This is a genomic window from Melaminivora sp. (assembly GCF_032059615.1).
Lineage (GTDB): Bacteria > Pseudomonadota > Gammaproteobacteria > Burkholderiales > Burkholderiaceae_C > Melaminivora.
In genome coordinates, this window is the sequence record NZ_DAMCAM010000018.1 from 1 (window position 1) to 50,593 (window position 50,593).

55 protein-coding genes and 1 riboswitch are annotated in these 50,593 nt (G+C 70.3%); of the genes, 32 read left to right on the top strand and 23 right to left on the bottom strand.

The features are described from left to right. The 5 genes from RT051_RS05770 to RT051_RS05790 all read left to right on the top strand — a co-directional run. A partial coding sequence (locus tag RT051_RS05770; RefSeq protein ID WP_313073502.1) for a cbb3-type cytochrome c oxidase subunit I occupies positions 1-463 on the top strand: 463 nt, incomplete at its 5' end. 14 nt (positions 464-477) lie between these two features. Beyond that, positions 478-606 (top strand): cytochrome oxidase small assembly protein, encoded by a 129-nt coding sequence (locus tag RT051_RS05775; RefSeq protein WP_409520553.1) that lies wholly within the window; start codon positions 478-480, stop codon positions 604-606. 14 nt (positions 607-620) lie between these two features. After that, a complete protein-coding gene (locus tag RT051_RS05780) occupies positions 621-1,241 on the top strand; it encodes a cytochrome c oxidase assembly protein (protein WP_313073505.1) in 621 nt (206 codons plus the stop codon). Next, on the top strand, positions 1,238-1,462 hold the full coding sequence (locus tag RT051_RS05785; RefSeq protein WP_313073508.1) for a DUF2970 domain-containing protein: 225 nt from the start codon (positions 1,238-1,240) through the stop codon (positions 1,460-1,462). Before RT051_RS05780 ends, RT051_RS05785 begins: the two co-directional genes overlap by 4 nt. Before the next feature lie 73 nt (positions 1,463-1,535). Further along, complete coding sequence (locus tag RT051_RS05790) at positions 1,536-2,417, top strand: cytochrome c oxidase subunit 3 (protein WP_313073511.1); 882 nt, start codon at positions 1,536-1,538, stop codon at positions 2,415-2,417. 119 nt (positions 2,418-2,536) lie between these two features. Here RT051_RS05790 and RT051_RS05795 read toward each other — a convergent pair whose 3' ends face one another. After that, the gene (locus RT051_RS05795; protein WP_313073513.1) at positions 2,537-2,767 is read right to left on the bottom strand and encodes a twin transmembrane helix small protein; all 231 of its coding nucleotides are present in this window, start codon (positions 2,765-2,767) and stop codon (positions 2,537-2,539) included. A gap of 95 nt (positions 2,768-2,862) precedes the next feature. Between RT051_RS05795 and RT051_RS05800 the strand changes: the two genes are divergently transcribed. Genes RT051_RS05800 through RT051_RS05820 form a run of 5 tightly spaced genes read left to right on the top strand, consistent with a single transcriptional unit; the run spans position 2,863 to position 7,019 of the window. After that, entirely contained in the window at positions 2,863-3,636 is a 774-nt protein-coding gene (locus tag RT051_RS05800; protein WP_313073516.1) for an SURF1 family protein, read from the top strand. Continuing rightward, the gene (locus tag RT051_RS05805; RefSeq protein WP_313073519.1) at positions 3,590-4,312 is read left to right on the top strand and encodes a hypothetical protein; all 723 of its coding nucleotides are present in this window, start codon (positions 3,590-3,592) and stop codon (positions 4,310-4,312) included. The genes RT051_RS05800 and RT051_RS05805 overlap by 47 nt, the downstream gene beginning before the upstream one ends. Then, positions 4,309-5,490: a COX15/CtaA family protein gene (locus tag RT051_RS05810; RefSeq protein ID WP_313073636.1), complete on the top strand. Its 1,182-nt coding sequence runs from the start codon at positions 4,309-4,311 to the stop codon at positions 5,488-5,490. Before RT051_RS05805 ends, RT051_RS05810 begins: the two co-directional genes overlap by 4 nt. Continuing rightward, positions 5,487-6,395, top strand: coding sequence for a heme o synthase (cyoE, locus tag RT051_RS05815; RefSeq protein ID WP_313073522.1), 909 nt, complete (start codon positions 5,487-5,489; stop codon positions 6,393-6,395). The genes RT051_RS05810 and cyoE overlap by 4 nt, the downstream gene beginning before the upstream one ends. Positions 6,396-6,452: 57 nt before the next feature. Beyond that, positions 6,453-7,019: an SCO family protein gene (locus tag RT051_RS05820; protein ID WP_313073524.1), complete on the top strand. Its 567-nt coding sequence runs from the start codon at positions 6,453-6,455 to the stop codon at positions 7,017-7,019. A gap of 37 nt (positions 7,020-7,056) precedes the next feature. Here the strand turns inward: RT051_RS05820 and RT051_RS05825 are convergent, their stop codons facing one another. Next, entirely contained in the window at positions 7,057-8,076 is a 1,020-nt protein-coding gene (locus tag RT051_RS05825) for a tripartite tricarboxylate transporter substrate binding protein (RefSeq protein WP_313073527.1), read from the bottom strand. 111 nt (positions 8,077-8,187) lie between these two features. After that, positions 8,188-9,126, bottom strand: coding sequence for an RNA polymerase sigma factor RpoH (gene rpoH, locus RT051_RS05830; protein ID WP_313073530.1), 939 nt, complete (start codon positions 9,124-9,126; stop codon positions 8,188-8,190). Between the two features lie 121 nt (positions 9,127-9,247). Here rpoH and cutA point away from each other — a divergent pair, with 121 nt between their 5' ends. Continuing rightward, the gene (gene cutA, locus RT051_RS05835; RefSeq protein ID WP_313073533.1) at positions 9,248-9,583 is read left to right on the top strand and encodes a divalent cation tolerance protein CutA; all 336 of its coding nucleotides are present in this window, start codon (positions 9,248-9,250) and stop codon (positions 9,581-9,583) included. A gap of 9 nt (positions 9,584-9,592) precedes the next feature. Here the strand turns inward: cutA and ftsY are convergent, their stop codons facing one another. Next, positions 9,593-10,762, bottom strand: a complete 1,170-nt coding sequence (gene ftsY / locus RT051_RS05840) for a signal recognition particle-docking protein FtsY (protein WP_313073537.1) — start codon at positions 10,760-10,762, stop codon at positions 9,593-9,595. Positions 10,763-10,791: 29 nt separating this feature from the next. Between ftsY and RT051_RS05845 the strand changes: the two genes are divergently transcribed. The 4 genes from RT051_RS05845 (at position 10,792) to coaD (ending at position 14,937) form a co-directional block, all read left to right on the top strand. Continuing rightward, a complete protein-coding gene (locus tag RT051_RS05845; RefSeq protein WP_313073540.1) occupies positions 10,792-12,264 on the top strand; it encodes a pitrilysin family protein in 1,473 nt (490 codons plus the stop codon). Positions 12,265-12,308: 44 nt separating this feature from the next. Further along, entirely contained in the window at positions 12,309-13,685 is a 1,377-nt protein-coding gene (locus tag RT051_RS05850; RefSeq protein WP_313073543.1) for a pitrilysin family protein, read from the top strand. After that, entirely contained in the window at positions 13,682-14,308 is a 627-nt protein-coding gene (gene rsmD / locus RT051_RS05855) for a 16S rRNA (guanine(966)-N(2))-methyltransferase RsmD (RefSeq protein WP_313073546.1), read from the top strand. The genes RT051_RS05850 and rsmD overlap by 4 nt, the downstream gene beginning before the upstream one ends. 140 nt (positions 14,309-14,448) lie before the next feature. Beyond that, the gene (coaD, locus tag RT051_RS05860) at positions 14,449-14,937 is read left to right on the top strand and encodes a pantetheine-phosphate adenylyltransferase (protein WP_313073549.1); all 489 of its coding nucleotides are present in this window, start codon (positions 14,449-14,451) and stop codon (positions 14,935-14,937) included. Positions 14,938-15,061: 124 nt separating this feature from the next. Here the strand turns inward: coaD and RT051_RS05865 are convergent, their stop codons facing one another. From RT051_RS05865 to RT051_RS05885, 5 genes are all read right to left on the bottom strand, one after another. Continuing rightward, positions 15,062-15,376, bottom strand: coding sequence for a BON domain-containing protein (locus RT051_RS05865; protein ID WP_313073552.1), 315 nt, complete (start codon positions 15,374-15,376; stop codon positions 15,062-15,064). A 118-nt stretch (positions 15,377-15,494) separates the two neighbouring features. Continuing rightward, positions 15,495-16,064 (bottom strand): ferritin-like domain-containing protein, encoded by a 570-nt coding sequence (locus RT051_RS05870; RefSeq protein ID WP_313073555.1) that lies wholly within the window; start codon positions 16,062-16,064, stop codon positions 15,495-15,497. A gap of 40 nt (positions 16,065-16,104) precedes the next feature. After that, a complete protein-coding gene (locus RT051_RS05875; RefSeq protein ID WP_313073558.1) occupies positions 16,105-16,521 on the bottom strand; it encodes a hypothetical protein in 417 nt (138 codons plus the stop codon). A gap of 60 nt (positions 16,522-16,581) precedes the next feature. Further along, on the bottom strand, positions 16,582-16,746 hold the full coding sequence (locus tag RT051_RS05880) for a DUF1328 domain-containing protein (RefSeq protein WP_313073561.1): 165 nt from the start codon (positions 16,744-16,746) through the stop codon (positions 16,582-16,584). 146 nt (positions 16,747-16,892) lie between these two features. Then, complete coding sequence (locus RT051_RS05885; protein ID WP_313073564.1) at positions 16,893-18,248, bottom strand: CHASE3 domain-containing protein; 1,356 nt, start codon at positions 18,246-18,248, stop codon at positions 16,893-16,895. 156 nt (positions 18,249-18,404) lie between these two features. Here RT051_RS05885 and RT051_RS05890 point away from each other — a divergent pair, with 156 nt between their 5' ends. After that, positions 18,405-19,037 carry a response regulator transcription factor gene (locus tag RT051_RS05890; protein WP_313073639.1) on the top strand — a complete coding sequence of 211 codons (633 nt, stop codon included), beginning with the start codon at positions 18,405-18,407 and terminating at the stop codon, positions 19,035-19,037. A 112-nt stretch (positions 19,038-19,149) separates the two neighbouring features. Here the strand turns inward: RT051_RS05890 and RT051_RS05895 are convergent, their stop codons facing one another. From RT051_RS05895 to gpmA, 4 genes are all read right to left on the bottom strand, one after another. Then, positions 19,150-19,560: a response regulator gene (locus RT051_RS05895; protein ID WP_313073566.1), complete on the bottom strand. Its 411-nt coding sequence runs from the start codon at positions 19,558-19,560 to the stop codon at positions 19,150-19,152. A 112-nt stretch (positions 19,561-19,672) separates the two neighbouring features. Continuing rightward, positions 19,673-20,434, bottom strand: a complete 762-nt coding sequence (locus RT051_RS05900; RefSeq protein WP_313073567.1) for a molybdopterin-synthase adenylyltransferase MoeB — start codon at positions 20,432-20,434, stop codon at positions 19,673-19,675. An 82-nt stretch (positions 20,435-20,516) separates the two neighbouring features. Then, positions 20,517-21,953 (bottom strand): S41 family peptidase, encoded by a 1,437-nt coding sequence (locus RT051_RS05905; protein ID WP_313073569.1) that lies wholly within the window; start codon positions 21,951-21,953, stop codon positions 20,517-20,519. Between the two features lie 103 nt (positions 21,954-22,056). Then, complete coding sequence (gene gpmA, locus RT051_RS05910; protein WP_313073573.1) at positions 22,057-22,800, bottom strand: 2,3-diphosphoglycerate-dependent phosphoglycerate mutase; 744 nt, start codon at positions 22,798-22,800, stop codon at positions 22,057-22,059. A 93-nt stretch (positions 22,801-22,893) separates the two neighbouring features. On the opposite strand from gpmA, the gene RT051_RS05915 reads away from it, so the two are divergent. From RT051_RS05915 to RT051_RS05930, 4 genes are all read left to right on the top strand, one after another. Continuing rightward, positions 22,894-23,301, top strand: a complete 408-nt coding sequence (locus tag RT051_RS05915) for a rhodanese-like domain-containing protein (RefSeq protein WP_313073576.1) — start codon at positions 22,894-22,896, stop codon at positions 23,299-23,301. 45 nt (positions 23,302-23,346) lie between these two features. Then, a complete protein-coding gene (gene grxC, locus RT051_RS05920) occupies positions 23,347-23,604 on the top strand; it encodes a glutaredoxin 3 (RefSeq protein ID WP_313073579.1) in 258 nt (85 codons plus the stop codon). A 93-nt stretch (positions 23,605-23,697) separates the two neighbouring features. After that, positions 23,698-24,153: a protein-export chaperone SecB gene (gene secB / locus RT051_RS05925; protein WP_313073582.1), complete on the top strand. Its 456-nt coding sequence runs from the start codon at positions 23,698-23,700 to the stop codon at positions 24,151-24,153. Between the two features lie 72 nt (positions 24,154-24,225). Next, positions 24,226-25,227, top strand: a complete 1,002-nt coding sequence (locus RT051_RS05930; RefSeq protein WP_313073585.1) for an NAD(P)H-dependent glycerol-3-phosphate dehydrogenase — start codon at positions 24,226-24,228, stop codon at positions 25,225-25,227. A 419-nt stretch (positions 25,228-25,646) separates the two neighbouring features. Here RT051_RS05930 and RT051_RS05935 read toward each other — a convergent pair whose 3' ends face one another. Next, positions 25,647-27,128 (bottom strand): iron-containing redox enzyme family protein, encoded by a 1,482-nt coding sequence (locus RT051_RS05935; protein ID WP_313073588.1) that lies wholly within the window; start codon positions 27,126-27,128, stop codon positions 25,647-25,649. Positions 27,129-27,326: 198 nt separating this feature from the next. On the opposite strand from RT051_RS05935, the gene RT051_RS05940 reads away from it, so the two are divergent. After that, a complete protein-coding gene (locus tag RT051_RS05940) occupies positions 27,327-29,132 on the top strand; it encodes a chorismate-binding protein (protein WP_313073591.1) in 1,806 nt (601 codons plus the stop codon). Between the two features lie 47 nt (positions 29,133-29,179). On the opposite strand, the gene RT051_RS05945 is transcribed toward RT051_RS05940, so the two are convergent. Continuing rightward, positions 29,180-29,539: a 5-carboxymethyl-2-hydroxymuconate Delta-isomerase gene (locus RT051_RS05945; RefSeq protein ID WP_313073594.1), complete on the bottom strand. Its 360-nt coding sequence runs from the start codon at positions 29,537-29,539 to the stop codon at positions 29,180-29,182. A gap of 133 nt (positions 29,540-29,672) precedes the next feature. Beyond that, positions 29,673-29,986, top strand: a riboswitch (cobalamin riboswitch). 149 nt (positions 29,987-30,135) lie between these two features. On the opposite strand from RT051_RS05945, the gene RT051_RS05950 reads away from it, so the two are divergent. The 5 genes from RT051_RS05950 (at position 30,136) to RT051_RS05970 (ending at position 36,316) form a co-directional block, all read left to right on the top strand. Continuing rightward, positions 30,136-32,307: a TonB-dependent receptor gene (locus RT051_RS05950; protein WP_313073597.1), complete on the top strand. Its 2,172-nt coding sequence runs from the start codon at positions 30,136-30,138 to the stop codon at positions 32,305-32,307. Between the two features lie 248 nt (positions 32,308-32,555). After that, entirely contained in the window at positions 32,556-33,602 is a 1,047-nt protein-coding gene (locus tag RT051_RS05955) for an ABC transporter substrate-binding protein (protein WP_313073599.1), read from the top strand. Beyond that, the gene (locus tag RT051_RS05960; protein ID WP_313073602.1) at positions 33,599-34,711 is read left to right on the top strand and encodes an iron ABC transporter permease; all 1,113 of its coding nucleotides are present in this window, start codon (positions 33,599-33,601) and stop codon (positions 34,709-34,711) included. The genes RT051_RS05955 and RT051_RS05960 overlap by 4 nt, the downstream gene beginning before the upstream one ends. Then, positions 34,708-35,496 carry an ABC transporter ATP-binding protein gene (locus tag RT051_RS05965; protein WP_313073605.1) on the top strand — a complete coding sequence of 263 codons (789 nt, stop codon included), beginning with the start codon at positions 34,708-34,710 and terminating at the stop codon, positions 35,494-35,496. Before RT051_RS05960 ends, RT051_RS05965 begins: the two co-directional genes overlap by 4 nt. After that, the gene (locus RT051_RS05970) at positions 35,483-36,316 is read left to right on the top strand and encodes a (2Fe-2S) ferredoxin domain-containing protein (protein WP_313073608.1); all 834 of its coding nucleotides are present in this window, start codon (positions 35,483-35,485) and stop codon (positions 36,314-36,316) included. The genes RT051_RS05965 and RT051_RS05970 overlap by 14 nt, the downstream gene beginning before the upstream one ends. Here the strand turns inward: RT051_RS05970 and RT051_RS05975 are convergent. Further along, positions 36,301-37,125, bottom strand: coding sequence for a ScpA family protein (locus tag RT051_RS05975; protein WP_313073611.1), 825 nt, complete (start codon positions 37,123-37,125; stop codon positions 36,301-36,303). The two genes, RT051_RS05970 and RT051_RS05975, sit on opposite strands and share 16 nt — an antisense overlap. 90 nt (positions 37,126-37,215) lie before the next feature. Beyond that, on the bottom strand, positions 37,216-37,422 hold the full coding sequence (locus tag RT051_RS05980; protein WP_313073614.1) for a DUF3460 family protein: 207 nt from the start codon (positions 37,420-37,422) through the stop codon (positions 37,216-37,218). A gap of 122 nt (positions 37,423-37,544) precedes the next feature. On the opposite strand from RT051_RS05980, the gene RT051_RS05985 reads away from it, so the two are divergent. Further along, complete coding sequence (locus RT051_RS05985) at positions 37,545-38,027, top strand: outer membrane protein assembly factor BamE (protein WP_313073642.1); 483 nt, start codon at positions 37,545-37,547, stop codon at positions 38,025-38,027. Positions 38,028-38,077: 50 nt separating this feature from the next. Here RT051_RS05985 and RT051_RS05990 read toward each other — a convergent pair whose 3' ends face one another. The 4 genes from RT051_RS05990 to RT051_RS06005 all read right to left on the bottom strand — a co-directional run bounded on the left by RT051_RS05990 (position 38,078) and on the right by RT051_RS06005 (position 43,554). Then, the gene (locus RT051_RS05990; RefSeq protein ID WP_313073617.1) at positions 38,078-39,736 is read right to left on the bottom strand and encodes an acetolactate synthase large subunit; all 1,659 of its coding nucleotides are present in this window, start codon (positions 39,734-39,736) and stop codon (positions 38,078-38,080) included. A 94-nt stretch (positions 39,737-39,830) separates the two neighbouring features. Then, positions 39,831-41,003 carry an L-lactate dehydrogenase gene (locus RT051_RS05995; protein ID WP_313073619.1) on the bottom strand — a complete coding sequence of 391 codons (1,173 nt, stop codon included), beginning with the start codon at positions 41,001-41,003 and terminating at the stop codon, positions 39,831-39,833. After that, positions 40,993-41,883 carry a bile acid:sodium symporter family protein gene (locus tag RT051_RS06000; protein ID WP_313073620.1) on the bottom strand — a complete coding sequence of 297 codons (891 nt, stop codon included), beginning with the start codon at positions 41,881-41,883 and terminating at the stop codon, positions 40,993-40,995. The genes RT051_RS05995 and RT051_RS06000 overlap by 11 nt, the downstream gene beginning before the upstream one ends. 51 nt (positions 41,884-41,934) lie before the next feature. Then, positions 41,935-43,554 (bottom strand): FAD-binding protein, encoded by a 1,620-nt coding sequence (locus tag RT051_RS06005; protein WP_313073622.1) that lies wholly within the window; start codon positions 43,552-43,554, stop codon positions 41,935-41,937. Positions 43,555-43,670: 116 nt separating this feature from the next. On the opposite strand from RT051_RS06005, the gene RT051_RS06010 reads away from it, so the two are divergent. Further along, a complete protein-coding gene (locus tag RT051_RS06010; RefSeq protein ID WP_313073623.1) occupies positions 43,671-44,738 on the top strand; it encodes an AraC family transcriptional regulator in 1,068 nt (355 codons plus the stop codon). On the opposite strand, the gene RT051_RS14685 is transcribed toward RT051_RS06010, so the two are convergent. Further along, on the bottom strand, positions 44,679-45,326 hold the full coding sequence (locus RT051_RS14685; protein ID WP_409520554.1) for a response regulator transcription factor: 648 nt from the start codon (positions 45,324-45,326) through the stop codon (positions 44,679-44,681). The two genes, RT051_RS06010 and RT051_RS14685, sit on opposite strands and share 60 nt — an antisense overlap. Beyond that, positions 45,323-47,434: a PAS domain S-box protein gene (locus RT051_RS06025; RefSeq protein ID WP_313073624.1), complete on the bottom strand. Its 2,112-nt coding sequence runs from the start codon at positions 47,432-47,434 to the stop codon at positions 45,323-45,325. The genes RT051_RS14685 and RT051_RS06025 overlap by 4 nt, the downstream gene beginning before the upstream one ends. On the opposite strand from RT051_RS06025, the gene RT051_RS06030 reads away from it, so the two are divergent. The 4 genes from RT051_RS06030 to RT051_RS06045 form a co-directional block, all read left to right on the top strand. Next, complete coding sequence (locus RT051_RS06030; protein WP_313073627.1) at positions 47,433-48,458, top strand: DctP family TRAP transporter solute-binding subunit; 1,026 nt, start codon at positions 47,433-47,435, stop codon at positions 48,456-48,458. The two genes, RT051_RS06025 and RT051_RS06030, sit on opposite strands and share 2 nt — an antisense overlap. 101 nt (positions 48,459-48,559) lie before the next feature. Beyond that, positions 48,560-49,564 (top strand): TRAP transporter substrate-binding protein, encoded by a 1,005-nt coding sequence (locus tag RT051_RS06035; protein WP_313073629.1) that lies wholly within the window; start codon positions 48,560-48,562, stop codon positions 49,562-49,564. A gap of 141 nt (positions 49,565-49,705) precedes the next feature. After that, on the top strand, positions 49,706-50,407 hold the full coding sequence (locus RT051_RS06040) for a TRAP transporter small permease (RefSeq protein ID WP_313073648.1): 702 nt from the start codon (positions 49,706-49,708) through the stop codon (positions 50,405-50,407). Next, a partial coding sequence (locus RT051_RS06045) for a TRAP transporter large permease subunit (RefSeq protein WP_313073632.1) occupies positions 50,404-50,593 on the top strand: 190 nt, incomplete at its 3' end. The genes RT051_RS06040 and RT051_RS06045, both read left to right, overlap by 4 nt.

Below are 50,593 nucleotides of genomic sequence, written 5' to 3' on the forward strand. Positions count from 1 at the left end.
CTACTACGTCGTGGCCCACTTCCACTACGTGCTGGTGGCCGGCTCGCTGTTCGCCCTGTTTGCGGGCTACTACTACTGGAGCCCGAAGTGGACCGGCGTCATGTACAGCGAGACGCGCGGACGCATCCACTTCTGGGGTTCGATGATCACCTTCAACATCACCTTCTTCCCCATGCACTTCCTGGGGCTGGCGGGCATGCCGCGCCGCTACGCCGACTACCCCATGCAGTTTGCCGACTTCAACATGATCGCCTCGCTCGGCGCCTTCGGCTTCGGCCTGATGCAGGTGTATTTCTTCCTGTTCGTGGTCGTGCCCGCCATGCGCGGACGCGGCGCGCCTGCGCCCCAGCGCCCCTGGGAAGCAGCCGAGGGGCTGGAGTGGGAGGTGCCCTCGCCCGCGCCCTTCCACACCTATGAAGTGCCGCCCAGGCTCGACGCCACCGCCACGCGCGTGATCGGCTAATGCCAGGCCCCGCCATGGAGCGCTCCGCCATGCCCCTGCCCGAAGACAAGAGAAAGGCCAACCTGCGCCTGGCGCTGATCCTCGCCTCGCTGGCGCTGATCTTCTTTGCCGGCTTCGTGCTGCGCATGGTCTGGCTGGGCTGAGGAAAGGGGCAGCCATGGGCCTGAAGCACGAGAACCTGCGCATGGTCGGCAAGCTGGCCGTCATCACGCTGGGCATGTTCGCCTTCGGCTACTCGCTCATCCCCATCTACAAGCGCATCTGCGAGGCGACGGGCATCAACATCCTGACCCTGTCCGAGCGCCTGGTGCCGGGCAACGGCACGGCCGGGCCGCTGGCCCGGGTGCCGGTCAACACGCAGGTGGACACCAGCCGCACCATCACCGTGGAGTTCGACGCCAACGCGCGCGGCCCCTGGGAGTTCAAGCCCGCGCAGCGCTCCATCCAGGTGCACCCGGGCGAGCTGGCCACCGTGATGTACGAGTTCCAGAACGTGCAGAACCGGCGCATGGCGGCGCAGGCCATCCCGAGCTATGCGCCGCGCCAGGCCGCGCCGCACTTCACCAAGCTCGAATGCTTCTGCTTCAGCCAGTACACGCTGGAGCCGGGCGAGAAGAAAGAGTGGCCGGTGGCCTTCGTGATCGACCCGCGCCTGTCCAAGGACGTGACCACCATCACCCTGTCCTATACCTTCTTCGAGGTCGGCGGCAAGACGCCGGCCGCGCCGCAGTCGGCGGCTGCCGCCCCGGTGGCTCCTGCCGCGGAGGCCGGGACGTGAACGGCCCTCGGCGCCCCGGCGGGTCCGGCCCGTCGCCGCGCCGCGCCTCGCTGGCGCGCTCGGTGCGGGCGGTGGCCTGGTCGCTGATCGGGCTGCGCGCGGGCAAGGAGTACCGCCAGGATCTGCAGAGCATCCAGCCGCTGCACGTGATCCTGATCGGGCTGCTTGCGCTGTTCGGTTTCGTGCTGCTGCTGATTGCAGTGGTCAAGTGGGTCGCCTGACGGGCCGCACGGACCCCGCAGCGGCAGCGCACAAGGCGAGAGACACGCAGAACTTCGAGAACCAGGAGCTGACATGAGTGCAACCACCCCAGGCGCCACGCCCTATTACTACGTCCCGGCGGAGTCGCGCCACCCGGTGCTTGCCGCCATCGGCCTGTTCTTCGTGATCCTGGGCGCCAGCCAGTGGATCAACGGTCATCAGTGGGGCAAGTGGTCCTTCTGGTTCGGCATCGCCTGGTGGCTGTTCGTGCTGTTCCAGTGGTTCCGGGAAGCCGCGCGCGAGAGCGAGCAGGGCCTGTACGGGCACCGGATCGACCTGTCCTACCGCTGGAGCATGAGCTGGTTCATCTTCTCGGAGGTGATGTTCTTCGGCGCCTTCTTCACCGCCCTGTGGTGGGCCCGTGCGCACTCGGTGCCGGCGCTGGGCAGCCTGGACAACAGCATCCTCTGGCCCGGCTTCAAGGCCGTGTGGCCCAGCCTGGCGGCCGGCGCCACCGCCTCGCCCGCGGGCACCGTCGAGCCCTTCCAGACCGTCGGGCCCTTCTGGCTGCCGACCATCAACACCGCGCTGCTGCTGACCTCGGGCGTGACGCTCACCATCGCCCACCACGCGCTGCGCTCCGGCCAGCGTGCCCGCACCATCGCCTTCATGTGGGTCACGGTGCTGCTGGGCATCACCTTCCTGTTCGTGCAGGGCTACGAGTACTACCACCTCTACACCGAGCTGAACCTGAAGATGAACTCGGGCGTGTTCGGCTCGACCTTCTTCCTGCTCACGGGTTTCCACGGCTTCCACGTCTTCGTCGGCATGCTGATGCTGTTGTTCATCACGCTGCGGCTGCAAAGCGGCCACTTCACGGCCGAGCGCCACTTCGGCTTCGAAGGCGCGGCCTGGTACTGGCACTTCGTGGACGTGGTGTGGCTGGGGCTGTACATCCTGGTCTACTGGATGTGACCGGCCGGCAGGCATCGCCCGAAAGCAAAAAAGCGCCGCGAGGCGCTTTTTCCACCGATGAAATATCAAAAATGAGAGCTGTAGGTCAAGCTTTGGCGCGGGTTTCAAAGGGTTTTTGCCTAAGGCGAGGAGGGCAGTCCGGTCGGCTGGATCCAGCCGAGCTTCCATGCCGCCAGCACGCACAGGAACAGCACCACCGACAGGCCCACGCGCAGCGCCAGTGCCCAGGCCATGCGCGCGCCGCGCCGCCGGTCGTCGGCGGCGTCGCGGCTGCCGCGCATCATAAAGAACAGCGCCGACGCCAGGCTGGCGAGGATGGCGAGAAAGGCCAGGGCGACGAGGATTTTCATGGCGGCTGGGGCAGCGTGGGGCGGATGCAGGCGCGGCCTGCGAAAAGGCGCCCGGCCGGCCGCGCCGGGCGGGGCGCCGCAGGGGCGAACGCCGGATGACGGGCCATTATCCGGCCAACACCGCGCGCGTGCGCTGGCGCTTCTGGATCGTCACGGTCGCTGCCGTGGCGGCGCTGGTGCTGACCGCGTCGCTGGGCCGCTGGCAGCTCGGGCGCGCAGCTGACAAGCAGGCTCTCCAGGCGGCCATCGAGGAGCGCGCCGCCCGGGCGCCAGCCACGGGCGACGAACTGCTGCGCGCCGCCCGCGCCGGGGGCGATCTGCAGCAGCTCCTGCACCGGCGCGTGCAGCTGCGCGGGCAGTGGGCGCCCGAAGCCACGGTCTTCCTGGACAACCGCCAGATGCACGGCCGGCCCGGCTTCCACGTGCTCACCCCGCTCCTGCTGGCCGGCGCACCGCCGGCAGCCGTGCTGGTGCAGCGGGGCTGGGTGCCGCGCGACTTTCGCGACCGCACGCGCCTGCCCGATGTGCCCACGCCCGCCGGCGAGGTGCTGGTGCAGGGCCGCATGGCTGCCGGGCCTGCGCGGCTCTATGAATTTGCCCCGGCCGCTGGCGAGCAGGGCGATTCGCGCATCCGGCAGAATCTGGACGTCGCCGCCTTTGCCGAGCAGACGGGCCTGCCCCTGCTGGCGCTGTCGGTGCTGCAGACTGGCGCCGCGGCCGATGGGCTGCAGCGCGACTGGCCTGCGGCCGACAATGGCGTGGACAAGCACTACGGCTACGCGTTTCAATGGTTCGGGCTGTGCGCCCTGGTGGCAATCCTCTATGTCTGGTTCCAAATCCTGCGGCCCCTGCGCGCCCGCCAGTCCTGAGCCCCTGGGCCTGACCGTGCACGACCTGCCGGCCACGGGTGAGGCGCTGGCCGCCGTCGAGCGCTCGCGTCGTGGCCGATGGCAGATGCTCGGGTTGCTGCTGGTCTGCGCGGCGCCGGTCATCGCCTCCTACTTCACCTACTACGTGGTGCGGCCCGAGGGGCGGCGCAACTTCGGCGAGCTGATCGAGCCCCAGCGCGCCATGCCTGCGCTGGCCGCAAGCGCCCCCGATGGCAGCGCCCCCCGTGCCCTCGCCGAGCTGCAGGGCCAGTGGCTGCTGCTCAGCGCCTCGGGCGGCGCCTGCGACGCGCAGTGCCGCTCCAACCTGTATCTGCAGCGCCAGCTGCGCGAGAGCATGGGGCGCGAGAAGGACCGCGTGGACTGGGTCTGGCTGATCACCGACGACGCGCCCCTGCCCCAGGACATCGCGCCGGCCCTGGCCCAGGCCACCGTCCTGCGCGTCGATGGCGACCAGCTCGCCCGCTGGCTGGCGCCGGCCGATGGGCACGGTCTGGACGAGCACGTGTACGTGGTCGATCCCATGGGCCACTGGATGATGCGCTTTCCGGCCCGGCTCGACCGCGAGGGCGCGGCCCAGGCCAAGCGCGACCTGGACCGGCTACTGCGCGCTTCCGCCTCATGGGACCAGCCTGGCCGTGGCGGGGAGGGGCGCTGATGCAGGCCCAGCCCCTGTATGACCTGGCCCCGGTGCTGGAGCTGATGGCGCTGGGCCTGGCGCTGGCACTGCTGCCCCTGGCCTGGGTCTGGCGCAGGAGCCGGGGCCGCCCGCACGCCGCGCGGCTGCAGGCGCTTGCCGTGCTGACGCTGTTCCTGACCTTCGACCTGGTGCTGTTTGGCGCCTTCACGCGGCTGACCGATTCCGGCCTGGGCTGCCCCGACTGGCCCGGCTGCTATGGCAGCGCCAGCCCCCTGGGTGCGCGCGCCGAGATCGCCGCTGCCCAGCAGGCCCTGCCCAGCGGCCCGGTCACGCACGGCAAGGCCTGGGTGGAGATGGTGCACCGCTACCTGGCCACCGGCGTGGGCGTGCTGATCATTGCGCTCACCGTGCTGGTCTGGCGCGGGCAGCGGCGCTGGCGCCACGCCGCGGTGGGCGCGGCCGGGGGCGCGCCGCCGCTCAGCCCCTGGTGGGCCACGGCGACGCTCGTCTGGGTCTGCCTGCAGGGCGCGTTCGGCGCGCTCACCGTAACCATGCGGCTGTTTCCGGCCATCGTCACGCTGCACCTGCTCGGCGGGCTGGTGCTGCTGGCCCTGCTGTGCGTGCAGGCGGTGCGCCAGGGCGGGGCCGCCGCCGAGCCCGTGGCGCCGGGCCTGCGCCGGGGTCTGGCGGCAGTGCTGTTGCTGGTGGTGCTGCAGGTGCTGCTGGGCGGCTGGGTCAGCACCAATTACGCGGTGCTGGCCTGCACCACCTTCCCGCAGTGCCAGGGCAGCTGGTGGCCGCCCATGGCCTTTGCCGAAGGCTTCCAGCTGTGGCGGCCGCTGGGCGTGCTCAAGGATGGCAGCCACATCAGCTTTGCCGCGCTCACCGCCATTCATTACACCCATCGCCTGGCCGCCTACGTCGTGCTGCCGGCCCTCGTCTGGCTGGTCTGGCGGCTGTGGCGCCTGCCGCGGCTGCATGCGCAGGCGCGCTGGCTGGCGGGGCTGGCGCTGCTGCAGCTGGCCACGGGCCTGTCCAACGTCGTCCTGGGCTGGCCGCTGCCGGCGGCGGTGCTGCACACCGGAGGCGCCGCCGCATTGGTCGTGGTGCTGGTCTGGGCGCTGGCGGCCAGCCGCCCCGCCGTCCAGCCAGTTCTGGCGGCGCGGCCGCCCGCAGGCAAGGAGGCCCTGGCATGAGCGCCGCCCCCACCGCAACCACCGCACCCATGCTGCCGCCCCGGCTGGCGCAGTTCTACGCCCTGACCAAGCCGCGCGTGGTGCAGCTCATCGTCTTTTGTGCCTTCATCGGCATGGTGCTGGCCGTGCCGGGCCTGCCCAGTGCGCTGCAATGGGGCCACATGGCGCTGGCCAGCGTCGGCATCTGGCTGGTGGCGGGCGCCGCCGCGGCCTTCAACTGCCTGGTCGAGCGCGGCATCGACGCGCGCATGAAGCGCACCGCCTGGCGGCCCACGGCGCGCGGCGAGCTCTCGGGCACGCAGGCGCTGGCGTTCTCGGCGCTGCTGTGCGCGGCCGGCTCGGCGCTGCTCTACTGCTTCGTCAACCCGCTGACCATGTGGCTCACCTTTGCCACCTTCGTCGGCTATGCGGTCATCTACACCGTCATTCTCAAGCCGCTTACGCCGCAGAACATCGTGATCGGCGGTGCCTCCGGAGCCATGCCACCGGTGCTGGGCTGGGCGGCCATGACGGGCGAGGTGGGCCCCGAGGCGCTGATCCTGTTCCTCATCATCTTCCTGTGGACGCCGCCGCATTTCTGGGCCCTGGCGCTGTACCGGGTGGAGGACTACCGCAAGTCCGGCCTGCCCATGCTGCCGGTGACGCACGGCAACGAGTTCACCCGCCTGCAGGTGTTTCTCTACACGCTGATTCTGCTCGCCGGCTGTCTGATGCCTTTCATCTACGGCATGAGCTCGTGGATCTACCTGGTCGCCGCGGTGCTGCTCAGCCTGGGGTTCTGTGCCTACGGCTTCCTGCTGTGGCGCCATTATTCGGACCAGCTGGCGCGCAAGACCTTCCGCTTCTCGCTCATCCACCTGAGCGTGCTGTTCGCCGCCCTGCTGGTGGACCATTACGTTCTTTGACGCAGGACCATGAAACGTCGTTTTGCTCTTGAAAAAATAGCTAAAAATCTATTGCTGATGCCGGCTGCAGCCGTTTTTCTCTCTGCTTGTTCGCGCGGTGGCGCGCAGTTCCAGGGGGTGGATGTCACCGGCGCCGACTACGCGCGCGACCTGCCCCTGACTGACCAGGACGGACAGGCGCACAGCTTGAAGGACTTCCGCGGCAAGGTGGTGGTGGTCTTCTTCGGCTACACGCAGTGCCCGGACGTGTGCCCCACGGCGCTCAGCGAGCTGGCCGAGGTCAAGAGCGCCCTCGGGACGGACGGCGAGCGCCTGCAGGGCGTCTTCGTGACGGTGGACCCCGAGCGTGACACGCCCGAGGTGCTCAAGGCCTACATGGCCAACTTCGACCCGTCCTTCGTCGCCCTGCGCGGCACGCCCGAGCAGCTTGCCGCGGTGGCGCGTGACTTCAAGATCTACTACAAGCGCGTGGACGGCAGCACACCGACGAGCTACACCATGGACCACTCGGCCGGCAACTACGTCTACGACACGACCGGGCGCCTGCGCGTGTACCACCGCTATGGCAGCGGCGCGCCGGCCCTGCTGGCCGACGTGCGCGCGCTGCTGGCCGAGGGCGCCTGACGCAAAGCGGCCGGGCGGGGCGCGCGCCCCGCGCCGCTCACTGCGCGCTGATCTTCTGCTCGCGGATCACCCGGGCCATGGCCGCGGTGTCCGCCTGCATGCGGTTGGCCAGGCCCTCGGCCGACGAGCCTACCGCCTGCCAGCCCTGCTGGAACAGCTTGTCGCGCACCTCGGGGCTGCGCGCGATCTCGCCGATCACCGCCGACAGGCGCGCGCGCACCGGCGCCGGCATGCTGACCGGAGCGGCAAAGGCGTTCCAGATTTCCAGCTGGAAGTCGCGCACGCCGGCCTCGGCCAGGCTGGGCACCTCGGGCGCCAGCGTGCTGCGCCCGGCCGAGGTCACGCCGATGCGCTTGAGCTTGCCCGCACGCTCCTGCGACAGGGCCAGCGCCGGCGGCAGCAGCGCCATCTGCAGCTGGCCGCCGCCCATGGCAGTGGCCACCTGCGGGTAGCCGGGGTAGGGCACGTGCAGCGGGTCGATGCCCGTGCGCGCCTTGAGCAGCTCCGTGCCCAGGTGGCCCACGGTGCCCACGCCGGGCGTGCCATAGCTCCAGCGGTCACCGGCAGCGCGCGCGGCGTCGAGGAAGGCGCGGGCATCGCCCGTGGCAGGCACGTCCTTCTGTCCCACGGGCACCGTGAGCACCAGCGGCGAGACGCCGATCAGCGACAGTGGCGCCAGGTCGCGCGCCGGGTCGTAGGTGACCTGCGGGTTGAGCAACCTGGCAATGGTCAGGTTGCCGTTGATGAACAGGCCGATGGTGTGACCGTCGGTGGCCTTAGCTACGGTGTCGGCGCCGATATTGCCGCCCGCGCCAACCTTGTTCTCCACGATGACGGGCTGGCCCAGCGCCCTGGACAGGGGCTCGGAGAAGGTGCGCGCCGTCAGGTCAGGCGAGGAGCCGGGCGGAAAGCCCACGATGATGCGCAGGCTCTTGGCGGGCCAGCCGGGTGTGGCGGGGGCGGCCGCGCCCTGGGCGGCCGCGGTGGCGCCGGCACCGGCCAGGCCGAGTGCGGCGCAGGCGAGCAGGGCGCGTCGAAGGGAGGAGGGGCTGGGCATGGTGGGTCGGTCTCCTGAAAGCCGCGGGCTGGGCCGCGGACGAAAAAAAGCGCGCGGCCCATCGAGGCCGCGCGCCGGATTATCCGTCCGCCCCAGGGACGGGCGAAGGGATCAGGCGTACTCGCTCAGCGCCTTGCGCATTTTCTTCATGGCTGCCGTCTCGATCTGGCGGATGCGCTCGGCGCTCACGCCGTACTCGGACGCCAGCTCGTGCAGCGTCATGCCGCCCGAGCCATCGTCGTTCACCCGCAGCCATCGCTCCTCCACGATGCGCCGGCTGCGCGCGTCCAGCGCCTCCAGCGCCTGGGCGATGCCATCGGTGGCCAGCACGTCGCGCTGGCGCGACTCGATCATGGCCGTGGGCTCGTGTCCCGGATCGGCCAGGTAGGCGATGGGGCCGAAGGCCTGCTCGCCGTCATCGCTGGGCGCCGGGTCGAGCAGCACGTCGCCGCCCGACAGGCGGGTTTCCATCTCGATCACGTCCTCGCGCCGCACGTTGAGCTGTTCGGCCATCTGGGCGATCTCGCGCTCGGACAGCGTGTCGCGATGCGTGTCCGCGCCCTCGGAGCCGGCCTTGAAACCCTGCTTCATCGAGCGCAGGTTGAAGAACAGCTTGCGCTGTGCCTTGGTGGTGGCCACCTTGACCATGCGCCAGTTCTTCAGGATGTACTCGTGGATCTCGGCCTTGATCCAGTGCATGGCATAGCTCACCAGGCGCACGCCCTGGTCGGGGTCGAAACGCTTGACGGCCTTCATCAGGCCGACGTTGCCTTCCTGGATCAGGTCGCCATGCGGCAGGCCGTAGCCCAGGTACTGGCGCGAGATCGAGACGACCAGGCGCAGGTGCGACAGCACCAGCCGGCCAGCGGCCTCGACGTTGCCGTCGCTCTGCAGCTGGCGGGCGTAGCGCTGCTCCTCCTCGTACGTAAGCAGGGGCAGGCGATTGACCGCCGTGATGTAGGCGTCCAGATTGCCCAGCGGCGGCACGACGGCCCAGGCGCTGGCGGGCGCCAGCGTGTTGGCCGCGGAAGGGGCAGTCTGAAGAGCCATGGCAGATGTCCTTTCGTGTAACTTGTCAATCATATTAGCACTCGCTTGGATGGAGTGCTAAGGCCATAAGTTCCTGCTATCGCGTAGGAGGCAGTCGCGCAGGGACGACACAATCGCGACCATGACCAGCAACCACAGCCCTGGCGGCATTGCCGTCGTCACCACCACCGTGGCCAGTGCCGAGGAGGCGCGCCGCCTGGCTGCCGGAGCCGTCGGCGCAGGCTTGGCCGCGTGCGTGCAGGTCGAGCAGATCGCCTCGCACTACCAGTGGCATGGCAGCGCCTGCGATGAAACAGAGTGGCGCCTGTCGTGCAAGACGCTGCCCGCCACCGCGCCGCGCCTGCGCGTCTGGCTGCGCGCGCAGCACCCCTACGAGGTGCCGCAGCTGCTCACCCACGAGGTGCAGGCCGAGGGCGACTACGCGCAGTGGGTGGCGCAGCAGGTGGACAGGCTCTGAGCGCCCGGTTCAGGCCAGCAGGGCCTGCGCGAATTCGCGGGCGTTGAAGGTTTCCAGGTCCTCCACGCGCTCGCCCACACCAATGAAATAGACGGGAACGGGCCGCTCCTGAGCGATGGCGGCCAGCACGCCGCCCTTGGCCGTGCCGTCCAGCTTGGTGACGATCAGGCCGGTGAGCTGGAGCGCATCGTCAAAGGCGCGCACCTGGGCCAGGGCGTTCTGGCCGGTGTTGCCGTCGATGACCAGCAGCACCTCGTGCGGCGCGCTGGCCTCGGCCTTGGTGATGACGCGGCGGATCTTGGCCAGCTCCTGCATCAGATGCAGCTGCGTGGGCAGGCGCCCGGCCGTGTCCACCAGCACCACGTCGCGCCCGCGGGCACGACCGGCCGTCACCGCGTCGAAGCTCACCGCCGCCGGGTCGCCGCCTTCCTGGCTGATGATCTCCACCGTGTTACGCGTGGCCCAGACGCCCAGTTGCTCGCGCGCGGCGGCGCGGAAGGTGTCGGCCGCGGCCAGCAGCACGCTCTGGCCGTGGTCGGCCAAGTGGCGCGTGAGCTTGCCGATGGAAGTCGTCTTGCCCGCGCCGTTCACGCCGGCCACCATGATCACGGTGGGGCTGTGCTCGCCGATCACCAGCGGCTTTTCCAGCGGGCGCAGCAGGTCGGCCAGCGCGTCGGCCAGCAGGCCCTTGACGGCGGCGGGCTCGGTGGCCTTGCTTTCCTTGACGCGGCGCCTCAGGTCGTCGAGCAGGTGCTGCGTGGCCTTGACGCCGGCATCGGCCATCAGCAGCGCGTCCTCCAGTTCCTCGTAGAGCGCCTCGTCGATCCGGGTGCCGGTGAAGACCGTGGCGATGCTGGTGCCGGTCTTGTGCAGGCCGCTGCGCAGACGTTCCATCCAGCCCTGGCGCCCGGCCGCGTCGGAGCGGGGCTTCTGCACCGGCTCGGCCACCACCGGGGCCGGCGTGCCGCCCCCGAAGGAACGGCGCAGCCAGGCCATGGCGCCCGGCGCGTCCGCGGGTGCGCTGGCCGAAGGGGCAGTCAGGTCAGGTGCGGGAGGTGAGGCGGGTGCGGCCGGCGCCTCAGGCACGGGAGCTGCCGGTGCTGGAGCCGGTGCCGCGGCGGGCGTCGGTGCCTGCGCCGGGTTCTCGGGGGTGGTTTTTTTCTTGAAAAAGCTGAACATTGGCAGGTTCTTAGAATCGCATCCATTCTATGAAACGCGCCATTGCCCTTCTCGTCCTGCTGGCCGGCTCGCATGTCCTGGCCCAGTCCGTTCCTTCCGCCCCCACCAGGCCCGCACCGACTGCCGCGCCCGCGGCCGCCAAGGCCACGGGCGCGCAGCAGTTCACGCTGGCCAACGGCATGCAGCTCATTGTCCAGCCCGACCGACGCGCGCCCACGGCGGTGCACATGGTCTGGCTGCGCGTGGGCGCCATGGACGAGGTGGACGGCACCTCGGGCGTGGCGCACGTGCTCGAACACATGATGTTCAAGGGCTCCCGGGACGTGCCGCCGGGCGAGTTCTCGCGCCGCGTCGCTGCCCTGGGCGGGCAGGAGAACGCCTTCACCAGCCGCGACTACACCGGCTACTACCAGCAGATCCCGGCCAGCCGGCTGGCCGACGTGATGCGCCTGGAGGCCGATCGCTTCGCACACAACCAGTGGCCCGACGAGGAGTTCACGCGCGAGATCGAGGTCGTCAAGGAAGAGCGGCGCATGCGCACCGACGACCAGCCGCGCGCCTCGCTCATCGAGCAGCTGTTCGCCAGCACCTTCATCGCCTCGCCCTACCGCCGCCCGGTGGTCGGCTGGATGAGCGACCTGGATGCCATGACGCCTGACGACGTGCGCCAGTTCCACACCCGCTGGTACGTGCCGGCCAACGCCGTGGTGGTGGTGGCCGGTGACGTCGAGCCGGCCGAAGTGCTGACGCTGGCCCAGCAGACCTATGGCCGCATCGCCGCGCGGCCGGTGCCCGCGCGCAAGCCGCGCGAGGAGCCCGAGCAGCGGGGCCTGCGGCGCATCGCCTTCAAGGCGCCGGCCGACCAGGCCTATGTGGCGCTGGCGTTCCGCGTGCCGGGCCTGGCGCGCGTGAGCGAACTGACGGCCACCGACCGCGATGCGCTGGCGCTGCTGGCACTGTCGGCGGTGCTCAGCGGCTACGACGGCGCGCGGCTGCAGCGCGCACTCACGCAGGGGGCCGACCGTGTGGCCGACAACGCTGGCAGCGACGCCTCGGTGATCGGGCGCGGGCCGTCCCTGTTTTTGCTCACCGGGGTGCCGGCCGCCGGCAAGCGCGCCGAGGACGTGGAATCGGCCCTGCGCGCCGAGATCGCCCGCGTCGCGCGCGAGGGCGTGAGCGCGGCCGAGCTGTCGCGCGTGACCACGCAGTGGGCGGCAGCCACCATCTATGCCCGCGATTCCCTGCAGGCCCAGGCCAGCGACCTGGGCAGCAACTGGGTCCAGGGCCTGCCGCTGGACGCCGACGAGCGCCTGCTGCGCCTCTTGCGCGGCGTTACGCCGGCCGAGGTGCAGTCGGTGGCGGCGCGCTGGTTCGGCGACGACCAGCTCACCGTGGCCACGCTGCTGCCGCTGCCGCAGCCGCAGCCGCAGCCGCTGGCGCCGCGCGCCGCACCTGCTGCCGCGCCCGCCGAAGGCGCGCCGGCCAGCGGACGCCTGCACTGACGGCCCGGCCGTCCCGACCTCGCGCAAGGACAGAAAGCCACCCCATGCCTCTCTCGAAGATATTCAAAAAGATAGCTGCACATGCCCTGCTGGTGCCGCTCATCGCCCTTTTTCATGCCCAATCGGCGTGGGCGTTGCTGCCCATCGAGCACTGGACCGAAAGCAATGGCGCGCGTGTCTGGCTAGTGCGCAGCCCGGCCATTCCCATGGTGGATGTGCAGGTGGACTTCGACGCCGGCACGCGCCGTGACCCGGCGGCTCAGGCCGGCCTGGCCAGCACCGTCGCCCTGATGAGCAGCAAGGGCGTGCGCGCTGGCGCGCAGGGCGAGGCCGCCATGGACGAGAACGACTTGGGCGAGGCCTGGGCCGACCTGGGCGCGGGCTTCGACGCCGGGGCCGAGCGCGACGGCCTGGCGTTCTCGCTGCGCTCGCTGACCGAGCCCGACCTGCTGGCGCGCGCCGCGCAGCTGGCCGCGCGCCAGCTCGGCGAGCCCAGTTTCAGCGCCACCGTGTGGCAGCGCGAGCGCGCGCGCTGGCAGGCTGCCATCCGCGAGGCCGACACGCGCCCGGGCACGGTGGCGGTCAAGGCCTTCAACAAGGCCGTGTTCGGCGGCCACCCGTATGGGCAATTCGCCACGGCGGAAACCCTGGAGCGCATCGGCGTGGACGACCTGCGTGCCTTCCATGCCCGCTACCTGCAGGCCTGCCGGGCACGCGTGGCCATCGTGGGCGCGGTGGACCGCGAACAGGCGCGGGCGCTGGTGGGCACCCTGCTGTCGCGCCTGCCCGTGCCCGAGCCGGCAAGCTGCGCGCCCCTGCCCGAAGTGGCCGAGGTGGCGCCGCTGGCGCGCGCCGGGCAGATCGACATCCCGTTCGCCTCGGCCCAGGCCCATGTGCTGATCGGCCAGCCCGGCTTCGTGCGGCGCGACCCGGATTTCCTGGCGCTGCTGGTGGGCAACCACATCCTGGGCGGGGGCGGCTTCACCTCGCGCCTGACCAACGAGGTGCGGGAAAAGCGCGGCCTGAGCTACAGCGTGCACAGCCAGTTCGCGCCCGGCCTGCAGGCCGGGGCTTTCGCCGTGGGCCTGCAGACGCGCCCCGACCAGGCCGCCGAGGCCCTGGCCGTCACGCGCGAGGCGCTGGCGCGCTTCGTCGCCGAGGGCCCGACCGAGGCCGAGCTGCGCGCCGCCAAGGACAACCTCGTGGGCGGCTTCGCCCTGCGTATCGACAGCAACCGCAAGCTGCTGGGCAACGTGGTCAACATCGCCTGGAACGACCTGCCGCTGGACTACCTGGAACACTGGACCGACCGGGTCGAGGCGCTCAGCGTGGCCGACATCCGCGCCGCCATGCAGCGCAAGCTGCAACCCGAACGCATGGTGACGGTGGTGGTGGGCAGCCGGCCGGGCAGCAAGCCATGAGCCGCGCGAACGAACACAAGCGCACCGCTGGCCCCGCCAGGGCCCGCACCGCCGCGCCCCAGGCACCGGGCGAAGTGCGCATCATTGGCGGGCAATGGAAGCGCACCCGCCTGCCCGTGCCCGACCGTCCGGGCCTGCGCCCCACGCCGGACCGCGTGCGCGAGACGCTTTTCAACTGGCTGGGGCAGGACCTGTCCGGCTGGCGCTGTCTGGACGCCTTCGCCGGCACCGGCGCGCTGGGGCTGGAGGCCGCCTCGCGCGGCGCGGCCAACGTCCAGCTAGTCGAGCAGGACCCCGGCCTGGCCGCGCAGCTGCGCCGCCACGCCGAGCGGCTGGGCGCCAGCGGCGTGCAGGTGCGGCGCGGTGACGGCCTGCAGGCGCTGCGCGAGGCGGCCGGAACCAGCCTGGATCTGGTGCTGCTCGATCCGCCCTATGGCCAGGAGGCACTGTTCCTGCCCGCGCTGCAGGCCGCCGCCCGTGCGCTGGCCGGGGCGGGGCTCGTCTACCTGGAAGCGTCCCGCGCCTGGAAGGACGCGGAGCTAGCAGGCACGGGCCTCATGCTGCACCGGCACCTGAAGGCAGGGGCCGTGCATGCGCACCTGCTGCGAGCGGGCACTGCCTGACCATCAGGCTACCTTTTTCATAGCTGCATCTGCTTGATGGGCGCGGGCTTGTAGCGCAAAAGGCCATAATGGCAGCCCTTTGACCTCGTGCCGGCCACCCCCCGCAGGGCACGGCCGGCGCCTTCCTGGAGACCCTCGCCATGGCGCATGTGCTTGCCGTCTATCCCGGCACCTTCGACCCCATCACGCTCGGGCACGAGGACGTTGTGCTGCGTGCCACGCAGCTGTTCGACGAGCTGATCGTGGCCGTGGCTGCGGGCCACCACAAGAAGACGCTGTTCAGCCTCGATGAGCGCATCGCCATGGTGCGCCGCGCGGTGCAGCACTACCCGCAGGTGCGGGTGGAGAGCTTTTCCGGCCTGATGCGCGATTTCATGGTGGCACGCGGCGCCAAGGCCATGGTGCGCGGCCTGCGCGCCGTGACCGACTTCGACTATGAGTTCCAGCTCGCCGGCATGAACCGCCACCTGATGCCCGAGGTGGAGACGGTGTTCCTCACGCCCAGCGACAAGTTCCAGTTCATCAGCAGCACCTTCGTGCGCGAGATCGCTTCGCTCGGCGGCGAGGTGGACAAGTTCGTCTCGGCCGACGTGCAGTCGTGCCTGCAGGCACGGCTGCGTCGCAGCTGAGATTGCACCCGGGTGCTGACACCAACGGCCGGACGCGCACGAAAAAGCCGCCCGCAAAGGGGCGGCTCCTCGCTGTTCCGAACCGTCCGCCCTGGCAGGGTCGGCTAGACCGGAAAGTCGGGCGTCAGGGGCGCACAACGATGCTGTTGCGCACGTCACGCACGTGCTTGGTGTTGCGGGCAATGGCCTCGGCGCGGTCCTTTTCGGCCTGCGACTTGGCAAAACCCGACAGCTGCACCGTGCCGTTCAGGGTTTCCACGCTGATGGCAGTGGCCGACACCGTCTTGTCTTCGGCCATCTTGGCCTTGACGGCGGTGGTGATGCCCGTGTCGTCCATATAGGAGCCGACCGTCTGCTGGTTGCGCGCCACCGAGCAGCCGGTGGAGACGATGGTTGCGCTGGCAACGAGGGCAAAGGCTAGAGCGCGTGCGTATTTCATGGTTGTTTCCTTCTAGAGTGGGTCTGTGAACTGAATGGTGCACGGGTGCGTGGAAAGTCCGCTGCGGCCTGTTGCACCCTCCGCTGGCCGAACGGTCGGAACTGACGGCAGCCCTGGCTCAACGCTTGAGCCAGTCGCTAAGCTCGTCGGCATGCTCTTCTTCTTCCGCCAGCACGCCCTCCAGCATGCGGCGTGTGGTCGGGTCCTTGTCGCCGATCAGCTCGACCATCTGGCGGTAGGTCTCCACCGCGATGCGCTCGGCCACCAGGTTGGCGCGCAGCATGCCCTTGAGGTCGGTGCATTCGTCATAGTCGGCGTGGCTGCGCTCGAGCAGCGTGGCCGGGTTCAGGTCGGGCGAGCCGCCCAGCTGGACGATGCGCTCGGCGATCTTGTCGGCGTGCGCCGATTCCTCGTTGGCGTGCTGCAGGAACTCGGCGGCGATGGCGGGCGACTCCAGCCCGTCGGCGGTGAAGTAGTGGCGCTTGTAGCGCAGCACACAGACCAGCTCGGTGGCCAGGGCGTCGTTGAGCAGCTTGATGATCGATTCGCGGTAGGGGCCGTAGCCTGGGGTCACGGCGCCGTCGTCGAGATCGACGGTGCCCGCCTTGCGGATGGCCTCCTCATCGAGCTGCAGGGTCTTTTGCTCCTGCCCGGGGGCGCTGTGGCCGTTTTTTTCTGCGTTCTTCATGGGGGTCGGTTCCTGCATGCGAAGGGTCCAGGGGCGGTGCTCAGCGGTCGCTGCGGCGCGACAACATCACGGCCATGGCGAGCGCGGCGCCCGCGGCGGCGGCCAGCAGCATCGAGCGGCCCGGCTGGTCGGAGACATAGCGGCAGGTGGCATCGGCGGCTTCGTTGAACTGGCGGCGTGCCCGGTCACCGGTTTCTGCGGCGTAGTTGATGCTGCGCGTGGCGAACTCCTGGGCGCGGGCGGCCAGGTCGTCGATCACCGGGTCGATGTTGTCCTTGACGCGCTTGACGCCATCCTCGGCCTTGTCCAGGGCGTCGTTGGCCATGTCACGCGCCGACTTGACGGCCTTGTCGGCGCCCTCGGCCATATTGCCGGCCGCGTCGCGTGCGGCGTTGGCGGTCTTTTGCGTGGCTTCCTGTGCGGCGCCCTGGGCGTTTTTCTCGTTTTGATTGTTCATGGTGTCTTCCTTGTCTGAAAGGGTGGTGAGGGAGGGGTTCGGCGGGAGGTGGTGCGGGCATCAGCCCCGCTTGAGCAGGCCCAGGATGAAGGTCACCACGGCCATGATCACAAAGATGAAGAACAGCACCTTGGCGATGCCCACGGCGCCGGCGGCGATGCCCCCGAAACCAAACAGTGCGGCCACCAGGGCGATGACCAGGAATACCACTGCGTAATGCAACATAGTCAGCTCCTTGTTCTTGCGTCTGCGTGGCCGCCCCTGTGGCGGATACGCTGGAGCGCATGGACAGAATGTAGGAGCAGGGCCTGTCGTGCGGCTGCCGGTTGCTGGCGCGCACGGCTGTAGGACTTGGACCCTGGGAGTTTTGCTCAGGGCGAGGGGGTGGCCGGCCCCTGGCGCAGCGTCGCGCTCACCAGCGTGCCCCCCCCGGGCGCGGGGCCGACCGACAGCGTGCCGCCCTCGGCCTCGACACGGTGGCGCATGCCCAGCAGCCCATGGGCCCGGGCCGAGACCTGTTGCGGATCGAACCCGGTCCCGTCATCGCGCACCTGCACGCGCACGTAACCGGGGTGGTCGGTCACCGAGACCAGAATGTCACTGGCCTGCGCGTGCTTGGCGATGTTGGTGAGCGCCTCCTGCACCAAGCGGTAGGCGGTGAGCTGGGCGGCCGGGCTGAGGCGTACGCTGGCCAGCTCGGTGCGCACCTGCAGGCCGCTGCCTGCGGCGAACTCTCGCGTCAGGATCTCCAGCGTCGCCGTCAGCCCCAGGTTGGACAGGGAAGAAGGCCGCAGGTCTTCGATGATGTTGCGCTTGAGGGCAATCACGCGGTTGAGCGACTGGCTCAGGTGCTCCAGCCGGTCAGTGGTCTCGGGCAGGCCGGGGTCGAGCCGTGCCTTCAGCCGTGCCACGTCCAGTTTGGCCGCCGTCAGCAGCGCCCCGAGCTCGTCGTGCAGCTCGCGCGCCAGCAGGGCGCGCTCATCCTCCCGCACCTGCTGCAGATGGTGGGCCAGCTCCGACAGCGAAGCCGTGCGCTCGCGCACCAGCTGCTCCAGGCGCTCGCGCTCGCGCTCGAGGATCTGCTGCTCGCGGGCATGGGCCTGCTGCAGGGCCCTTGCCTGACGCCGGTAGACGTACAGCGCCAGCAGGCTCAGGAAAGCGCCGAAGGCGATGCCTGCGCGCGACAGTGCCAGCGAACGGCGGATGCCGCGCGTGGCCTGCTGGCTGCGTGCCTCGCTGCGGTCGATCATCCGTGCCGTCAGCAGCCGAATGTCGTCCATGCGCTGCTGGCCCATGTCGGTGGAGAGCATGAAGCGCCAGGCGTCCTCGTTGCCCTGGCGCTGCAGCTGCACCGTGGCGCGCATCTCCGAGAGCTTGCGCTCCAGGTGCTCGGCCAGCTCGGCGTAATCCTTGTCGTCCTGCGGCGTGTTGCCGTCCATCTCGCGCAGCGCCTGCATGTGCGCGCCGATGCGCCCCATGGCGCGGGTGTAGGGCTGCAGGTAATGCTCCTGCCCGGTGAGCAGAAAGCCGCGCTGCCCGGTCTCGGCGTTGAGCACGTCCTGCAGCAGCAGCTCCAGCGTCGCGCGCGTGTCGCGGGCCCGTTCGAGGGAATCGACGGCTGCGCGCGAGCGCAGGTGCCCCACCTCGTTGACCACGACCAGCAGCAGCACCGCCAGCAACGCCAGCGGCCAGCTGGCAGCGAGCTTGCGCAGGCGGGAGGGACTCATGGACGGCCTTCTCCAAATTCCGGTGAGGCGGCGGGCGGAAAGTGCATATGATTGACCTGTGCCGCCATGCTAGCCGCAGCAAGCGTGCAGCGCGAGCGCATTTGAAACCATATCTCACACGGGTGCGCAGGGCGCACCCCCATGAAAGAAGGCTCAATGATCAATATCGGCATTGTGGATGACCATGCCATCGTGCGGTCAGGCTTGAAACAGTTCCTGTCCGAGCACGTGGACCTGCGGGTGGTGGGAGAAGCCTCCAACGGACGCGAGGCAATCGATCTGGTGCGCACGCACGACATCGATGTGCTGATCATGGACCTGTCCATGCCCGGCCAGAGTGGCCTGGATGCCCTGGCCATGCTGCGCGCCAAGGCGCCGGACATGGGCATCCTGATCCTCTCGGGCTACCCCGAGGAGCACTACGCCATCAGCCTGATCCGTCAGGGTGCCAGCGGCTACCTGAACAAGGAGTGCGAGCCCAAGGAGATCGTGGAGGCCATCCGCACCATCTCGCTGGGGCGGCGCTACCTCACGCCTGCCGTGGCCGACCTGCTGGCCCAGCAGCTCAACAGAAAGGACGATGCGCCCCCGCACGAGCAGCTGTCCGAGCGCGAGTTCCAGGTCTTCCTGAAGCTTGCCAAGGGCGAGACGGCCGGCGAGATCGCCAAGTCCCTGTCGCTGTCCGTCAAGACGGTGAGCACCTACCGCACCCGCCTGATGGAGAAGATGGGCCTGTCCTCCAACAGCGACCTCACCTACTACGCCCTCAAGAACAAGCTCATCGATTGATGGACGGGGCAGCCCCGCATGGGGTTGTCGGGCGCAAAAAAGACCAGCTTCGGCTGGTCTTCTTCATGGGGCGCCTGCCCCGCAGCGCTGCTAGCGCCGCGCCGCTTTCCTCCTAGGCCGCGCGGCCCGCCGTGGCCCGCTGGTGGCTCGAGGAGGCACGGTGGGCAATGCAAAAATCCACCAGCGCCTCGATCTCGTTGGACTTGTCGAACACGGCATCGACCCCGAGCTGGGCGCAGCGCATGCGCACGTCGGGGGTGGCGTAGTTGCTCAGCACCACGATCTTCTGGTTGGCCAGACGGTTGCGGCAGGCGGCCAGCACGCCCAGGCCGCTGCCCTGGCGCAGAAACAGGTCGACGATAGCCAGATCCCACTGATCGGCGTGCTTTTCCAGCCAGGCCTTGCCTTCGTCCTCGGTCTCGGCCATGCCGATGGCTTCGATCTGGGCCAGCTCCTGCAGGGCCCCGATTAGGTTTTCCCGGATGGTGGCGTTATCTTCAACGATATACGTGCGCAGTGTCACAAAACTTCCTTCCGACCCCGTGGTCGAAACGGCATACCCTGCCTTGAATGTGCAGATGAGAATGCGGCGATTGTGGCAGCCGCATGACCAGGGCGTCGTAGGAGCGGGCCTATCACGGCCGTCTGTGGTGCGTCCGACACACGGGGCAGGCAGGGTTGCGCACGGTGCGCATCTGCGTCCATTCCATGGAGCGCCCGTCGAGCATCAGCAGTCGCCCCGCCAGGGGCTCACCCATGCCCACGATCAGCTTGAGGGTCTCGGCCGCCTGCATGGTGCCGATGATGCCGACCAGGGGCGAGAACACGCCCAGCGTGGCGCACTGCTCCTCCTCGAATTGCGCGTCCGGGGCGAACAGGCAGGCGTAGCAGGGCGCCTGGGCATTGCGCGTGTCATAGACCGACAGCTGCGCGTCGAAGCGCAGGGCGGCGCCCGCCACCAGGGGCCTGCCGGTGTGCACGCAGGCGGCATTGATGGCCTGGCGGGTGCGGTAGTTGTCCGTGCAGTCGAGCACTACGTCGGCATCCGCCACCAGAGCGGCCAGCGCGCTCGCGTCCACGCGCTCCCGCACAAGGCGCAGCCGCACATCGGGGTTGATGGCGCGCACCGCTTCGGCGGCCGACTCGACCTTGGGCCAGCCCACCCGCGCCGTGGTGTGGGCGATCTGGCGCTGCAGGTTGGTCAGGTCCACCGCGTCATCGTCGACCAGGGTGAGCTGGCCCACGCCGGCTGACCCCAGGAACAGCGCCGCCGGCGAGCCCAGGCCGCCTGCGCCGACGATCAGCACGTGCGCCGCCAGGATGCGCTCCTGCCCCTCGATGCCGATCTCGTCGAGCAGGATGTGGCGCGAATAGCGCAGGAGCTGGTCATCGGTCATGGCAGGGCAGGGTAGGGCGTGAGTCAAGAAAAAAGGCCGGGCCTGCAGTCAGGCCCGGCCCCGAATGGCTGGAGCGAGGCGGTCAGTTTTCCTTGGGCTCTTCCTTGCGCTCCGTCAACGTCTTGCTGGCGATCACGGTCCTGCCCTTGAGCTGGTTGAGCGCCTGGGCCAGCTGGAAGTCCTTGTCGGTGCCGAACTCGGGCAGGCGGCGCTCGGCCAGGGGCTTTCTGGATTCTTCCTCCAGGCGCTTGCGTGCTTCCTCGCGCGCCTTCTCGCGCGCCGGGTCCTGCGCCTCCTCGCCCTGGCCGCTGGAGAGGTGCTTCTCCAGATCAGCCTCGCGCATGCGCAGCGAGGCGAACAGGTCGCCCTCGGCGGTCTCGTCGACCATCACGTCGGGCACGATGCCCTTGGCCTGGATGGACTTGCCGCTGGGCGTGTAGTAGCGCGCCGTGGTCAGCTTGATGCCGGTGTCCGGCCCGAGCGGGCGCACGGTCTGCACCGAGCCCTTGCCGAAGGTCTGGCTGCCCATGATGGTGGCGCGCTTGTGGTCCTGCAGGGCGCCGGCGACGATCTCGCTGGCCGACGCCGAGCCTTCGTTGACCAGCACCACCACCGGCACGCGCTTGAGGGACGCGGGCAGCCGCTTGAGCGGGTCGCCCTGGCCCCGGCGCAGATAGAACTCGGGCGAAGCCTTGAAGGTCGCCTTGCTCTCGACCAACTGCCCGTCGGTGGAGACCACCGTGACGTCCTCGGGCAGGAAGGCCGCCGAGATGGCCACGGCCGCGTCGAGCAGGCCGCCCGGGTCGTTGCGCAGGTCCAGCACCAGGCCCTTGAGGTTGGGCTCCTGCTTGTAGACCTCCTCGACCTTGCGCACGAAATCGTCCACCGTGCGCTCCTGGAACTGCGACAGGCGGATCCAGGCGTAGCCGGGCTCGATCACCTTGCCCTTGACGGACTGGGTCTTGATCTCCTCGCGCGTGACGGTCACGGGGAAGGTGCGGCTCTCGTCCTTGCGGAAGATGGTGAGCGTCACCTTGGTGCCTGGCTCGCCGCGCATGCGCTTGACGGCGTCGTTCAGCGACAAGCCCTTGACGGCCGTGTCGTCTATTTTTGTGATCAGGTCGTTGGTCTTGAGACCGGCGCGGAACGCCGGCGAGCCCTCGATGGGCGAGACGATCTTGATCAGCCCGTCCTCCTGGGTGATCTCGATGCCCACGCCGACGAAGCGCCCGGACGTGCCCTCGCGGAATTCCTTGAACGTCTTCTTGTCGAAGTACTGCGAATGGGGATCGAGGCTGGCCACCATGCCCGAGATGGCATCGGTGATCAGCTTCTTGTCATCGACCGGCTCGACGTAGTCGGTCTTGATCAGGCCGAACACCGCCGACAGTTGCTGGATCTCCTCCAGCGGCAGCGGCGTCATGGCGCCGCGCGCCACGGTCTGCAGCGACACGGTGGTCAGCGCCCCGGCCAGGGCGCCGACCGAAATCCATCCTGCAATCTTGATTTTGTGGCCCATTGAACACCTCTGGCGCCTGATGTGTGGCGCCCAATTTCAATATACCGCTTGGAGAAAACCCCGCGCAGCCGGTTCCCTGCGTGAGAGTCCTTTTTCCCTGCCCTCAGGCCTTGCCCTGCGAGGCCACGGCGGCCGCCGCGCGTGCCGCGGCCTCGGCGTCGCCCAGGTAGTAGTGGCGCAGGGGCTTGAGGTCGGCATCCAGCTCATACACCAGCGGAATACCGTTGGGGATGTTCAGGCCGACGATGTCCGCATCCGGGATGCTGTCCAGGTGCTTGACCAGGGCGCGGATGGAGTTGCCGTGCGCCACGATCAGCGCGCGCCGGCCCGAGCGGATGGCCGGGGCGATGGTGCCGTCCCAGTAGGGCAGCACGCGCGCCACCGTGTCCTTGAGGCATTCGGTCAGCGGCACCTGGCCGGGCTCGAGGGCGGCGTAACGGATGTCGCCGCGCTCGCTGCGCGGGTCGCCCGATTCCAGGGCCGGCGGCGGCGTGTCGTAGCTGCGGCGCCAGACCAGCACCTGCTCGTCGCCGTATTGCCTGGCCATGTCCGCCTTGTTCAGCCCCTGCAGCGCGCCGTAGTGGCGCTCGTTGAGGCGCCAACTGTGCGCCACCGGCAGCCAGGTGCGGTCCATGGCGTCCAGGCAATGCCACAGGGTGTGCGTGGCGCGCTTGAGCACGCTGGTGTAACACTGGTCGAACTCCATGCCCTCGGCCTTGAGCAGGCGGCCGGCGTGAGCGGCCTGTTCCACGCCCGTGGGCGTGAGGTCCACATCGGTCCAGCCGGTGAAACGGTTTTCAAGGTTCCACGTGGATTCGCCGTGGCGGATCAAAACGAGCTTGTGCATGGGTTCTCTGGTGAGGTTGTCAAAAGCCGCTGGAGCGGTGCGCAAAATCCGCCATTTTAGAATCGCGGGTTTGCCCCGCTCCAAGGAATCTCCGTGAATTTCATCCTCGACAACTGGTATCTGATTTTCCTGGCGCTGGTCTCGGGCGCCCTGCTGCTGTGGCCCATGCTCAAGGGCGTGGGCAGCGGCGGCGTGAGCGCGGCCCAGGCCGTGCAGCTGATGAACCGCGAGAAGGCCGTCATCATCGACGTGTGCGAGCCGCAGGAATACGCCGCCGCCCACGTCGGCGGGGCGAAGAATGTGCCCCTGGCCGAATTGAAGGACCGCCTGCCCCAGGTGGTCAAGAACAAGGCCGTGCCCGTCATCCTGGTGTGCGCCAAGGGCGCGCGCGCCGCGCGCGCGGCGGCCGTGGCACGCTCGCTCGGCTACGAGCGCGCCCAGCCCCTGGCCGGCGGCCTGGCCGCGTGGCGCGAGGCCAGCCTGCCGGTTGAAAAGGGCTGAACGCGCCTGCACCTGCCTTCTCGTACTCACTGGAAAGGAACCACCATGCAAGCCGTCAAGATGTACACCACCGCCGTCTGTCCCTACTGCATCCGCGCCAAGCAGCTGCTCAAGTCCAAGGGTGTCGAGCAGATCGAGGAGATCCGCGTGGACAGCGATTCGGCCGCGCGCCAGCACATGATGGAAATCACCGGCCGGCGCACCGTGCCGCAGATTTTCATCGGCGACACGCACGTGGGGGGCTTCGACGATCTGGCGGCGCTCGACGGCCGCGGCGGCCTGGCACCGCTGCTGCAGGGCTGAAGACGCCCATTGCATAATGGCGCTTCAAGTGGCCCGCTGCGGGAGCATCTCCCCGGCGGGCCTTGTTTTTGACCTTTTAGCTCTCCCGAGACCATGGCCACCGAAGAAACCCCCGTGTTCCAGATTCAGCGCGTTTACTTGAAGGACCTGTCCCTGGAGCAGCCCAACTCGCCCCACATCCTGCTGGAGCAGGAGCAGCCCAGCGTGGACATCCAGCTCGGCGTGGAGGCCACGCCCGTGGTCGAGGGCATCTTCGAGGTCGCCGTCACCGCCACGGTGCAGACCAAGATCGGTGACAAGACGGTGTTCCTGGTCGAGGCCAAGCAGGCCGGCATTTTCGAGATCCGCAACGTGCCCGAGGAACAGATGGGCGTGGTGATCGGCGTGGCCTGCCCGCAGATCATCTACCCCTACCTGCGCGGCAATGTGGCCGACACCATCACCCGCGCGGGCTTCCCGCCCGTGCACCTGGCGGAAATCAACTTTCAGGCCATGTACGAGCAACAGCAGCAGGCCGCGGCCGAGGCGGCCGAGAACACGTCCCAGTAAGCGGGCCGGCGGGCATCCACAGGGTTTCAGTGTTTTTTGTTTGAAACCGGCGTCAGGCAAGGACTTGCAGCTATGAAAATAGTAGTCCTCGGGGCCGGTGCCTGGGGTACGGCCATGGCCATCAGTGCGTCCCTGCACCCGGCGGGCCACCAGGTCAGTCTGTGGGCGCGCGATGCCGGCCAGGCCGCTGCCATGCGGGCCGGGCGCGAGAACGCGCGCTATCTGCGCGGCGTGCCGCTGCCGGCGGCGCTGCAGCTCGTGCACGGCGAGGCGGTGCAGGCCGCGGCCGGCGCCGACCTGATCGTGGTCGGCACGCCCATGGCGGCGCTGCGCGGGCTGCTGGGCCAGCTGAGCGCGAGCGCGGCGCCCGTGGCCTGGCTGTGCAAGGGCTTCGAGATGCCGCAGGACGGCTGCGACTTCGGCCTCATGGCGCATGAAGTCTGCGCCCAGGCCGCGCCCGGCCTGCAAGCGGGTGCCCTGAGCGGCCCCAGCTTCGCCCTGGAGGTGGCGCGCGGGCAGCCCACGGCGCTGGTGGCGGCCAGTCGCCATGCGGCGGTGCGGGAGGCGCTGGTACAGGCCTTCCACAGTCCGCAGCTGCGCGTCTATGCCAACGAGGACATCGTGGGCGTGGAGGTGGGCGGCGCCGTGAAGAACGTGCTGGCGATCGCCACCGGCCTGTGCGATGGTCTGCAGCTGGGCCTGAACGCGCGCGCCGCCCTCATCACGCGCGGTCTGGCCGAGATGACGCGCCTGGGCCTGGCGCTGGGCGCGCGGGCTGAGACCTTCATGGGCCTGTCGGGCCTGGGGGATCTGGTGCTCACCGCCACGGGCGATTTGTCGCGCAACCGCAAGGTCGGCCTGCTGCTGGCCGAGGGACGCAGCCTGCAGGAGGCAGTGCAATCGCTCGGCCACGTGGCTGAAGGCGTGTACAGCGCCCGCACCGTACTCGCGCGCGCCCAGGTCCTGGGGGTGGAGATGCCGCTGAGCGAGACGGTGGTCGATCTGCTCGACGGCCGGGTGCAGGCACCCCAGGCACTGCAGCGGCTGATGGCGCGCGACCCGCGCGGCGAATGAAAAAGCCCCGCACTGCGGGGCTCATCGACCTCGACACGAGGGCTGATGTTCAGAAGCGGTAGCTCACGCCCACGCGCACGACGGGGAACCATTTGTAGTCATTGATTTTCTCGTCGAGCTTGTAACGCCCCAAGCTGGCAGGCCTGCCCCATGCAAAAGCCCCGCGGCACCGGAGTGCGCGGGGCTGGAAAGGGGCGAAAGGGGTGCGGGTTGGGGCTGGAAGCCTCAGAGCACGCCGAAGAGCATCAGCAGCAGCACGATGGACAGCGGAACGCCGAGAAGCCACAAGATGATGGGCATGGAAGACCTCCTGATTGGTTCATGGTTGGGATGGCTCTCACCTTAAGCAGCCGCCTCGCCCGTGCCTGTACGCCCTTCCTCCTCGCGGACGTAGGCCGGGGCTGATGCGCGGCGTGCGTTCATGCAAAGCACTCGCTGCGAAAGAGCTGTGTGGCGCGCAGGCCCACGGGCGTCCAATGCTCGCCCGGGGCCATGGCCGCCACCAGGGCGGCGCGGCGCTCGGGCCCCTGCAGAGCGCGCAGGTGCGCCTCGAATGCGGGCACGTCCGGGTCCAGCGGCAGGGGCTGGGGGGTGGTGGCGCCGCCCTCGTCGATGCGCGTCTGCGCGGCGCGCGCCAGGGCGCGAAAGCTCGGGCGTTTGCGCGATGCGGACTGGTTGGCCGCGCCGCGCTCGTCCCAGGCCTGGCCGTCGGCACTGTCCTCGCCGCGCAGCCAGTCGTGGATGACCTGCAACTCATAGGGGCTGAAGACACCGAACATCTCCGCGCGCTCGCCCTGCAGCAGGCGCCAGAAGCGGCTTTGCGCCGCCGGCGCGCCGGGGGTGACCCAGCCGGTGTCCACCAGCGCCTGCATGAAGGCGGGCATCTGCTTCGGGTCGGCCAGCCACTGGTTGACGTTCTTGCCCGCCACGCGGCAGTAGTTGGAGTGCACGCCGCAGCCGGCCGGCGCCTTGGCGGCCAGGATGCGCTGCACCTCTGCGCCCAGGTCGAAGCCGGCGATGACCTGTGTGGTGCCCACGCCCGCGTCGGCCAGCCGGGCGCCGGCGCGCACGCGCTGCCAGAAGGCCTGGGGGTCGCCGTGGCGCGGCAGCAGCGCCAGCACCGCATCGCAGGCCTGGCGGGCGTGGCCGCTGTGGCCGTTGTCCACGGTCACGTGCAGGGTGAAGTAATAGGGGTCGATGCCCAGTTCGTTGAGTTCGTGGCTGGTGATGAGCAGGTGCAGCGGCAGCTGCTCGTAGCTCAGGTTGAAGCCGACCACCTCGGGCAGGAACTGCTCGGCGTTCCAGGCCAGGGCCAGCTGCACCAGGCCCTGCTCGTAGAGGGCGTCGGGCAGGCTGTCATCGTCTTCCACCGGGATACCATGGCGCGTCAACAGGCGCCGGTAGAGCAGGACGTGGTTTTTGTCGGGTGCGCCGTCGCCCAGCTCCTCCAGGTAGGTGTTGACCAGCGGCATCAGGCGCGGGTTGGCGGCGTGCGCCGCCAAGCCGTAGAGCCAGGAGCCGTCCACCAGTTTGGTCGGCGCCACGCAGCGCAGGAAGTGCAGGGCATGCGAGCGGTTGCCGAAGTAGCGCCGCGGCGCGCCGCCCTGGCGCTCGGCCAGGTAGGCCTCGTACTGCTCGGCCACTTGCACGGCGGCGGTCTCGCTCCAGGCGTGGAGGTCCTGCGGATCGTCCGGCAGCGTGTTGGGCAGGCCGGCGGTCTCCAGCAGCTTGCGGCGCAGCCAGTGCGCGGCGCGCGTGCGTGTGTCGGCGTCGGGCGTGCCCTGCTGCAGGGCGTGGTAGAGAAGGCGCGATGCGCTTTGACGTCGCAGTCGCGGCGTGGGCGTTCGGCTCGGTGCCAGGGCGGTGGAGGGCAGCATGGTCAGGGGGCGCCAGCGCGCCATGGTGTTTGGAATGAAGCCATGCTCATTGCGCGCGTCGGCGTCAGCTATCAATGCACGCCGCGCATGGCGGTCGGTGCCGTCCTACCCCCTGTCGTCCATTCGCGTCGGACTGCCCGGGGGCAGCGGTGCGATGCGGCTATGCTCTGCGCCCCATGAAAACCCCTGGAGTGCCACCTGCAAGGGCTTGATCCCGATTCGATGCAAAAAACCACCGCGCTGATCGACTTTGCCGACCCCCGGGACGGGCAGGCACCGCGCCTGCGTCACGCCTTCGGTTCGCCGCTGCGCGTGCTGCAGGCCCGCCAGCCCGGCGAGGTGCAGTCCCTGCTGCACGCGGTGGAGGACGCCGCGCGCGCCGGCCTGTGGTGCGTGGGTGCCCTGCGCTACGAGGCGGCGGCGGCCTTCGATGGCGCCCTGGCCGTTCACGAAGTGCCCGCGCAGCAGCCCGACCCGCTGGCCTGGTTTGCCCTCTATGACGCTCCGCTGCCCTGGCCGCAGCGCGGCGCTGCCGACGAGCCAGCCGCCAGCGTGGACTGGGCCGCTCCCCTGCCGCGCGCCGACTTCGACGCCGCGCTGGCGCGCATCCGGCAGGGCATTGCCGAGGGCCGCTTCTACCAGGTCAACTACACCGCGCCGCTGCCCGGGCAGCTGCGCGCCGGTACGCCGCGGGCGTTGTTTGCCGCCCTGCAGCGCGCCCAGCCGGGCGGCTATGCCGCCATGCTCGACATGGGCGACGCGCAGGCGCTGTCGGTCTCGCCCGAGCTGTTCTTCGACTGGCGCGCCGGCGCGGACGGCTGCGGCGCCATCCTCACGCGCCCCATGAAGGGCACGGCCGCGCGCGGCGCCACGCAGGATGAGGACGCACAGCGCGAGCAGCAGTTGCGCGCGTCCCCGAAGGAGCGCGCCGAGAACGTCATGATCGTGGACCTGCTGAGGAACGACCTCTCGCGCATCGCCCGGCCCGGCAGCGTGCAGGTGCCGCGCCTGCTGCAGACCCAGGCGCTGCCCACGGTTTGGCAGATGACGTCCGACGTGCAGGCCGCGACGCGCGCCGGCACGCGGCTGGCTGACGTGTTCGCGGCGCTGTTTCCCTGCGGCTCGGTCACCGGCGCGCCCAAGGTCGAAGCCATGCGCGCCATCCGTGAACTGGAGGCCGGCCCGCGCGGCATCTACTGCGGGGCGCTGGGCGTGGTGCGGCCCGATCCGGAGCAGGGCGCCGGCGCGATGGTCGCCACCTTCAACGTGCCCATCCGCACGCTGGAGCTGCACGGCCGCGAGGTGCGCTGCTGCATCGGCAGCGGCATCGTCTGGGGCGCCGAGCCCGAGGCCGAATGGCGCGAATGGGCCGCCAAGCGCGCCTTTGCGCTGCGCGCCAGCCAGCCGTTCGAGCTGCTGGAGACGCTGGCGCTGGAGGATGGCGTGCTGCGCCACCGCGCCGCGCATCTGGCACGGCTGCAGCGCGCGGCAGGGCACTTCGGCTATCCGTTCGAGGTGGCAGCGTTGCAGGGCTGCCTGGACGCGCTGGCGCGCGTGCACTCCGCCGGCCTGTGGCGCGTGCGCCTGCTGCTGGACATGCAAGGCCGCCCGCGCGCCGAAGCCTTTGCCCTGGCACCCACGGCCACGCCGGTACTGCTGGCGCTGGCAGACCGCCCCTTTGCCCAGGCACACAGCGAATTCGTGCGCTACAAGACCACGCGGCGCGCGCACTACGCCGCCTTCGCGCCGGCGCCGGACAGCGGTGTGTTCGACACGCTGCTCTACAACGAGGCCGGCGAGATCACTGAAACCACCTTCGGCAACGTCGCCGCGCTGCTGGATGGCCGCTGGGTCACCCCGCCCGAGGCCTGCGGCCTGCTGCCCGGCGTGGGCCGCGCCGAACTGCTGCGCACGGGCCGCCTGGCGGAGCGGGCGCTGACCCTGGCCGACCTGCCGCGCGTGCAGGACTGGGCTTTCCTCAACAGCCTGCGCGGTTGGTTGCCGGCGCAGTTGCTCTCATTGAAATAGCTGGAGGCCCTTTCCGGGAAAGGGCTGAGGTCGGATTTCTCTGCTATTTACAGCAGGCCCTTGACGTAGGACGGCCGGTCCATGTCCACGATCTCCACGCTCAGCTGCACCTGCACGCCATCGGGCCGGGGCGTGTGTTCGCGCAGCGCCCGCGCCACGCGCTGGCCCAGGTCCTGCCTGGCCTCGGGCGAGCGCCCGGACAGCAGGCGCAGCTGGGCGTGCACGAAGGCACGCTGCGCCGGGGCGGTGCCGATTTCGTAGCTGTCCACGCGCAGGATGCGGGTCTTCAGGTCCATCTCGATCGGCACCTCGGGGCTGGCGCAGACGGCGGCGTTCAGCGCGGCCAGCGCCTCGCGCTCGGGAAAATCGGGCAGGTTGGACGAGTATTCGACGATCAGGTGAGGCATGGCGGGAATTGCGTGATGGAGACGAAACGGCCTTGCGCCGCGGCGGTGCCGGCGCGGTGCCAGCGCCGTGCGCGATTGTTCCTCAGAACGTGCTGCCGCCGGCGGCTGCGGGCGGGCCTTGTCAGCCGCTACACTCGCCAGCTTCGCAACAGGTGCCCGGCCATGGCCGGGTTCAACGGGAACAGGGTGCAAAGCCCTGGCTGCCCCCGCAACGGTAAGCAGGTCCAACCGCTTCTTTCACTCAAACCAGGCGCTGTGCGCAGATCCGGGGTGGCATTGCCCCCTCGACCGCGCCCAGGCCGGCCACTGGCGCCCTACGTGGCCTGCAATGTGCAGGTGCGCGGTGGCGCCGGGAAGGCGAAGCGGCCGGCGCGCCGTGCCTCCGGCATCGAGGCACGCGTGCGCCACCTGCCAGCCCGGATACCGGCCTGTTGGGTGCTGCGCTGCGCGCCGCCGTTTCGGCGCGCGCCGCGCAGCGTGCGCAACGACCGGCTGCGGGGAGCAGCGATGGCGGCGTGCTCCGGGCTGGCTGCCAGCACAGGCCCGGGTCCGTCATCCATGCAGCAGGCGGTCTGCTTTTCCCGTGGATGACTCCGATGCCGCACACCCGTGCCCTCGACGCCCGCCAGGCGCCCGCTGCGCGCCCCTTCCTGTCTCTCGCGCCCCGAGCCACCTGGCTGGCCTGCCTGCTGGCCGTGCCGCCCGCGTTGGCCCAGCAGCCCGCCCCCGCCACCCTGCCGGCCGTGACGAGCACCGCCGCGCCCCACCCGGGGGCTGGACTGGGTCTGCGCCAGCCCTCCCTGTCGGGCAGCCGCACGGGCCTTGCCACCAGGGACCTGCCCGCCAGCCTGGACGTGGTGGACAGCGAGACCTGGCAGCAGCGCGGCGACACACGCATGGCCGATATCGTGGGACGCACCGTGGGCATGGTGCCGCTGTCCGCCTCGGGCTACAGCAGCCTGTCGTTTTCCGCGCGGGGCTTTACCGGCACCAACTCGGTGGGCATCGCCGAGGATGGCGTGCGCCTGTCGGTGGCCGCCGGCACCACGCCCTACCCGGCGGACGGCTGGGGCTATGAGCGCGTGGAGGTGCTGCGCGGGCCGGCTTCCATCCTGTATGGCTCCGGCACCGTGGGCGGCACGGTCAACGTGGTGCGCAAGCAGCCCAGCCGCGAGGTGGTGCGCGAGGCGCTGGTGTCTGCCGGCTCGCACGGCAGCGCGCGCCTGGGGCTGGGCGCGGGCGGCCCCCTGGACGAGACCCTGAGCTACCGGCTGGACGCTTACGGTCACAGCACCAACGGCGAGCGCGACTTTGGCCGTGCCAAGGGCGGCAAGCTGATGAGCACGCTGCGCTGGCAGCCCGACGCCCGCGTGCGCCTGGAGCTGCTGGCCGATGTGAGCGACCAGCACCCCGAACGCTACTTCGGCACGCCTGCGCTGAACGGCGCCATCGTGCCCGCGCTGCGCCGCAGCAACTACAACAGCGATGACAGCACCATCACCATCCGCGACCAGCGCGTGCGTGCGCGCGCCAGCTGGCAGGTGAGCGACTGGCTCACGCTGCAGGGTGAGGCCTACCACTTCAGCGCCGACCGGCACTGGAAGAACATCGAGGCCTACCGCTACGACCCGGCGCGCCAGAGCGTCACGCGCTCGGACTACCTGGAGATTGGCCACGACCTGCGCCAGAGCGGCAACCGGCTGGAGGCGGCCATCGACGCCGGCGCGCACAAGCTGGTGCTGGGCTGGGAGGCCACGCGTGCGCGCTTCTCCCAGGACAGCAACACGCCTTACCGGCCCGACCCGGCGCGCACGCAGACGGTGGTCTCCGCCTTCGACCCGCAGCGCGGCCAGTGGGCCAGCCTCGACCCGACGCTCACGCGCATCGATACCGAGGCCACCACGCACGACGTGTACGTCGAAGATGCCTGGAAGCTGGGCGATCGCTTCACGCTGCTGGCCGGCCTGCGCCGCGACGTGACCGAGCTGCAGCGGCGCGAACTGGTCAGCGGCACGCCGTTCGACAAGACCTTGGCCGGCACGGCCTGGCGCGTGGGTGGAAGCTGGAAGCTGGCTGCAGACACCAACGTCTATGCCCAGCTCTCGCAGGGGCACGACCCGGTGACCAACATCCTGACGCTGAACCTGGCCAGTCGCGACTTCAAGCTGACCAGCGCGCGCCAGGCCGAGGTCGGCATCAAGCAGGCCTTCGGCCAGGGCCTGGGCGAGTGGACGGCGGCGCTGTACCGCATCGAAAAGAAGGACATCATCACCCGCGACCCGGTCACGCCCTCGCTGTCGGTGCAGGGCGGACGCCAGCACTCGCAGGGGCTGGAATGGTCGGCCGTGCTGCGTCCGCACGCCCAGTGGCGCATCGAGGCCAACTACGCCTACACCGATGCGCGCTTTGATGAGCTGCGCGAGGCCGGCGGCGCCGACCGCAGCGGCAACCGCCCGTCCAACGTGCCGCGCCACAGCGCCAACCTGTGGGGGCACTACAGCGCTGACAGCAGCGCGGGCGCCTGGCAGGCATCGCTCGGCGTGCGGGCCGTGGGCGCACGCTTTGCCGACAACGCCAACCTGGCGCCTACCGGCGGCTACGTCGTGTGGGACGCCGCCCTGGCCTGGCAGCCGCGCGCCGGCACCACGCTGCGCCTGACGGCGCGCAACTTGGCCGACCGGCTCTACAGCTACTCGGCGGTGTCGGGCACGCAGGCCCTGGTGGGCGACGGGCGGCGTATCGATCTGACGGCGCAGTTCCTGTTTTGATGGTTGCTCTTGCCGTTGTGATGCTCGCGCGCGCTCGCCTGCGTGGGCGGGGGCTCCTTCCCTGGCTGGGTGAGCGGCGCCTCTCTCTCCCTCCCCCATTGGGGGAGCGTCGCCTTTCCCTTCCTCCCCCTCTGGAGGAGCGTCACCTTTCTCTCCCTCCCCCTCTGGAGGAGCGTCACCTTTCTCTCCCTCCCCCTCTGGGGGAGGGCCGGGGTGGGGGCCGGCCCGCCATGGGCACTGGGTCTGGCATGTACCAGCGTGGCTGGCCCCCACCCCAACCCTCCCCCAGAGGGGGAGGGAGCGGCATAGGGCGCTGGCTGGCGCTGCTGGCGCTGGCAGCACTCACCGCCTGCTCGCGCGGGCCGGATGCGCCGGGTACGACCAGCCCCAAGAACGCAACCGCCCCGGCCACGGCCAGCGTCTGCGGCCAGACCGTGGCCTACCCACAGACGCCGCAGCGCGCCGTGGCCCATGGCATCAACATCGTCGAGATGGTGCTGGCCCTGGGCCTGCAGGATCGCTTGGCCGGCTACGGCGGCGTGCGCGACATCGCGCGGCTGCCGCCGGCCATGCAGGCGCAGCTGGCGGGCGTGCCCGACCTGTCCAGCCAGGGCATGAATCTGGAGACGCTCCTGGGCGCGCAGGCCGACTTCGTCTTCAGCGGCTGGAGCTACGGTTTTCGCGCCGGCCAGGTCACGCCCGAGGCGCTGGCGGAGTACGGCATCGCCAGCTACGTGCTGACCGAGTCGTGCATCCGCCAGGGGCCGCGCGAGCGCGTGTCGCTGCAGGACACCTTTGCCGACCTGCTGGCGCTGGGGCGCATCTTCCGCGTGGAGAGCCGGGCCCAGGCGCTGGTCGATGGGCAGAGCGCACAGCTGCAGGCGCTGCGCCGGCAGTTGCAAGGGCTGCCCGCGCGCCCGCTGGTTTTTTTGTTCGACAGCGGCACCGATGTGCCCGTCACCGCCGGGCGCTTTGCCATGCCGCACGCCATGATCGAGGCCGCCGGCGGGCGCAATCTGTTCGAGGACATCGCCAGCAGCTGGACGCGCGGCAACTGGGAGGACGTGATCGCGCGCGACCCGGACTGGATCGTCATCGTGGACAACGACCGGCCCGCCCCCGACGGCAAGCGCCAGTTCCTGCTGGCCCAGCCGCAGCTGGCGCACCTCAAGGCCGTGCGCGAGCGGCGCTTCGTGCTGCTGGACTTTGCCGAGGCCACGCCCGGCCCGCGCAACGTGGCGGCCACGCTGCGCATCGCCCGCGCCCTGCATCCCGAACGGGTACCCGCGCCATGAGCAGCACCCCCGCCGCCATCGCCGTCGTGCAGGCCTTTGCCCGCCAGCGTCGCCACCTGGCACTGTGGCTGGCGCTGCTGGGCCTGCTGCTGGCGCTGTCTCTCACCCTGGCCATCGCGCTGGGGCCGGTGCGCATCGCGCCCACGCAGGTCTGGCACATCACCGCGCACGAGCTGGCCCAGCGCCTGGCGCTCGCGCTGCCCGCCGGCGACTGGAGCGTGTCGCAGCAGCAAATCGTCTGGCGCGTGCGCCTGCCGCGCGTGCTGCTGGCGGCGCTGGCCGGCAGCGGCCTGGCGCTGGTCGGCGTGGCCATGCAAGCCATGGTGCGCAACCCGCTGGCCGACCCCTACCTGCTGGGCGTGTCTTCCGGTGCATCGGTGGGCGCGGTGGCGGTGCTGGCCTACGGCCCGCCGGCTTTTCTGGGCACGTTTCTGGGCGCGCTGGCGCTTCCGCTGGGTGCGTTCGGCGGGGCGCTGGTCGCCTGCGTGGCCGTCTATGGCCTGGCGCACGCGGGCGGGCGGCTGTCGCCCGCGCGCTTGATCCTGGGCGGCGTGGCCATCGCCTATTGCCTGGGCGGGCTGACCAGCCTGATGGTGCTGACCTCGGACCAGCGCGACCTGGCCAATTCGGTGCTGACCTGGACCATGGGCAGCCTGGCCGGCACGCGCTGGGACGAGCTGGGCCTGCCCGCCGCCCTGATCGCGGTGGGCATGGCACTGCTGCTGGCGCAGGCGCGCGCGCTCAATGCGCTGCTCGTGGGCGAGGACACGGCCGCCACCCTGGGCGTGGACACCACGCGCACGCGGCGCTGGCTGTTCGTGCTGGTCTCGCTGGTCACGGGCACGCTGGTGGCGCTGGCCGGGCCGATCGGCTTCGTCGGCCTGGTGGTGCCGCACATCACGCGCATGCTGGTGGGCAGCGAGCACCGGCGCGTGCTGCCGGTGGCGGCGCTGGTGGGCGCCATCTTCCTGGTCTGGGCGGATGCCCTCTCGCGCATCGCCTTCGCCCCGGCCGAGCTGCCGGTGGGCATCATCACCTCGCTGGTGGGCGGGCCGTTCTTCGTGTGGATGCTGTGGCAGCGCCAGGCGCTGCGGGGCCTGGGCGCATGAGCGGCGGGCCGGCGTTTTTGCAGGTCGAGGGGCTGTCGTGGCAGGCCGCGGCCGCGCACATCGTGCAGGACATAGACCTGCATGTGCGCGCCGGCGAGCTGGTCGGGCTGCTCGGGCCCAACGGCAGCGGCAAGTCCACGCTGCTGCGCATGATCTGGCGCACGCTGCGCCCCAGCGGCGGGCGCGCGCTGTGCGCCGGGCAGGACGTGTGGCAGGGCAGCGCGCGGGACAACGCGCGCCGCATGGCCGTGCTGGCGCAAGACGGCGCGCCCGACTTCGACCTGGCCGTGCGCGATCTGGTGCTGATGGGCCGCACGCCGCACCAAAAGAGTTTTGCGCGCGACAGCGCCGAGGACTTTTCCATTGCCGCCCAGGCGCTGGCGCAGGTGGACGCGGCCCACCTGGCCGAGCGGCGCGTGGCGACGCTGTCGGGTGGCGAGCGCCAGCGCGTATTGATGGCGCGGGCGCTGGCGCAGCAGGCGCCGCTCCTGTTGCTGGACGAGCCGACCAACCACCTGGACGTGCGCCACCAGTTCGAGCTGATGAACCTGGTGCGCCGCCTGGGCCTGACCACGCTGGCCGCGCTGCACGAGCTGCAGCTGGCCGCGCATTACTGCGACCGGCTGTACCTGCTGCAGGGCGGGCGCTTGGTGGCCCAGGGCGCGCCGGCCGAGGTGCTCACGGCCGAGCACATCGCCAGCGTCTATGGCGTGCGCGCGTTGGTCATGGCCAGCCGGCACACCGGACGGCCCATGATCGAGTACCTGCCCGATGAACTGCTCTGACCCTGCCTCGCCCGCAGCCCCGGACGCGCTGCTTCCGGCGCCCTTGCAGGCCGTGATCGTCCTCGGCCGTGGCGGCTATGGCGGCGCCGTGCCGGCGGAGCTGGCGCGCCTGTGCGAGCGGCTGCGTGAACTGCTGGCTCCCGGGCATGTGGCGCTGGCCTGGGTGGACCGCGCCAGCCCCAGCCTGCCCGAGGCGCTGGACGAGTGCCTGAGCGCCGTGCCGCAGGCCGGGCACATCCTGGTGCAGCCGGTGTTTGCGCCGACCGACACGGCGCTCCTGCGCTGGCTGGAAAAGCTGGCCCAGCGCTGGCGCCACCGCCAGGCGCAGCCCGTCGAGCTGCCGCGCGTGGTCTTTGCGCCGGCGCTGGCCGAACTGCCGCAGCTGGCCGAGCTGCTGGCCCGCCAGCTGGGCCAGGTGCCGGCGCTGCCCGACGTCAGCCAGACCCAGCCCGAGCACTGGCAGCATGACCCACGGGCCTGGTCCGAGGTGCCGCAGTTTCAGCAGCACCTGCTGTTTTGTATGGGGCCGCGCTGCACGGCGCTGGGCGCAGCTGGTCTGTGGAGCCACCTGCGTGCGCGCCTGCGCGCCCATCCGCAGCTCAAGAGAACCGTGATGCCGCTGCACACCAGCTGCCAGTACCCGTGCAACCTGGGGCCCTTGATGATTTCCTACCCCGAAGGGCTGTGGTGGGGGCGGCTGGACGCGGCGGCCATTGACGCCGTCGTGGACGCAGGCCTGGCGCCCGAGGGCGCGGCGCGCACGCACCTGGTGCACCGCCACGGCGCGGGCGGGCCGCAGCAGCCTCAAGCCGGCGTGTAGGCCAGGCGCACGTAGATGGGCGCGAAGGCTTCGGCCTGGGTGATCTCGACCAGGGTTTCCTTGGCCAGCTCCAGCAGGGCAATGAAAGTCACGACCAGCACCGTGCTGCCCTGGGCCGGGTCGAACAGTTCCTCGAAGGGCACGAAGCGGCGGCCCTTCAGGGTCTTGAGCACATGGCTCATGTATTCGCGCACCGACAGCTCCTCGCGCGTGATGCGGTGGTGCTGCACCAGCCTGGCGCGGCGCAGGATGTCGCACCAGGCCTGCTGCAGATCCTGCACGCAGACGTCGGGCAGGCGCGGGGGCGCCAGGTCCGCGCCGCGCCCGACCTGCGTGCCCAGCACGTCGCGTCCCTGCTGGGGCAGGGCATTGAGCTGCTGCGCGGCCTGCTTGATCTGCTCGTATTCCAGCAGCCGGCGCACCAGCTCGGCGCGCGGGTCCTCGGGTTCGGCCTGCTCGGGGTCCTGCCGGCGCGGGGGCAGCAGCATGCGCGACTTGATCTCGATCAGCATGGCGGCCATCAGCAGATACTCGGCCGCCAGCTCTAGGTTGCGGCTGCGCACCTCGTCCACGTAGGCAAGGTACTGGCGCGTGACCTCGACCATGGGGATGTCGAGGATGTTGAAGTTCTGCCGCCGGATCAGGTAGAGCAGCAGGTCCAGCGGCCCCTCGAAGGCCTCAAGGAAGACCTCCAGCGCATCGGGCGGTATGTACAGATCCTGCGGCAGCGCGAACAGCGGCTCGCCGTACAGGCGCGCCAGCGCCACCGCGTCCGCGCCTGGGGCCAGGGCGGCGGCGGTGTCGGTCATGGTCTGGCTGCTATGCTTTAGGTAGCTGAAAGCCCGCGCCCATCAGGGGCGCAGGCGGCTTTCCATGCAAAAACCGGCCGGCTCTGCCGATCACTTGCCCAGCGGGAAATAGGTGTAAGGCCGGGGCGCCACGCGGCCTTCGCCGTACTCGCGCCACAGGTCGCGGTCCACCGGGCGGTCCCACAGCAGCGCGCGGCCCGCCTGCTGCTGGTCGTCGAGCTGCGGGCGCTCGCTCTTGAGGCGGTTGATGAACTGCGTGGTATCGGACTGATAGTCGGGACGGCGAAAGAAGGACATGGCGATGCAAAAAAGAGGGCTACATTCCTGGCAGCCGGGCATTTTAGCCAGCGGCCGCGCCAGGGCCTGGTCCAGGCCGCGCGGGGCGGCAGAAAGGAAGAAGCAAGGTGCCGACACAGTGGATGGGCAAGGCGACCGGGGCGCTGCTGGCGTTCCTGGCCCTGCTGGGCTGCGACGAGCAGCGCATCGGCGAGCTGGAGGAGGGGCTGTCCACCGAGGCCCAGGTGCGCGAACGCTTTGGCGAGCCCGACCGCGTCTGGCCCGAGGACGACGGCTCGCGCACGCTCGAATACAACCGCCAGCCCGCAGGGCGGCGCAACTACATGATCACCATCGGCCCGGACGGGCGCATGAGCGCGCTGCAGCAGGTGCTGGCGCCGCACCACTTCGCGCGCATCAGCCCGGGCATGCAGGAGGACGAGGTGCGCCGCCTGCTGGGCCGGCCGGCCCGGCGCATGACCTACGACCTCAAGCAGCAGACCGAGTGGGACTGGTACTGGAATGATGGCCCCGGGCGCGAAATGATCTTCACCGTGGTCTTCGACGCCGCCACGGGCCGCGTCATCCGCAGCGGCGCCAGCGAGCGTCTGCACGACGGTCCCTGAAGGCGGGATGGATACCTGCGCTGCCCGCGTCCGGGCGCTCGCAAGGTCCGTCAGGGCGCGATGCCACGCTTGAGTGCCTGCGCCAGCGGCTTGGGCAGGCGCTTGAGCGAGCCCAGCAGGTGCGGCAGCACGCGCAGCTTCATGCCCGTGAGCGTGGGCGGCACCACGGCCTCGATCAGGTGCGGCCCCGGCGTGCGCAGGGCGTGCGCCAGCGCCCGATTGAACTCCTCGGTCGTGGTGGCGCGCGTGCCCGGCACGCCCATGCCGGCGGCCAGCTGCACGAAGTCCAGCGCCGGTACGCCGATGTCCAGCTGACTGCGCGCCTTCTCGCCCGCGCCCACGGCGCCCACGCGCTGCAGCTCGACGTTCAGGATGGCATAGGAGCGGTTGTTGAAGACGATGCTGATGACGTCGAGCTTTTCGCGCGCCATGGTCCACAGCGCCTGCAGGTTGTACATGGCCGAGCCGTCGCCCGACAGCGCCAGTACCTTGCGGTCCGGGCAGGCGATGGCCGCGCCCGCCGCGCAGGGCAGGGCCTGGCCGATGGCGCCGCCGGTGAGCGTCAGCAGGTCGTGGCGCGGGCTGCCGGCGGTGAACATGGGCAGCATGATGCCGCTGGTCTGCGCCTCGTCCATGATGATGGCGCGCTCGGGCAGCAGGTGGCCAATGGCCTTGCAGACCTTGTCGGCGGTGAACTTGCCCTGCGGCAGCTCGGGGCGCCGGGGCGCTTGCAAGAGCGGCTGCGCGGCCTGCGCGCCGGTGGCGTTCAGCAGGCGCTGCACGCTGGCGGCCACGTCCTCATGCGGCGCGGCCAGGGTGTGTACCTGGCAGCCGCGCGGCACCAGGTCGCTGTCCTTGCCGGGGTAGGCGAAGAACGATACGGGCGACTTGGCATCGACCAGGATCAGATGCTCCAGGCCCGACAGCTGTACCGACGCCAGCTCGGCCAGATAGGCGATGCGCTCGACGTGCGGCAGGCCGGCGCCACGCTCCATGCGCGTCGGAAACACTTCGGCAAACAGCCGCGCACCGGTGTGTTGGGCGATGCGCGAGAGGTTTTGCAACATGCCACCCCGCAGCGCCCGGCCGCCCAGCAGCAAGGCGGTCTTTTTGCCGCTGGCGGCCAGCGCACGCGCGATGGCCTGCACGCGCGCTGCGTCGGCTGCCGGGGCCGGAGGCGGCGGCAGGCAGGTCTGCGGCACGCCGCCCTCGCCCCAGGACACGTCGGCCGGCAGGATCAGCGTGGCCACGCCACCCGGCGGACCCATGCAGGCAGTGAGCGCCTCGGCGGCGTCGCGGCACAGCTCGGCGGTGCTCATGCTGGTGCGCACGAAGTCGGGCGAGACGTTGCGCGCCACGGTCTCGATGTCGGACTGCAGCTGGGCGTCGTAGCGCATGTGGTGCGTGGCGTGGTCGCCGACGATGTTGAGCACCGGCACCTTGCCTTTTCTCGCGTTGTGCAGGTTGGCCAGGCCATTGCTCAGGCCGCAGCCCAGGTGCAGCAGGGTGGCGGCGGGCTTGCCGGCCATGCGCGCATAGCCATCGGCCGCGCCGGTGGCCACGCCCTCGAACAGCGCGAGCACGGCGCGCATGCGCGGCTCGGTGTCGAGCGCGGCGACGAAGTGCATCTCGCTCGTGCCGGGGTTGGAGAAGCAGACCTCGATGCCGGCGTCGGCCAGGGTCTTGATCAGGGCTTGGGCGCCGTTCATGGCGAAATCCTCCCGCTGCAAGGGTTAGGTTTTCTTCTGAAAGCATAGCTGTCAGTGCTTGATACATAAGGGTTCGAGTCGGATTTGACTGTTTTCAGGCAGGCCCGGGCTCCAGTTGCGCTGCGCCGATGTCTGCCACGCGTGTGGTGCCCGTCAGCATCATGGCCAGCGTGAACTCGCGCTGCCAGGTGGCCAGCAGCTCGCGCAGCCCCGCCTCGCCGCCGCCGGCCAGCGCCCAGATCCAGGCGCGCCCGATCAGCACGCCGCGCGCGCCCAGGGCTAGGGCCTTGAAGACGTCGGTGCCGCTCCTCACGCCGCCATCGAGCAGCACTTCGGTTTGCCCGCCCACGGCGGCGGCAATCGCCGGCAGCGCGGCGATGGTCGAGGGCACGCCGTCGAGCTGGCGCCCGCCGTGGTTGGACACGACGATGCCGTCGGCACCCGCGTCCACCGCCGCGCGCGCGTCCTGCGCGTCCAGGATGCCCTTGAGCAGCAGCCGCCCGCGCCAGTGCTGGCGCAGCCAGGCGATGTCGCTCCAGGTCACCGTGGGGTCGAACTGCGCGTCCACCCAGGCCTTGAAGGCGTTCAGGTCGCGCCCGCCGGGCACCTGCTCGGTCAGGCAGCCGAAAGTGAGGGGCTTGCCGCGCAGCGCCACGTCCCAGACCCAGCCGGGGCGTGCCAGCACCTGGGTTGCGCGCAGTGCTGCAGCGCGCGCGCCGCTGTGTGCCAGGCCGTTGCGCACGTCGCGCAGGCGCTGGCCGGTGGCGGGCAGGTCCACGGTGAAGACCAGCGTGCGGCAGCCCAGCTGCCAGGCCTTGTCCAGCAGGGCGCGCACGGCTGAGCGGTCGCGCAGCATGTAGAGCTGGAACCACGGCGGCGGGCTGCCTGCCGGCGCGGCGGCGCAGACCTCATCCAGCGCACAGATGCCCACGGTGGACAGGGTGAAGGGCGCGCCCGCGCTGCTGGCCGCGCGCACGGCCTGCGCCTCGCCGCGGCGCGCCATCATGCCGGCCAGGCCGATGGGGCCCAGAGCCAGTGGCATAGCGCAGTCCTGCCCGGCCAGCTGCGCGCGCGTGTCCACGGCGCCGACATCGACCAGCACGCGCTGGCGCAGGCGGATGGCGGCGAAGTCACGCACGCTGGCTGCGAGTGTCTGCTCGGCGCCAGCGCCGCCGTCGAGGTAGTCGAAGAGAAAGCGCGGCAGCCGCCGGCGCGCCCGCGCCCGCCAGTCGCCCGCCGTGGCCGGGTAGCTCAGGTCAGGCAGCATGGACGGCCTCCGGCGCGCTTGCGCGGCCCAGGCGCCGCATGAGGAGGGCAAACAGCAGGCCGCCGGCATACATCAGCACGCCATAGACGGCGCCGGGAATGGCCATGGCATCCTCCTTGAGCACGCTGCTGGCGATCACCAGCGCCAGCGCCGCGTTCTGCACGGCCGTCTCGATGCCCAGCGTGACCGCTTGGCGGTATGGCAGGCGCGCAGCCCAGGCCATGGCAAAGCCCAGCGCCAGCATGGAGAGGTTGAGCACCAGGGCAAAGGGGGTGAGCGTGGCGAAGTTCTCCACCAGCAGCGCCCAGTTCTTGACCACGGCCAGCACCACGATGAGCACGAACAGCACCGTGGCGATGCGCGTGGCGCGCGGCTCGAAGCGCTGCGCCCAGGCCGGGCGCACGCCACGCGCCCACATGCCCAGGCCCACCGGCAGGCCCAGCACCAGCGCGACCTGGCCCATCATCAGGCCCACCGGCACGTCCACCGCGCGCGAGGCGCCGAGAAAATGCGCCAGCGACCAGGTCACGACCAGCGGCAGCGTGAAGATGGTCAGAACGCTGGCCACGGCGGTGAAGCTCAGCGCCAGCGCCACATCGCCGCGCGCCAGATACGTCAGCAGGTTGGAGGTGCTGCCCGTCGGGCAGGCCGCCAGGATCATGAAGCCCACGGCGAACACCCCCTGTATGCCCGTCAGCCTGAGCAGGAAGTAGCAGGCCAGCGGCAGCAGCACGAAGTGGCAGACCATGCCCACCAGCAGCGCGCGCGGCTGCGCTAGGATGCGGCGGAAGTCCGCTGGCGTCAGCCCCAGGCCGAGCGAGAACATGATGAAAGCCAGGATGAGCGGCAAGAGCACGCCCGAAACAATGTCGCCCTGCATGGTGTCGTCTCCTTTTTTGTCGTGATCGCCTGTGCCCGGCGCCGCTCGCCGTCAGCCGCCCGCGGCGATGCTGGCCGCTGCCGCCTGCGCCGTCAGGATGCAGCCGGGCAGGAAGGTGCCCTCCAGCGAGCGCCGACCCGAGGCCCCGCCGCCGCCAAAGCCTGCCGCCTCGCCCACGGCGTACAGGCCGGCGATGGGGCTGCCGGAGCCGTCCAGCACCCGGCTTTGCAAGTCGGTGGCCAGGCCGCCCAGGCTCTTGCGCGTGATCAGCTGCATGTGGATGGCGATGAAGGGGCCGGCACCCGGCTTTTGCAGCGGCGCCGGCGCGCAGGTGCGCAGCTTGTCTGAGGGCCACTGGCGGGCGTGCAGGATGCGGCGGATCTGGTCGTCGTTGTGCAGTTTCAGCGTGCCGCCGGCGGCGAAGTTGGCATCGAACGCATCGGCCGTGGCCTGCAGCGTCTCGGGCCGCACGTGCTCCGCGCCGGTGAGCGCGTTCATCTTCGCCGCCAGGCCCGCCAGCGTGTCATCGACCAGGAAGTGCGGGCTCTCCTGCTGCATCTGGCGTACCAGGCGGTGGTTGCCCAGCAGGGTTTCCTTGAGAAACAGCGGGAACTGCCGATCGCGGATGCGCTGGTTGTGCTCGGCGCCGGAGATGGCGAATTCCTTGGCCGCGATGCGCCAGTTCAAAAGGTGCCAGGTCCAGGGCTGCTCCTGCTCGGCCACGCGCTGGCACAGCCAGTGGGTGTCAAAACCGGTGACCAGGGGCTCGGGCCCGATGCGCTCGCCCCGGTGGTCCAGCCACAGGGCCGATTTGCACGGGATGGCCGACAGGCCGTGGCCTTCGAAGTGCGGCTGCGGGTGGGCAAAGCCGGCCGCGTAGTTCCACATCTCGCCGGCGTTGCGCACGCTGGCCCCCAGCCCCGCCGCTGCCTCGTGCAGCGCGCCGTCGGCAAAGGGGTGGGCGCCGTTGAGCATGGCGGCCGGCCGGGGGCGGTCCACCGGCCAGTGCGCGCGCGTGCGTTCGTGGCTGCCGTTGATGCCGCCCATGGCCAGCACCACCACGTCGGCCTGCAGACGCACCTCGGCGCCACGGGTCTCATCGACGGCCACGGCGCCCTGCAGGCGACCCGCGCCGTGGTCGAGCTGCGTGACCCGATGGCGGTGCAGCAGCGTGAGCCGGCCGCTGCCGGCGTCGGCCTCCTGCAGCAGGGCGATCATGCGCCGGGTCAGCTCGCGCGAGGTGCCCCAGACGATGTGGTAACGCGGCAGGCTGTTGCCGTCGCCGAAGCGCCCGCGCTCGACCCAATTGACCGCCGGCATGAACTTGATGCCGTGGCGCACCAGCCAGTCGTGCACGCCGGCACGCGAATGCTCGACGTAGTGGCGTGCCCAGGCCAGCGCCTGCCGGTCGCCCTCTCGCAGTTCGCCGAAGCGGATCCAGTCGGCCAGCGCGCGCTCGGGCGTGTCGGGGATCTTCATCTTCGCCTGCAGCGGCGTGCCCACCAGCGCCATGCCGCCGAAGGCCCACAGGGCCAGGCCGCCGAAGCGCTCGGGCGTGTCGCGATCGACGACCGTGACGCGCCGGCCGGCGCGCAGGCATTGCAGCGCGGTCACGATGCCGGCCAGCCCCCCGCCGACGACCAGCACGTCCGTTTGTTTCGTTGCTGTCATGGGTTGTTGTCTCCTTGTGCCGGCGGCCGGGCTCTGCGGGCCCGAAAGTGGCGCGGCACCGGCTGGAGACTAGCCGCCTATGATGCGCGCAGGCTTGACTTTGGAGGACAAGCGCGTTGACTTTGCAGGCCACGGTCTCCCTGGGCTGGGTAAACACGGTGCTCGCCGCCGCCGAGCGCCAGGGCGTGTCGCGCGCGGCCCTGCTCGCGCAGGCTGGGCTGCCCCCCGGGGCGCTGGCGCAGGAGCGCTGGCCCATGGACCACATCACCCGGCTGTGGCGCGCGGCGGCGGCTGCTACCGGCAACCCGGGCTTCGGCCTGCAGGTGGGCCTGCAGGCCGGGCCGCAGAGCTTTGGCTCGGTGGACGGGCTACTGCAGTCCTCGGCCACGCTGCGCCAGGCGATCGCCGCCGTGCAGCGCTACCAGCGGCTGATCAGCGACGGCGGGCGCTTCCAGCTCATCGCCGGACAGGGCGCCGGCTGGCTGGTCTATCACCCGCGCCAGGGCCTGCTGGCCTTCAGCCCGCACCAGATCGAGGCCGTGCTGGCGGCGGTGGTCACCTTCGCCGGCTGGGTGCTGGGCGCGCCCGTGCAGGCGCTGTCGGTGCAGTTCAGCCAGCCGCGCCTGGGGCCGCTGGCCGGCTACCGCGCGACGTTCGGCTGCCCGGTGGCGTTCGAGCAGGCCTTCAGCGGCGTGCTGCTGGACAACGCCGTGCTGGATGCGCCCCTGCCGCGGGCCGATGCGCTCAGCCAGCGCCTGCACGGCCGGCACGCCGCTGCCCGCCTGGCGGCCCTGAGCGCCGGCGGCGCCCTGGTGCGGGAGCTGCGCGCCTGGCTGGAGGCCGCGCTGCAGGCCGGCCACCTGCCCACGCGGGCCCAGGCGGCCCAGGCGCTGCTGGTCAGCGAGCGCACGCTGGCGCGGCGCATGCGGGATGAGGACCTGAGTTTTTCCGGGCTGCTCGACGAGGTGCGCCGCGCCAGCGCCCTGCAGGCCGTGGCCGAGGGCCGCGGCACCCTGGCCGAGATCAGCCAGTCGCTGGGCTACGCCGAGCCCAGCGTGTTCTGGCGCGCGTTCCGGCGCTGGACGGGGTGCACGCCGGCGCAGTGGCGCAAAGGGACAGGGCTCTCAGCGCCGGTCGGCGCCATGTCCCAGGCGCCCGAGCTTGTGCGCCAGCTCGATGGCTGACTCCACCCCCATCTTCTCGAAGATGTTGGCCCGGTGGAACTCCACGGTGCGCGCGGTGATGCCCAGGTGCTCGGCTATGTTCTTGTTGTAGTGCCCGCGGATCAGCTCGTCGAGCACCTCGCGCTCGCGCGGGCTGAGCGAGGCCAGCGCCTGGCGCAGGCGCTGCTCCTCGCGCTCGGCGTCGGTCTGCGCCAGGGCGGCCTGCATGGCGTGCTCCACGCGGTCCACCAGCATGTTGTCCTGAAAGGGTTTTTCCAGAAAGTCCCAGGCCCCGCGCTTGACCGCCTCGACGGCCGTGCCCACGTCGCCGTGGCCGGTCAGGAACAGCACCGGCCAGGGGCAGCCCAGCTCCTTGAGGCGCTCGAAGGTGACCGGGCCCGACAGCGGCTGCATGCGCACGTCCAGCAGCACCACGGCCAGGCCCCAGTCGCCGCGGCGCTGGCGCGCGGCGGTCAGCAGTTCCTCGCCCCCGGCCCAGGTGCGCGCCTGCCAGCCGCGTGAATCGAACAGCCAGGCCAGGCCGTCGCGCACGTCGGCGTCGTCGTCCACTATGTGGATGTCCACGTCGCGCAGGGTCTTGTCGGTCATGGCTCGCAGGTGGGGAGGGGGTCGCCGGCCAGCGGCAGCTCGGCCGTGAACAGCGCGCCGCCCAGGAGCGGGTCGCGCGCCACGAGGATACGCCCGTGGTGGGCTTCGGCGATGGAGCGGCAGATGGCCAGGCCCATGCCCATGCCGCCATCCTTGGTGCTGTAGAAGGCGTCGAAGATGCGCGCCTGCGCGCTCTCGGGCACGCCCGGGCCGCTGTCGGCCACCGACAGGCAGACGTGGCCGAACGCCTGGGCGCGCACCTCCAGGCGCACCTGCACCTGCGGCGGCGCGCTGCCGTGGCGTGCCCAGTCCAGCGCGTTGCTGCACAGGTTGTGCACCAGGTGCTCCAGCAGCAGGGCGTCGCCCAGCACCTGGACGGCCTCGCCGGGCACCTGCAGATCGAGGGCGGCGCCGTGGCCGTGCGCCTCCTGCGCCGAGCGCGCAGCGCGGCGCACCAGGGGCGCCAGGTCCAGGCGCTTGAGGTTGAGCTCGCGCTTGCGGGCAAAGGCGTTGACGCGCTGCGTCACCCCGCCGGCGCGCTCGGCCAGGCCTGCCATGCGCTGCGCCACGGCCTTGAGTTCGGACGGCGCGATGCTGCCGCGCTCAAGGCGGTTGAGCAGGCCGTTGGCAAAGCTCGACAGCGCTCCCAGCGGCTGGTTGAGCTCGTGCGCGAGCGTGGAGGCCACCTCGCCCACGGCCACCAGGCGCGCCGAGGCCTCGAGCTTTTCCTGCTGCAGCGCGGCGAGCTGCTGGGCACGCTTTCGCTCGCTGATGTCCAGTACCGAACTCATCCAGCCGCGCTGCGTGCCGTCGGCGGTGGTCAGGGGCGCCTCGTGGATCAGCACGTCCACCAGGTGCCCGTCCTTGTGGCGGAACTGCGCCTCGATGCCCCCGGGCTGCGTGCCGCCGCGGATCACGCTGGCATGCAGCTCGGCCAGGCGTTCGGCCTGCTCGGGCGGCCAGTAGGGCAGGGGGGCACGCCTGCCGCGCAGCTCCTCGCTGGTATAGCCCAGCATGGCGCAAAACGCCTGGTTCACGTACAGGATGTGGCCCTGCATGTCCCAGGCGCGCATGCCGATGGTGACCGAGCGCTCCATGGCGGTGCGCAGCGCCACCTCGGCCTGCAGGCGCTGCTGCACCCGCTGGCGCTTGCCGAAATCGCGCCGCAGCGCGGCCAGCGACGCGAGCATGCCCAGCAGGAACAGCAGCGCCACCAGAAAGAAGATGCGCGGCGCGGGCGATGTCTGCGGCCCCTGGGGCACCACCTCCAGCAGCAGGTCCGTGCCGGGCAGGTTCATGACCGTGCGGTAGGGCTGGGGCGCTTGCGGCGCGGCAGTGATCGGCGGCTCGCCATCGACCACCAGGCGCACGGCCTGCTTCTGCAGGAACCAGGGCGGGAGCATGGCGTCGACCGCCTGGCGCACTGCCAGCTGCACCACGTAGATGCCCGCCAGGCGGGCGCCGTCGAAATACGGCATGGCCAGCCAGACCCGGTCGGTGCTGCCGCCGTCAGCCTCGCGCATGGGACCGGCGTAGCTGGCCCGGCGCAGGCCGCGCACGATGTCCTCCAGGGTCTGCAGCGCCTGGCGGTTGGACTCGCTGCGCAGCTGGTCCTCCTGCCAGGCGGCAATGTCGCCGGCGCTGGCTCCCTGCTGCTCGGCCAGCCAGGCGTGCGCGACCACCACGCCCGGTGCGCGCCACAGCAGCCCGGCCGGCAGCCCCTCCGGGGCGGCCCGCTCGCGCGCGCGCCACGAGCCGGGGCCGTCGAGCGCGGCCTGGCGCGCCAGCTGGGCCACGTCGTCCTCCAGGCGGCGAAAGTGGAATTGCACGCTCTGCTCGAGCCACTGGGCATCGGCGCCGCGGCGCCGCTCCTCCTCCTCGCTCTCGAAGCGGTCGAGATACCACACCAGCGCCAGCACGGCCGCGACGATCAGCACTGCCAGGCCCATCATCCACAGCACCGTCCAGCGGCTGCGGTCGGGCAGGCTGCGCTTGCTGGCATGCAGCAGCGCGAAATCGTCCGGGGGCGGGGAGGCGGTCATGGGCACGGCGGTGGGCGGCGGTGCGCGCTCGCTGGGCGAGGGGGCGCTGGCCATAATACCGAGCATGCGCGCCCCCGCCTTCAGCCGCCGCCGCGCCGTGCAGGCCCTGGGCCTGGCGGGGCTGGCCGGCACGCGCGTGCCTGCGGCGCCTGCCGCGCGGGTGACCATCCGCCTGTCGCACGTGGTGGCGCGGCGCACGCCCAAGGGCCTGGCGCTGGAGCATTTCGCCGAGCGCGTGCGCTCGCTCAGCCAGGGCGAGATCCAGGTCGCCATCTACCCGAACTCGCTGCTCTACGGCGACGAGGACGAGATGCAGGCCCTGCAGCTGGGCGCGGTGGACATGCTGGCGCCGTCGCTGTCGAAGTTCGGGCCCATCGGCTTTCCCGAGTTCGAGCTGTTCGACCTGCCCTTTCTGTTCGACGCCGGCGAACAGGTGCAGCACACCAAGCAGGGGGCCGTGGGCCAGGAGCTGCTGGCGCTGCTGGCGCGCCAGCGGCTGGTGGGCCTGGGCTACCTGGACAATGGCTTCAAGCACATGAGCGCCAACCGGGCGCTGCGGGCGCCCGAGGACTTCGTGGGCCTGCGCGTGCGCATCCAGTCCTCGCGCGTGATCGCCCACCAGATGCGCGCCCTGGGCGCGCGCCCCGTGGTCCTGCCCTTCGGCGAGACGCATCGGGCGCTGGCCGCGCGCGTGGTGGACGGTACCGAGAACCCCGTCTCCAACTTCTGGACGCAGCGCATGCACGAGGCGCAGTCCGACCTGAGCCTGACGTCCCACGGCTACCTGGGCTATTGCCTGGTGGTGCACCAGCGCTTCTGGGAGCACCTGGCTGCTGCCGACCGCGCGCTGATCGAGCAGGCGCTGGCCGAAGCGCTGGCCTGGGGCAACGCCATCGCCCAGCGCGAGAACGACCAGGCACTGGCGGCGCTGCGCGCCAGCGGCGCCACGCGCATCCACGAGCTGGACGCCGTGCAGCGCCAGCGCCTGCGCCACGCCACGCGCGGCGTGCACGAGGCCCTGGCCGCGCGCATCGGTGCGGAGTGGATACGGCGCATGCGTGGTGCGGCAGCAGGAACGCGACAGGGTTAACCCTTACGGGTTGGCCCTAGCTGTGGAAGGCCACAGTTACAACGCCGTAACACCTTCATTACATTGCGCGGCGTTGTGATCCCATGCATAGGAGACTTGTCATGCAATTTCCGGTGAAGAAGATTCTGGCCTGCGCACTGCTGGCCGCAGGCGCCGTCGCTGCCCACGCGCAGACGGTGATCAAGTTCAGCCACGTGGTGGCCCAGGACACGCCCAAGGGCAAGGCCGCCGAGTTCTTCGCCAAGAAGGCCGAGGAGCTGACCAAGGGCAAGGTCAAGGTCGAGGTGTACGCCAACAGCGCCCTCTACAAGGACAAGGAAGAGATGGAGGCGCTGCAGCTGGGCTCGGTGCAGATGCTGGCCCCGTCGCTGGCCAAGTTCGGCCCGCTGGGCGTCAAGGAGTTCGAGGTCTTCGACCTGCCCTTCATCTTCGACAACCGCGACGACCTGCACAAGGTCACCACCGGCGCGGTGGGCGCCAACCTGATGAAGAAGCTGCAGTCGCGCGGCATCACCGGCCTGGCCTTCTGGGACAACGGCTTCAAGGTCTTCTCGGCCAACAAGCCGCTCAAGACCGTGGCCGACTACAAGGGTCTGAAGTACCGCATCCAGTCCTCCAAGGTGCTGGAGGAAGAGATCCGCGCCCTGGGCGGCATCCCGCAGGTGATCGCCTTCGGCGAGACCTACCAGGCGCTGCAGACCGGCGTGGTGGACGCGACCGAGAACCCGCCGTCCAACTTCTACACGCAGAAGATGCACGAGGTGCAAAAGCACCTGACCATGACCAACCACGGCTACCTGGGCTATGCGGTCATCGTCAACAAGAAGTTCTGGGACGGCCTGCCCGCCGACGTGCGCGGCCAGCTGGAAGACGCCATGCGCCAGGCCACGGCCTACGCCAACCAGATCGCCCAGGACGAGAACGATCAGTCCATGGAAGCCGTGAAGAAGAGCGGCAAGACCACCATCTACACGCCCACCGCCGAAGAGCGCGCGGCTCTGAAGAAGGCGCTGATCCCGGTGCACGACAAGATGTCCGGCCGCATCGGCAAGGAAATCATCCAGGACGTGTACAAGGCCACCGGCTTCGACCCGAAGAAGCTCTGAGCCTCGTTGTTGAGCTGAGCTAAAGAAAGACCGCCGGGGCGCTAGCGCAGCGCCTCCGGCCCAGGGAGGGCGCCCGCATGGGCGCCCTCGCCGTGCAATCCGCACCGCGCACCGACCTTCTCTGCGGAGAACCATCCCATGATGAAAATCCTCGATCACCTAGAAGAGTGGCTGATCACCTTCCTGATGGGCGCTGCCACGCTCATCGTCTTCGTCGCGGTGCTGCACCGCTACACCGCGGGCTATGCCATCCCCGGCCTGCAGGACTGGCTGCTGTCCATCAACATGACCTGGGCGCAGGAGCTGACCATCATCATGTTCGTGTGGATGGCCAAGTTCGGCGCCGCCTACGGCGTGCGCACCGGCATCCACGTGGGCGTGGACGTGTTCATCAACCGCATGGGCCGAGACACGCGCGGCAAGTTCATCATCTTCGGCATGGCCGCCGGCGCGCTGTTCACCGGCATCGTGGCCGGCATGGGCGCGACCTTCGTCTGGGACAACGGCGCGCACTACGCCATCTTCAAGGCCATCGGCATGAACGTCGAGGAGCTGATCGAGGGGCCGACCACGCCGGACCTGGAATGGCCGACCTGGATCGTCTATAGCGCCATCCCCCTGGGCAGCAGCCTGATGTGCTTCCGCTTCCTGCAGGTGCTGGTCGGCTTCGTCCGCACCGGCGAGCTGCCGCACCACGACCACGGCCACGTCGACGGGCTGGAGGAGACGCCGGCCGAGGAAGCGGCGCAGAACACCGAGTTCTACAACCTGCAGGACAACCTGCACCCCGACGAGGACCGCCCCGGCAACGCCGACCGCAAGAACACGGGTGACCGCACATGAACGCCGCCATCATCTTCATCATCCTGGCGACGCTGATGCTCACCGGCATGCCGGTGTCCATCTCGCTGGGCCTCACCGTCCTAACCTTCCTGTTCGGCTTCACCGACGTGCCGCTGGAGTCGGTGGCGCTGAAGCTGTTCACCGGCATCGAGAAGTTCGAGATCATGGCGATCCCGTTCTTCATCC

What these genes read in the sequence shown, in the direction of transcription:
- cyoE (WP_313073522.1), top strand. Translation starts at nt 5,487, where the DNA reads ATGAGCGCCGCCCCCACCGCAACCACCGCACCCATGCTGCCGCCCCGG.
- RT051_RS05845 (WP_313073540.1), top strand. Translation starts at nt 10,792, where the DNA reads ATGAAACGCGCCATTGCCCTTCTCGTCCTGCTGGCCGGCTCGCATGTC.
- grxC (WP_313073579.1), top strand. Translation starts at nt 23,347, where the DNA reads ATGCAAGCCGTCAAGATGTACACCACCGCCGTCTGTCCCTACTGCATC.
- rpoH (WP_313073530.1), bottom strand. Translation starts at nt 9,126, where the DNA reads ATGGCTCTTCAGACTGCCCCTTCCGCGGCCAACACGCTGGCGCCCGCC.
- RT051_RS05870 (WP_313073555.1), bottom strand. Translation starts at nt 16,064, where the DNA reads ATGAAGAACGCAGAAAAAAACGGCCACAGCGCCCCCGGGCAGGAGCAA.
- RT051_RS05890 (WP_313073639.1), top strand. Translation starts at nt 18,405, where the DNA reads ATGATCAATATCGGCATTGTGGATGACCATGCCATCGTGCGGTCAGGC.
- RT051_RS05950 (WP_313073597.1), top strand. Translation starts at nt 30,136, where the DNA reads ATGCCGCACACCCGTGCCCTCGACGCCCGCCAGGCGCCCGCTGCGCGC.
- coaD (WP_313073549.1), top strand. Translation starts at nt 14,449, where the DNA reads ATGGCGCATGTGCTTGCCGTCTATCCCGGCACCTTCGACCCCATCACG.
- secB (WP_313073582.1), top strand. Translation starts at nt 23,698, where the DNA reads ATGGCCACCGAAGAAACCCCCGTGTTCCAGATTCAGCGCGTTTACTTG.
- RT051_RS05800 (WP_313073516.1), top strand. Translation starts at nt 2,863, where the DNA reads ATGACGGGCCATTATCCGGCCAACACCGCGCGCGTGCGCTGGCGCTTC.
- RT051_RS05850 (WP_313073543.1), top strand. Translation starts at nt 12,309, where the DNA reads ATGCCTCTCTCGAAGATATTCAAAAAGATAGCTGCACATGCCCTGCTG.
- RT051_RS05985 (WP_313073642.1), top strand. Translation starts at nt 37,545, where the DNA reads ATGGGCAAGGCGACCGGGGCGCTGCTGGCGTTCCTGGCCCTGCTGGGC.
- RT051_RS06005 (WP_313073622.1), bottom strand. Translation starts at nt 43,554, where the DNA reads ATGACAGCAACGAAACAAACGGACGTGCTGGTCGTCGGCGGGGGGCTG.
- RT051_RS05905 (WP_313073569.1), bottom strand. Translation starts at nt 21,953, where the DNA reads ATGGGCCACAAAATCAAGATTGCAGGATGGATTTCGGTCGGCGCCCTG.
- RT051_RS05975 (WP_313073611.1), bottom strand. Translation starts at nt 37,125, where the DNA reads ATGACCGACACCGCCGCCGCCCTGGCCCCAGGCGCGGACGCGGTGGCG.
- RT051_RS05875 (WP_313073558.1), bottom strand. Translation starts at nt 16,521, where the DNA reads ATGAACAATCAAAACGAGAAAAACGCCCAGGGCGCCGCACAGGAAGCC.
- RT051_RS06030 (WP_313073627.1), top strand. Translation starts at nt 47,433, where the DNA reads ATGCGCGCCCCCGCCTTCAGCCGCCGCCGCGCCGTGCAGGCCCTGGGC.
- RT051_RS05775 (WP_409520553.1), top strand. Translation starts at nt 478, where the DNA reads ATGGAGCGCTCCGCCATGCCCCTGCCCGAAGACAAGAGAAAGGCCAAC.
- RT051_RS05935 (WP_313073588.1), bottom strand. Translation starts at nt 27,128, where the DNA reads ATGGCGCGCTGGCGCCCCCTGACCATGCTGCCCTCCACCGCCCTGGCA.
- RT051_RS05780 (WP_313073505.1), top strand. Translation starts at nt 621, where the DNA reads ATGGGCCTGAAGCACGAGAACCTGCGCATGGTCGGCAAGCTGGCCGTC.
- RT051_RS05980 (WP_313073614.1), bottom strand. Translation starts at nt 37,422, where the DNA reads ATGTCCTTCTTTCGCCGTCCCGACTATCAGTCCGATACCACGCAGTTC.
- RT051_RS05865 (WP_313073552.1), bottom strand. Translation starts at nt 15,376, where the DNA reads ATGAAATACGCACGCGCTCTAGCCTTTGCCCTCGTTGCCAGCGCAACC.
- RT051_RS05900 (WP_313073567.1), bottom strand. Translation starts at nt 20,434, where the DNA reads ATGACCGATGACCAGCTCCTGCGCTATTCGCGCCACATCCTGCTCGAC.
- rsmD (WP_313073546.1), top strand. Translation starts at nt 13,682, where the DNA reads ATGAGCCGCGCGAACGAACACAAGCGCACCGCTGGCCCCGCCAGGGCC.
- RT051_RS14685 (WP_409520554.1), bottom strand. Translation starts at nt 45,326, where the DNA reads ATGACCGACAAGACCCTGCGCGACGTGGACATCCACATAGTGGACGAC.
- RT051_RS06000 (WP_313073620.1), bottom strand. Translation starts at nt 41,883, where the DNA reads ATGCAGGGCGACATTGTTTCGGGCGTGCTCTTGCCGCTCATCCTGGCT.
- RT051_RS05945 (WP_313073594.1), bottom strand. Translation starts at nt 29,539, where the DNA reads ATGCCTCACCTGATCGTCGAATACTCGTCCAACCTGCCCGATTTTCCC.
- RT051_RS05820 (WP_313073524.1), top strand. Translation starts at nt 6,453, where the DNA reads ATGCCGGCTGCAGCCGTTTTTCTCTCTGCTTGTTCGCGCGGTGGCGCG.
- RT051_RS05955 (WP_313073599.1), top strand. Translation starts at nt 32,556, where the DNA reads ATGTACCAGCGTGGCTGGCCCCCACCCCAACCCTCCCCCAGAGGGGGA.
- cutA (WP_313073533.1), top strand. Translation starts at nt 9,248, where the DNA reads ATGACCAGCAACCACAGCCCTGGCGGCATTGCCGTCGTCACCACCACC.
- gpmA (WP_313073573.1), bottom strand. Translation starts at nt 22,800, where the DNA reads ATGCACAAGCTCGTTTTGATCCGCCACGGCGAATCCACGTGGAACCTT.
- ftsY (WP_313073537.1), bottom strand. Translation starts at nt 10,762, where the DNA reads ATGTTCAGCTTTTTCAAGAAAAAAACCACCCCCGAGAACCCGGCGCAG.
- RT051_RS05965 (WP_313073605.1), top strand. Translation starts at nt 34,708, where the DNA reads ATGAGCGGCGGGCCGGCGTTTTTGCAGGTCGAGGGGCTGTCGTGGCAG.
- RT051_RS05790 (WP_313073511.1), top strand. Translation starts at nt 1,536, where the DNA reads ATGAGTGCAACCACCCCAGGCGCCACGCCCTATTACTACGTCCCGGCG.
- RT051_RS05940 (WP_313073591.1), top strand. Translation starts at nt 27,327, where the DNA reads ATGCAAAAAACCACCGCGCTGATCGACTTTGCCGACCCCCGGGACGGG.
- RT051_RS06035 (WP_313073629.1), top strand. Translation starts at nt 48,560, where the DNA reads ATGCAATTTCCGGTGAAGAAGATTCTGGCCTGCGCACTGCTGGCCGCA.
- RT051_RS05995 (WP_313073619.1), bottom strand. Translation starts at nt 41,003, where the DNA reads ATGCTGCCTGACCTGAGCTACCCGGCCACGGCGGGCGACTGGCGGGCG.
- RT051_RS05825 (WP_313073527.1), bottom strand. Translation starts at nt 8,076, where the DNA reads ATGCCCAGCCCCTCCTCCCTTCGACGCGCCCTGCTCGCCTGCGCCGCA.
- RT051_RS05795 (WP_313073513.1), bottom strand. Translation starts at nt 2,767, where the DNA reads ATGAAAATCCTCGTCGCCCTGGCCTTTCTCGCCATCCTCGCCAGCCTG.
- RT051_RS06040 (WP_313073648.1), top strand. Translation starts at nt 49,706, where the DNA reads ATGAAAATCCTCGATCACCTAGAAGAGTGGCTGATCACCTTCCTGATG.
- RT051_RS05970 (WP_313073608.1), top strand. Translation starts at nt 35,483, where the DNA reads ATGAACTGCTCTGACCCTGCCTCGCCCGCAGCCCCGGACGCGCTGCTT.
- RT051_RS05805 (WP_313073519.1), top strand. Translation starts at nt 3,590, where the DNA reads ATGTCTGGTTCCAAATCCTGCGGCCCCTGCGCGCCCGCCAGTCCTGAG.
- RT051_RS05960 (WP_313073602.1), top strand. Translation starts at nt 33,599, where the DNA reads ATGAGCAGCACCCCCGCCGCCATCGCCGTCGTGCAGGCCTTTGCCCGC.
- RT051_RS05930 (WP_313073585.1), top strand. Translation starts at nt 24,226, where the DNA reads ATGAAAATAGTAGTCCTCGGGGCCGGTGCCTGGGGTACGGCCATGGCC.
- RT051_RS05885 (WP_313073564.1), bottom strand. Translation starts at nt 18,248, where the DNA reads ATGAGTCCCTCCCGCCTGCGCAAGCTCGCTGCCAGCTGGCCGCTGGCG.
- RT051_RS05990 (WP_313073617.1), bottom strand. Translation starts at nt 39,736, where the DNA reads ATGAACGGCGCCCAAGCCCTGATCAAGACCCTGGCCGACGCCGGCATC.
- RT051_RS06025 (WP_313073624.1), bottom strand. Translation starts at nt 47,434, where the DNA reads ATGCTCGGTATTATGGCCAGCGCCCCCTCGCCCAGCGAGCGCGCACCG.
- RT051_RS05880 (WP_313073561.1), bottom strand. Translation starts at nt 16,746, where the DNA reads ATGTTGCATTACGCAGTGGTATTCCTGGTCATCGCCCTGGTGGCCGCA.